Annotated in this window: 50 protein-coding genes (1 of these 50 cut by a window edge); 27 read left to right on the plus strand and 23 right to left on the minus strand. The window is 67.5% G+C overall.

What is annotated here, in order from left to right:
• Positions 1-79: 79 nt before the first annotated feature.
• The 3 genes from pcp to PVZ77_RS24175 are packed head-to-tail and all read right to left on the minus strand — an operon-like array spanning position 80 to position 2,381.
• Complete coding sequence (pcp, locus tag PVZ77_RS24165; RefSeq protein ID WP_273808572.1) at positions 80-718, minus strand: pyroglutamyl-peptidase I; 639 nt, start codon at positions 716-718, stop codon at positions 80-82.
• 8 nt (positions 719-726) lie between these two features.
• Positions 727-1,677, minus strand: a complete 951-nt coding sequence (locus PVZ77_RS24170) for a DUF979 domain-containing protein (RefSeq protein ID WP_017642536.1) — start codon at positions 1,675-1,677, stop codon at positions 727-729.
• Positions 1,674-2,381, minus strand: a complete 708-nt coding sequence (locus PVZ77_RS24175) for a DUF969 domain-containing protein (protein ID WP_273808573.1) — start codon at positions 2,379-2,381, stop codon at positions 1,674-1,676. Before PVZ77_RS24175 ends, PVZ77_RS24170 begins: the two co-directional genes overlap by 4 nt.
• A gap of 272 nt (positions 2,382-2,653) precedes the next feature.
• Here PVZ77_RS24175 and PVZ77_RS24180 point away from each other — a divergent pair, with 272 nt between their 5' ends.
• From PVZ77_RS24180 to bfr, 6 genes are all read left to right on the plus strand, one after another.
• Positions 2,654-3,574, plus strand: a complete 921-nt coding sequence (locus tag PVZ77_RS24180; protein WP_273808574.1) for a LysR family transcriptional regulator — start codon at positions 2,654-2,656, stop codon at positions 3,572-3,574.
• Between the two features lie 105 nt (positions 3,575-3,679).
• Positions 3,680-4,426, plus strand: a complete 747-nt coding sequence (locus tag PVZ77_RS24185; RefSeq protein ID WP_273808575.1) for a 5-oxoprolinase subunit PxpA — start codon at positions 3,680-3,682, stop codon at positions 4,424-4,426.
• Complete coding sequence (gene pxpB, locus PVZ77_RS24190; RefSeq protein ID WP_273808576.1) at positions 4,423-5,100, plus strand: 5-oxoprolinase subunit PxpB; 678 nt, start codon at positions 4,423-4,425, stop codon at positions 5,098-5,100. Before PVZ77_RS24185 ends, pxpB begins: the two co-directional genes overlap by 4 nt.
• On the plus strand, positions 5,097-6,029 hold the full coding sequence (locus PVZ77_RS24195) for a biotin-dependent carboxyltransferase family protein (RefSeq protein WP_273808577.1): 933 nt from the start codon (positions 5,097-5,099) through the stop codon (positions 6,027-6,029). Before pxpB ends, PVZ77_RS24195 begins: the two co-directional genes overlap by 4 nt.
• 149 nt (positions 6,030-6,178) lie before the next feature.
• Positions 6,179-7,069 (plus strand): PA4780 family RIO1-like protein kinase, encoded by an 891-nt coding sequence (locus PVZ77_RS24200; protein ID WP_017642530.1) that lies wholly within the window; start codon positions 6,179-6,181, stop codon positions 7,067-7,069.
• Positions 7,070-7,189: 120 nt separating this feature from the next.
• Positions 7,190-7,687, plus strand: a complete 498-nt coding sequence (gene bfr, locus PVZ77_RS24205) for a bacterioferritin (protein WP_007159675.1) — start codon at positions 7,190-7,192, stop codon at positions 7,685-7,687.
• Positions 7,688-7,717: 30 nt separating this feature from the next.
• On the opposite strand, the gene PVZ77_RS24210 is transcribed toward bfr, so the two are convergent.
• From PVZ77_RS24210 to PVZ77_RS24220, 3 genes are all read right to left on the minus strand, one after another.
• On the minus strand, positions 7,718-10,285 hold the full coding sequence (locus PVZ77_RS24210; protein ID WP_273808579.1) for an ATP-binding protein: 2,568 nt from the start codon (positions 10,283-10,285) through the stop codon (positions 7,718-7,720).
• Between the two features lie 100 nt (positions 10,286-10,385).
• On the minus strand, positions 10,386-11,714 hold the full coding sequence (locus PVZ77_RS24215) for a bifunctional DedA family/phosphatase PAP2 family protein (RefSeq protein WP_273808581.1): 1,329 nt from the start codon (positions 11,712-11,714) through the stop codon (positions 10,386-10,388).
• A gap of 226 nt (positions 11,715-11,940) precedes the next feature.
• The gene (locus PVZ77_RS24220) at positions 11,941-14,958 is read right to left on the minus strand and encodes a cellulose biosynthesis protein BcsC (protein WP_273808582.1); all 3,018 of its coding nucleotides are present in this window, start codon (positions 14,956-14,958) and stop codon (positions 11,941-11,943) included.
• 251 nt (positions 14,959-15,209) lie between these two features.
• On the opposite strand from PVZ77_RS24220, the gene PVZ77_RS24225 reads away from it, so the two are divergent.
• From PVZ77_RS24225 to lipA, 12 genes are all read left to right on the plus strand, one after another.
• Entirely contained in the window at positions 15,210-16,475 is a 1,266-nt protein-coding gene (locus PVZ77_RS24225; protein ID WP_273808583.1) for a glutamate-5-semialdehyde dehydrogenase, read from the plus strand.
• On the plus strand, positions 16,475-17,137 hold the full coding sequence (nadD, locus tag PVZ77_RS24230; RefSeq protein ID WP_017642517.1) for a nicotinate-nucleotide adenylyltransferase: 663 nt from the start codon (positions 16,475-16,477) through the stop codon (positions 17,135-17,137). The genes PVZ77_RS24225 and nadD overlap by 1 nt, the downstream gene beginning before the upstream one ends.
• Before the next feature lie 10 nt (positions 17,138-17,147).
• Positions 17,148-17,498 (plus strand): ribosome silencing factor, encoded by a 351-nt coding sequence (gene rsfS / locus PVZ77_RS24235; protein ID WP_007159669.1) that lies wholly within the window; start codon positions 17,148-17,150, stop codon positions 17,496-17,498.
• Positions 17,499-17,503: 5 nt separating this feature from the next.
• On the plus strand, positions 17,504-17,971 hold the full coding sequence (gene rlmH, locus PVZ77_RS24240; protein ID WP_007159668.1) for a 23S rRNA (pseudouridine(1915)-N(3))-methyltransferase RlmH: 468 nt from the start codon (positions 17,504-17,506) through the stop codon (positions 17,969-17,971).
• Between the two features lie 12 nt (positions 17,972-17,983).
• A complete protein-coding gene (mrdA, locus tag PVZ77_RS24245; protein ID WP_273808584.1) occupies positions 17,984-19,891 on the plus strand; it encodes a penicillin-binding protein 2 in 1,908 nt (635 codons plus the stop codon).
• 44 nt (positions 19,892-19,935) lie between these two features.
• Positions 19,936-21,039: a rod shape-determining protein RodA gene (rodA, locus tag PVZ77_RS24250; RefSeq protein WP_208694926.1), complete on the plus strand. Its 1,104-nt coding sequence runs from the start codon at positions 19,936-19,938 to the stop codon at positions 21,037-21,039.
• A gap of 39 nt (positions 21,040-21,078) precedes the next feature.
• Entirely contained in the window at positions 21,079-22,083 is a 1,005-nt protein-coding gene (mltB, locus tag PVZ77_RS24255; RefSeq protein ID WP_443218064.1) for a lytic murein transglycosylase B, read from the plus strand.
• Positions 22,083-23,072, plus strand: a complete 990-nt coding sequence (locus PVZ77_RS24260) for a septal ring lytic transglycosylase RlpA family protein (protein ID WP_273808867.1) — start codon at positions 22,083-22,085, stop codon at positions 23,070-23,072. Before mltB ends, PVZ77_RS24260 begins: the two co-directional genes overlap by 1 nt.
• Positions 23,073-23,198: 126 nt before the next feature.
• On the plus strand, positions 23,199-24,359 hold the full coding sequence (locus PVZ77_RS24265; protein ID WP_133863156.1) for a D-alanyl-D-alanine carboxypeptidase family protein: 1,161 nt from the start codon (positions 23,199-23,201) through the stop codon (positions 24,357-24,359).
• A 73-nt stretch (positions 24,360-24,432) separates the two neighbouring features.
• Positions 24,433-24,708, plus strand: a complete 276-nt coding sequence (locus tag PVZ77_RS24270; protein WP_273808586.1) for a DUF493 domain-containing protein — start codon at positions 24,433-24,435, stop codon at positions 24,706-24,708.
• Positions 24,708-25,364, plus strand: coding sequence for a lipoyl(octanoyl) transferase LipB (gene lipB, locus PVZ77_RS24275; RefSeq protein ID WP_183631280.1), 657 nt, complete (start codon positions 24,708-24,710; stop codon positions 25,362-25,364). Before PVZ77_RS24270 ends, lipB begins: the two co-directional genes overlap by 1 nt.
• Before the next feature lies 1 nt (position 25,365).
• Entirely contained in the window at positions 25,366-26,367 is a 1,002-nt protein-coding gene (lipA, locus tag PVZ77_RS24280) for a lipoyl synthase (protein WP_187978593.1), read from the plus strand.
• Positions 26,368-26,483: 116 nt separating this feature from the next.
• Here the strand turns inward: lipA and pgm are convergent, their stop codons facing one another.
• On the minus strand, positions 26,484-28,148 hold the full coding sequence (pgm, locus tag PVZ77_RS24285; protein ID WP_273808590.1) for a phosphoglucomutase (alpha-D-glucose-1,6-bisphosphate-dependent): 1,665 nt from the start codon (positions 28,146-28,148) through the stop codon (positions 26,484-26,486).
• Positions 28,149-28,306: 158 nt separating this feature from the next.
• The gene (locus tag PVZ77_RS24290; protein ID WP_273808591.1) at positions 28,307-29,056 is read right to left on the minus strand and encodes a sulfite exporter TauE/SafE family protein; all 750 of its coding nucleotides are present in this window, start codon (positions 29,054-29,056) and stop codon (positions 28,307-28,309) included.
• A gap of 28 nt (positions 29,057-29,084) precedes the next feature.
• Here PVZ77_RS24290 and PVZ77_RS24295 point away from each other — a divergent pair, with 28 nt between their 5' ends.
• Entirely contained in the window at positions 29,085-30,083 is a 999-nt protein-coding gene (locus tag PVZ77_RS24295) for a LysR family transcriptional regulator (protein WP_273808592.1), read from the plus strand.
• 21 nt (positions 30,084-30,104) lie between these two features.
• Here PVZ77_RS24295 and PVZ77_RS24300 read toward each other — a convergent pair whose 3' ends face one another.
• From PVZ77_RS24300 to leuS, 5 genes are all read right to left on the minus strand, one after another.
• The gene (locus PVZ77_RS24300) at positions 30,105-31,427 is read right to left on the minus strand and encodes a lytic murein transglycosylase (protein WP_273808593.1); all 1,323 of its coding nucleotides are present in this window, start codon (positions 31,425-31,427) and stop codon (positions 30,105-30,107) included.
• A gap of 84 nt (positions 31,428-31,511) precedes the next feature.
• Positions 31,512-31,673 carry an alternative ribosome rescue factor ArfA gene (gene arfA, locus PVZ77_RS24305; RefSeq protein WP_007159657.1) on the minus strand — a complete coding sequence of 54 codons (162 nt, stop codon included), beginning with the start codon at positions 31,671-31,673 and terminating at the stop codon, positions 31,512-31,514.
• An 87-nt stretch (positions 31,674-31,760) separates the two neighbouring features.
• Complete coding sequence (gene holA, locus PVZ77_RS24310) at positions 31,761-32,798, minus strand: DNA polymerase III subunit delta (protein ID WP_273808594.1); 1,038 nt, start codon at positions 32,796-32,798, stop codon at positions 31,761-31,763.
• 48 nt (positions 32,799-32,846) lie between these two features.
• Positions 32,847-33,461, minus strand: coding sequence for an LPS-assembly lipoprotein LptE (locus PVZ77_RS24315; RefSeq protein ID WP_273808596.1), 615 nt, complete (start codon positions 33,459-33,461; stop codon positions 32,847-32,849).
• Between the two features lie 25 nt (positions 33,462-33,486).
• Positions 33,487-36,150 carry a leucine--tRNA ligase gene (leuS, locus tag PVZ77_RS24320; protein ID WP_273808598.1) on the minus strand — a complete coding sequence of 888 codons (2,664 nt, stop codon included), beginning with the start codon at positions 36,148-36,150 and terminating at the stop codon, positions 33,487-33,489.
• 177 nt (positions 36,151-36,327) lie between these two features.
• Between leuS and PVZ77_RS24325 the strand changes: the two genes are divergently transcribed.
• Together PVZ77_RS24325 and PVZ77_RS24330 are read left to right on the plus strand one after the other, a co-directional pair.
• Complete coding sequence (locus tag PVZ77_RS24325; protein ID WP_273808600.1) at positions 36,328-36,651, plus strand: hypothetical protein; 324 nt, start codon at positions 36,328-36,330, stop codon at positions 36,649-36,651.
• Positions 36,652-36,692: 41 nt separating this feature from the next.
• Positions 36,693-37,454: a YdcF family protein gene (locus tag PVZ77_RS24330; protein WP_273808601.1), complete on the plus strand. Its 762-nt coding sequence runs from the start codon at positions 36,693-36,695 to the stop codon at positions 37,452-37,454.
• 7 nt (positions 37,455-37,461) lie between these two features.
• Here the strand turns inward: PVZ77_RS24330 and lnt are convergent, their stop codons facing one another.
• The 6 genes from lnt to PVZ77_RS24360 all read right to left on the minus strand — a co-directional run bounded on the left by lnt (position 37,462) and on the right by PVZ77_RS24360 (position 43,552).
• On the minus strand, positions 37,462-39,009 hold the full coding sequence (gene lnt / locus PVZ77_RS24335; protein WP_273808602.1) for an apolipoprotein N-acyltransferase: 1,548 nt from the start codon (positions 39,007-39,009) through the stop codon (positions 37,462-37,464).
• 272 nt (positions 39,010-39,281) lie between these two features.
• The gene (locus PVZ77_RS24340) at positions 39,282-40,118 is read right to left on the minus strand and encodes an HlyC/CorC family transporter (protein ID WP_273808604.1); all 837 of its coding nucleotides are present in this window, start codon (positions 40,116-40,118) and stop codon (positions 39,282-39,284) included.
• Positions 40,119-40,125: 7 nt separating this feature from the next.
• The gene (ybeY, locus tag PVZ77_RS24345; protein WP_273808605.1) at positions 40,126-40,581 is read right to left on the minus strand and encodes an rRNA maturation RNase YbeY; all 456 of its coding nucleotides are present in this window, start codon (positions 40,579-40,581) and stop codon (positions 40,126-40,128) included.
• Positions 40,571-41,587, minus strand: a complete 1,017-nt coding sequence (locus PVZ77_RS24350) for a PhoH family protein (protein ID WP_273808606.1) — start codon at positions 41,585-41,587, stop codon at positions 40,571-40,573. Before PVZ77_RS24350 ends, ybeY begins: the two co-directional genes overlap by 11 nt.
• Before the next feature lie 100 nt (positions 41,588-41,687).
• Positions 41,688-43,061 carry a tRNA (N6-isopentenyl adenosine(37)-C2)-methylthiotransferase MiaB gene (gene miaB / locus PVZ77_RS24355; protein ID WP_273808868.1) on the minus strand — a complete coding sequence of 458 codons (1,374 nt, stop codon included), beginning with the start codon at positions 43,059-43,061 and terminating at the stop codon, positions 41,688-41,690.
• 86 nt (positions 43,062-43,147) lie between these two features.
• Positions 43,148-43,552: a Rid family hydrolase gene (locus tag PVZ77_RS24360; RefSeq protein WP_273808607.1), complete on the minus strand. Its 405-nt coding sequence runs from the start codon at positions 43,550-43,552 to the stop codon at positions 43,148-43,150.
• Between the two features lie 119 nt (positions 43,553-43,671).
• On the opposite strand from PVZ77_RS24360, the gene PVZ77_RS24365 reads away from it, so the two are divergent.
• Positions 43,672-44,595 (plus strand): LysR family transcriptional regulator, encoded by a 924-nt coding sequence (locus PVZ77_RS24365; RefSeq protein WP_273808608.1) that lies wholly within the window; start codon positions 43,672-43,674, stop codon positions 44,593-44,595.
• 64 nt (positions 44,596-44,659) lie between these two features.
• A complete protein-coding gene (locus PVZ77_RS24370) occupies positions 44,660-44,995 on the plus strand; it encodes a DUF1820 family protein (protein ID WP_007159644.1) in 336 nt (111 codons plus the stop codon).
• A 214-nt stretch (positions 44,996-45,209) separates the two neighbouring features.
• Here PVZ77_RS24370 and PVZ77_RS24375 read toward each other — a convergent pair whose 3' ends face one another.
• The 4 genes from PVZ77_RS24375 to PVZ77_RS24390 all read right to left on the minus strand — a co-directional run bounded on the left by PVZ77_RS24375 (position 45,210) and on the right by PVZ77_RS24390 (position 48,698).
• Positions 45,210-45,755 (minus strand): tetratricopeptide repeat protein, encoded by a 546-nt coding sequence (locus PVZ77_RS24375; RefSeq protein ID WP_027597185.1) that lies wholly within the window; start codon positions 45,753-45,755, stop codon positions 45,210-45,212.
• A gap of 211 nt (positions 45,756-45,966) precedes the next feature.
• Positions 45,967-47,253, minus strand: coding sequence for a glutamate-1-semialdehyde 2,1-aminomutase (hemL, locus tag PVZ77_RS24380; protein WP_273808610.1), 1,287 nt, complete (start codon positions 47,251-47,253; stop codon positions 45,967-45,969).
• Between the two features lie 21 nt (positions 47,254-47,274).
• Complete coding sequence (gene thiE, locus PVZ77_RS24385; protein WP_273808612.1) at positions 47,275-47,904, minus strand: thiamine phosphate synthase; 630 nt, start codon at positions 47,902-47,904, stop codon at positions 47,275-47,277.
• Positions 47,901-48,698, minus strand: coding sequence for a bifunctional hydroxymethylpyrimidine kinase/phosphomethylpyrimidine kinase (locus PVZ77_RS24390; protein ID WP_273808613.1), 798 nt, complete (start codon positions 48,696-48,698; stop codon positions 47,901-47,903). The genes thiE and PVZ77_RS24390 overlap by 4 nt, the downstream gene beginning before the upstream one ends.
• Positions 48,699-48,877: 179 nt before the next feature.
• Between PVZ77_RS24390 and PVZ77_RS24395 the strand changes: the two genes are divergently transcribed.
• The 4 genes from PVZ77_RS24395 to PVZ77_RS24410 all read left to right on the plus strand — a co-directional run.
• On the plus strand, positions 48,878-50,611 hold the full coding sequence (locus PVZ77_RS24395; RefSeq protein ID WP_273808614.1) for an ABC transporter ATP-binding protein: 1,734 nt from the start codon (positions 48,878-48,880) through the stop codon (positions 50,609-50,611).
• Positions 50,608-52,353, plus strand: coding sequence for an ABC transporter ATP-binding protein (locus tag PVZ77_RS24400; protein WP_273808615.1), 1,746 nt, complete (start codon positions 50,608-50,610; stop codon positions 52,351-52,353). The genes PVZ77_RS24395 and PVZ77_RS24400 overlap by 4 nt, the downstream gene beginning before the upstream one ends.
• A gap of 72 nt (positions 52,354-52,425) precedes the next feature.
• Positions 52,426-53,898 carry an AMP nucleosidase gene (amn, locus tag PVZ77_RS24405; protein WP_273808616.1) on the plus strand — a complete coding sequence of 491 codons (1,473 nt, stop codon included), beginning with the start codon at positions 52,426-52,428 and terminating at the stop codon, positions 53,896-53,898.
• Positions 53,899-54,371: 473 nt separating this feature from the next.
• Positions 54,372-55,405, plus strand: the 5' portion of a protein-coding gene (locus PVZ77_RS24410) for a type III PLP-dependent enzyme (protein WP_273808617.1). The gene runs 130 nt beyond the window's last position; only the first 1,034 of its 1,164 coding nucleotides appear in the window; the start codon lies at positions 54,372-54,374; its stop codon lies beyond the right edge, outside the window.

The following is a 55,405-nucleotide window of genomic DNA, read 5'->3' on the forward strand; positions in this document are numbered from 1 at the left end:
GAGCTAATCGCAGCGGCGGCGGAGGACGCATTGTAGGACAGCCGGCCCGGGTGGTCCTCCGCCGCAGCTCCTGCGGGCGTCAGTCCAGTTGGCCGCCGCCTTCGCGGAGGTCCGCCTGGGTGGTCGCCGCGCAGGTCAGCGCCAGGCGCAGGCCGGCGACCAGGGTCTCCAGGGCCATGGACGGCGCCCCGGGCTGGTGTGCGGCCTGGGCCGGCAGATAGGGGATATGGATGAAGCCGCCGCGTACCCCGGTGTCCTGCAGACGATGCTGCAGGCCGTAGAAGACGTGGTTGCAGACGAAGGTACCGGCGGTCTGGGACACCGCCGCGGGGATGCCGGCGTCGCGCAGGACCCGGGTCATGGCCTTGATCGGCAGGGTGCTGAAGTAGGCCGCGGGGCCGCCGGCCACCACCGGCTCGTCGATCGGCTGGCGTCCGGCATTGTCGGGGATGCGGGCGTCGTCGACGTTGATGGCGATGCGCTCCAGCGACAGCTCGGCCCGCCCGCCGGCCTGGCCGACCGCCACCACCAGGGTCGGGCGATGGCGGTCGAGCAGCTCATCCAGCGCCTCGAGCGCCTTGCCGAATTCGGTCGGCAGTTGCGCCGCGACCACGGGCAGGTCGCCAAGGCGCTCTCCATCCAGCCGGCGCACGGCCTCCCAGGAAGGGTTGAGGGCCTCGCCGCCAAAGGGCGCGAAACCGGTGAGCAGCAGGGTCATGAGATACCTCACATCAGCAGATAGAGCAGCACCACGTTACAGGCCAGCACCGCCAGGGCGGTGGGGACCTGGGCCTTGATCACGGCGTTCTTGTCGTCCAGTTCCAGCAGGGCCGCGGGCACGATGTTGAAGTTGGCCGCCATGGGCGTCATCAGGGTGCCGCAATAGCCGGAGAACATGCCGATGGCGGCCATCACCGCCGGATCGGCGTGGTAGACGCCCACCAGCACCGGTACGCCGATGCCGCCGGTCATCACCGGGAAAGCGGCGAAGCCGTTGCCCATGATGACGGTGAAGGCGGCCATGCCCACCACATAGACCACCACCGCCACCAGGCGCAGGTCGAGGGCCACGTAGGCAGTGGCCAGGTGCGCCACCGCCTTGCCGACGCCGGCGTCGGTGAAGACCAGGCCGAGCATGGCCAGCGCCTGGGGCAGCACCAGCGACCAGCCCAGGGCATCGGTCAGGCGGCGCGATTCGCGCATCGCCTGGATCGGGGTGTCGCGGGTCAGCCAGCAGGCCAGCGCCAGGGCCACCAGGGCGCCCAGGCCGAGGGAGACGAAGGTGACATTCTTCGGGTCGAGCAACGGCAGGCCGGCGATCTGCACGTCCTTGAGCAGCACGCTGCCGATCACCGTCACCACCGGAATGGCCAGCGCCGGAATGAACAGGCGATTGCCCAGGCGGCCGGCGCTGGCGCGGGTCTCGCGCTCCGGGCGAGTCACGTGATGACCGCTGCCCACCGCACCGCAGCCGGCCAGCACCGCCATCAGCAGCACCCCGGCGCCCACCCAGGCCGGCGGCAGTCGATCGCCGATCAGGAAGACCAGGCTGAACAGGCCCCAGAACAGGCCGCTGGTCCAGCGCTTGGGGTGGTGACGATCGGCCAGGGTCATGACCGCGGTCAGCGCCAGGATGGCGCCGGCCAGCCAGAACAGGTACTGGATCGACAGGATCATGGCTGCACCTCCTTGCGCGCGGTCAGCTCGCGGTAGAGCTGGCGATCGAAGCGGTGCAGGCGCAGGGCATGGATGAGGAAGGCGCAAAGGGCCGTGGGAATGCCCCAGAGCGCGATGTGCAGCGGTTCGACATCGAGTCCGGCGCCGAGCAGGAAGGTGTGCATCAGGGCGATGGCGCCAAAGGCGACGAAGATGTCCTCGCCAAAGAACAGCCCGACATTGTCGGTGGCGGCGCAAAAGGCCAGCAACCGCTGACGCAGGGCCTCGGGCAGGCGGCCATGTATCTTTTCGGCGGTGCCTTCGGCCATGGGCGCCAGCAGCGGTCGCACCATCTGCGGATGGCCGCCGAGGCTGGTCAGCCCCAGGGCGGCGGTGGTCTCGCGGACGAAGAGATAGAAGATCAGCAGGCGGCCGACGGTGGCGTTGCGAAAGCGCGCGATCCAGTTCTGCGCATGCAGGCGCAGGCCGTGGCGTTCGAGTAGGCCGATCACCGCCAGCGGCAGCAGGATGATCAGCGGCAGGGCGCGCGCCTTGATGAAGCCGGTGCCGATGGCGGCGAGCAGCGCCTCGGGGCTGAACTGGGCGGCGATCCCGGTGGCCACGGCGGCCAGGGCGACCACCAGCAGCGGATTGAACCTCAGCACGAAGCCGACCACGATGACCAGCACGCCCAGCAGCGGCCAGAGGTTGACGGTGGTTTGCATAGGTGGATGTCTCCAGCGGGTCCACCGCGCTCCGGGCAGACGGTGCGGCGGACGGTAGGAAGCCGTGGGCGGCTTCGGCTGATCCAGGCAGTGCCCGCGGCACGGCTCGTTATTGTTGTCGGGCGTCATGTGGCATAACGCCGGCTGGCATCTTTCGCCGCCGGTGGAGGTGGCGTCCAGCAAATAAAACTGTTCGCCGCCGATAGGGAAAAGCGGGGCAGACAAGGCGGCTGGTGGGGGTAAAGTGGCGGGATAGCCTTGTCGAGGTCCCCATGAATCTGCGCTTTCTCGATACCTTCGTCTGGGTCGCCCGCCTGGGCAGTTTCCGCCTGACGGCGGAAAAGCTGTCCACCACCCAGGCCGCCATCTCCAGTCGCATCGCCGTGCTGGAGAGCGAGCTGGGCGTGCAACTGTTCCTGCGCGATTCCCGCGGCGTGAGCCTGACCGCCGAGGGTCATCGGGTACTGGGCTACGCCGAGCGGATGCTGGCCACCCAGCGCGAGCTGCACGAGGCCCTGGGCCATGGCCAGACCCTGGAGGGTCGCCTGCGCATCGGCGTGATGGATACGGTGATCCACAGCTGGCTGGACCAGCTGATCGCCGCGGTCACCCAGACCTATCCGGCCATCGAGCTGGAACTGACCGCGGACACGGCGCTGAATCTGGCCGAGCAACTGGCGCGGGGGCAGCTCGACCTCATCTTCCAGACCGATCTCCTGCGCGCCGAGGGCATCCGCAACCTGCACCTGGCCAGCTATCCGGTGCGCTGGCTGGTGGCCAGCGACAGCCATCTGGCGCGCCCCTACGCCAATCTGGCCGAGCTGGCTGGCGAGCGCCTGATCACCTTTTCCCGCCATTCGCGACCGCACCAGGACATCCTCGGCCTCCTGCAGCGCGAGGGCATCGCCGAGCCGCGGGTCTGCTGCATCAACTCGGTGGCGGCGATCATCAAGCTGATGGGCGAGGGCTTCGGCATCGGCGCCCTGCCGCCGGCCCTGGTGATCGAGGAAGTGGCCCGTGGCAGCCTGATGCCTTTGCCGCTGGCCGGGCCGCCGCCCTTCGACGTCCAGGCCAGCTGGCATGGCGGTGCCGGCCTAGCGCTGAGCGAGGCGGTGGTGGCCCTGAGCCAGACGGTGGTGGTCGACTGGTGTACGCGGCTGGGCCCGGAGCGCGCCTTGCCGGTGCTGGTCTAGCCCGGGTGTTTCAACGCCTTCTTATCGCCAGCGCCCGGAATCTTTTGTTGGACAGCGGCGCCCCGGCTTTCCGACACTCGAGCTACTTCCTCAGAGGATCCTGTCATGCCCGCTCGCCTGCTGCTCAATTGCGATTCCGGTGAAAGCTACGGTGCCTGGTCCATGGGCGACGATGCCCATGCCATCCCCCTGGTCGACCAGGCCAATCTGGCCTGCGGCTTCCATGCCGCCGATCCCCTGACCATGCAACGCGCCGTGACCCTGGCGGTGGCCAATGGTGTGCAGATCGGCGCCCATCCGGCCTATCCCGATCTGGTGGGCTTCGGTCGGCGGCCCATGGCCTGCACCCCGGCCGAGGTGGAAGCCATGATCCTCTACCAGATCGGCGCCCTGGACGCCTTCTGCCGCGCCGCCGGCGTGCGCGTCGAGTACGTGAAGCCCCATGGCGCCCTCTACAACGCCCTGGTCAAGGACGATGCCCTGCTGACCGCCGCGCTCACCGCCTGCGCCCGTTATCGCCAGGGGCTGCCGCTGATGGTGCTGGCCAAGGCCGACAACGACCGCGAGCGCCGGCTGGCCGAGGCCGCCGGAGTACCGCTGCTGCTGGAAGCCTTCGCCGATCGCGCCTATCTGGCCGATGGCTCCCTGGCCCCGCGTGGCCAGGCCGGTGCCGTCCATCACGATGCCGAACGCATCCTCGCCCAGGCCGTCGCCATCGCCCGGGGCGAAGACTTCCCCGGCTTCGATGGCCAGCCCATGCGCCTGCGCGCCGACAGCCTCTGCGTGCATGGCGACAATGCCGAATCCCTGGCAGTGTTGCGCCGGCTGCGCGCGGCACTGGACGCCCTATGATCGTCTGCAAACCCTTCGGCGTCGCGGCGCTGCTGCTCGAGCTGGCCGAGCATCCCGACGCCGAGCTGCCCCCGCGCATCGCCCGCCTGGGCGAGCGGATTCGCCAGCGCCTCGGCCCGGCGGTGACCGATCTGGTGGCGGGCTGGACCAGCCTGCTGGTGCACTACGATCCCCTGCGACTGACCCTGGCCGAGCTGCAGGCCGGACTCGACCCCCTGCTGGCCGACTGGCCGGGCGCCGCGCCAGCGGGCGAGGGCGGGCGTCTGCACGAGGTCCCGACGCTCTATGCCGGCCCGGACCTCGCCGAGGTGGCCGAGCGCTGTGGCCTGAGCGAGGCCGAGGTCATTGCCCGGCACTGTGGGCGTGACTATCAGGTGGGCGCCGTCGGCTTCATGCCGGGCTTCGCCTTTCTCGGCGAGCTGGACGAGCGCCTGGCGCTGCCCCGGCGCAGCACGCCGCGCACCAGCGTGCCCGCCGGCAGCCTGGCCATCGCCGAGCGCCAGACCGCGGTCTATCCGCAGGCCTCGCCGGGCGGCTGGAATCTCATCGGCCGCTGCCTGTGGACGGTCTTCGACGCCCAGGCCGAGCCGCCGTGCCTGCTGGCACCCGGTGATCGAGTGCGCTTCGTGCCCGTCGACGCAGCGGCCTTTCGTGCCCGGGGAGGTCAGTCATGAGCGGTCTCAAGGTCATCAAGTCCGGTCCCCTGACCCTGTTGCAGGACCTGGGGCGCCAGGGCTGGCAACACCTGGGCGTGGCCCCCTCGGGGCCCATGGACGGCCATGCCGCGCGCTGGGCCAATCGCCTGGTGGGCAATCCGGTAACGGCGCCGCTGCTGGAGATCGCCCTGGGCGGCGCCGAATTCGAGATGGAGACCGCTACCTGGCTGGCGCTGACCGGCGCGCCGCTGGACGCCCGCCTGGATGGCGAGCCGCTGCCGGCCTGGTCGTGCTTTCCGGTACAGGCCGGCATGCGACTGCGCCTGGGCTTCGCCCAGGCCGGGCAGCGCGCGTACCTGGCCGCTGCCGGTGGCGGTTTCCAGGCGGCGGCGACCCTGGGTAGCGTGGCCAGCAATCGACGCGAAGGCCTGGGCGGGCTGGAGGGCAGGGGCGCGCCCCTGGCAACCGGGCAGCGGCTGGATTGCGCGACGGTGGCCGAGCTGCATGCCCACGGCTGCGGACCGGCTGCGCGCTTCGTGCCGGACTATCGCGAGGTGCCGACGCTGAGGGTGATCCTTGGCGGCGACGCCGAGGCCTTCGGACTGGCGCAGCAGCAGGCGTTCTTCACGCAACCCTGGCGAATCAGTCCGCAATCCGATCGCATGGGCATCCGCCTGGCCGGGGAGGTGCCCCTGGCGCCCCCCCGTCGCCAGTGGTCGCTGGGGGTGGTGACCGGGGCCATCCAGGTGCCGCCCGACGGGCAGCCCATCGTGCTCATGGCGGATCGCCAGACCATGGGCGGCTATCCGCTGCTGGGCTTCATCCATCCGCTGGACCTGGCGCGCCTGGCCCAGTGCCCGGCTCATCACGAGGTGCGTTTCGCCCCGGTGGAACTGGCCGTCGCCCAGGCCGAGTGGCGGCGTTTCCTGGCCTTCTTCGGGGGTTGAGCACGCAGTCGGTCACGGCCGAGGAATCTTGTCCGCTTCGATGAGTCGCACGCTCAAGGACGACGCCGACTTCCCTTTCTCGGCGTCTGGCTTGAAACTTGCGTCACACGTCCGCTGTGACGACCGACAAGAAGGAGCTGGAACCGGCGATGAAAACTCCCAAACGCATCGAGCCGCTGATCGAGGACGGCTTGGTCGATGAGGTGATACGGCCCCTGATGAGTGGCAAGGAAGCGGCGGTCTACGTGGTGCGCTGCGGCAGCCAGGTACGCTGCGCCAAGGTCTACAAGGAGGCCGACAAGCGCAGCTTCCGCCAGGCCGCCGAGTACCAGGAGGGGCGCAAGGTGCGTGGCAGTCGGGAAAACCGCGCCATGGCCAAGGGCTCCAAGTTCGGTCGGCGCGAGCGCGAGGACAACTGGCAGAACGCCGAGGTGACGGCGCTCTATCGCCTGGCCGACGCCGGGGTACGGGTACCCAAGCCCCACGACTTCCTCGACGGCGTGCTGCTGATGGACCTGGTCACCGACGGCAATGGCGAGGCCGCGCCGCGGCTCAACGACGTGACGCTCACTGCCGAGGAAGCCCTGCGCTATCACGAACTGATGATCGGCCAGATCGTGCGCATGCTCTGCGCCGGACTGGTCCATGGCGACCTTTCCGAATTCAACGTGCTGCTGGCCGAAGACGGCCCGGTCATCATCGACCTGCCCCAGGCAGTGGATGCGGCCGGCAACAACCATGCCTTCCGCCTGCTGGCGCGGGATGTGGAGAACATGGCGCTCTACTTTGGCCGCTTCGCGCCTGAGTTGCGCACGACCCGCTATGCGCCGGAGATGTGGGCGCTGTTCGAGAAGGGCGAGTTGTTCGCCAATACCCGTCTGACCGGCGAATTCGCCGAGCGTGAAGACCAGGCCGATGTCCATGCGGTGATGCGCGAGATCGAGGCGGCGCGGCGTGACGAGGAGCGACGGCAGGCCGCGCGGCGCGAGCAGGACGAACCCAGCGTGCGCGAGGAACCGCCGCCGCCTTGGCTAAGCTGATCGTGAAGCAGAACGATTAGCGCTGCGATGAGACGAACGGCCCCAGTGGTCGGGCGATGAACGGCGTCCTCTGGGCGCCAGCGCGCTAAACTGGGCACTGAACAGCACAGGACTCTTTTCATGCAAGGCCATCCGGACGTCATCAACTACCTCAACCAGCTGCTGCGCGGCGAGCTGGCGGCGCGCGACCAGTACTTCATCCATTCGCGGATGTACGAGGACTGGGGCCTGATGCGCCTGTACGAGCGGATCGGCCATGAGATGGAAGAGGAAACCCAGCACGCCGATGCGCTGCTGCGTCGCATCCTGTTCCTCGAAGGCACGCCGGACATGCGTCCCAACGCCATCACCGTCGGCCAGACCGTGCCGGAGATGCTGCGCGCCGACCTGGCGCTGGAGTACGAGGTGCGGGAAGCCCTGGCCCAGGGCGTGGCCCTGTGCAACCAGCACAAGGACTTCGTGACCCGCGAGATCCTGGTGGTGCAGCTGGAAGACACCGAGGAAGACCACGCCTACTGGCTGGAGCAGCAGCTGGGCCTGATCGACAAGATCGGTCTGCAGAACTACCTGCAGTCGCAGATGAAGGGCGGCACCACGCCCCATGGCGCCGGCCTCTGAGGTCGGCCGGGCGGCGCCGTCAGGCGTCGCTCAGGACGTGCGGGCGGCGTCCTCCGGTGCCCGAGGCAGATAGAGCGAGATGCAGGTACCCACGCCAGGCGTGGTGTCGACCTGGATCTGACCGCCCGACTGGTGCACGAAGCCATGCACCATCGACAGGCCCAATCCGGTGCCCTGGCCCGGCGGCTTGGTGGTGAAGAAGGGATCGAAGATCCGCTCCAGGATCTCCGGCGCGATGCCGCTACCGGTATCGCTTACCTTGACCCGCACATAGTCTCCGGCAGGCAGGTCGTCCGGTCGCCCGGGTGCGTCCTCGGGCAGATTGGCCGTGGACAACCGCAGCTGCCCCCCCTGGGGCATGGCATCCCGGGCATTGATCGCCAGGTTGAGCAGGGCGCTTTCCAGTTGCACCGCATCGATCACCGTCGGCCAGAGTGGCTCCGCCGGCTCGGCCCGGACCTCGATCGCCGGGCCGACGCTGCGGCGGATCAGTTCTTCCATGGCCAGCATCAGCTCGTTGACGTCGGTGGGCTTGGGTTCCAGCGTCTGCCGCCGGGAAAAGGCCAGCAGCCGCTGGGTCAGGGAGGCGGCGCGTGCGGCGTAGGCCTGGGCGCCCCCGAGCAGCCGGTCGAGCTGGTCTGTACGGCTCTGCTGCAGGCGCCGCTCGATCAACTCCAGGCTGCCGATGATGCCGGCCAGCAGGTTGTTGAAATCATGGGCGATGCCGCCGGTCAACTGGCCGATGGCTTCCATCTTCTGCGCCTGATGCAGCGCCTGCTGCGCCTGGGTCAGTTCGACGGTGCGCTCGATCACCCGCTGTTCGAGGGTCTCGTTGGCGGTACGCACCGCCTGGAACAACTGGGCCTGCTCGATGGCGATGGCCGCGCGAGCGGCCAGGGCCGCCATCAGCCGTTCGTGGCGAAGGCTGAAACGCCCGGGTTCGGGATGGCCGAAGAAAAGCCCACCCAGCACCGTCCCGTCACGGGCCACCACGGAGACGGCCAGATAGCTGCGCACCGGCAGGTGTCCGGGCGGCAGGCCCTGGTGCGGTGCGGACTGGCCATAGCGCGGATCGGTAGCCACGTCGTCGGCTTTTACCACGCCCGCGTTCTCCAGGGTGGGGGCGAACATGGCCGTGGCGCCGGGCTCGCCGAGGCGCTCGAAAGCGTCGCGCTCGGCACCGGATAGGGTGAAGAGCCGCAGGCCGCCGCCAGCGTCGGTGACCTGATGACTGAAATAGGCGCCGAAGCGGGCGCCCGTCAACTCCACCCCGGCATCGGTCACGGTCTGCACCAGATGTACCAGATCCAGCTCGCTGGCCAGTTCCGTATCGATGCGCTTGAGGGCTTCCAGGGTGCGGGTTTCCTCGCGCAACTCGGCTTCGGCCTGCTTGCGGTCGCTGATGTCGACCAGGAATTCGAAGGCGCTGCCATCGGGCAGGCGCTTGGCGGCCACCAGGGCCCAGCCGGTCGAGTCGTCGCGGCGTCGATAGCAACGCTCCTCGGGCGGCACCTGAGCGTCGGCGCGTGGCAGTCTCGGGGCCGGCCAGGCGATGCGCCCGGCGGCCAGATCCTCGCGGTCATGGCCGCTCATGCGCAGGAAGGCGTCATTGGCATCGATCAGCCGCCCCTCGGCATCGAAGCAGAGGGCGCCCACCGTCTCGATCTCCAGGGCGGTGCGAAAGCGTCGTTCGCTGGCCTCCAGGGCAGCCCGGGCCAGATGGGCCTCGGTGACGTCCTGCCCCTGGCAGAAGATGCCGATCACCTGGCCGGTTTCATCGGTCAGGGGTTCGTAGATGAAATCCAGGTACAGGGTGCGGACCGGTTCGCCCGCGGTCTCCAGGCGCAGCGGCTGGTGCTCGGCGACGAAGCGGCGACCGCTGCGATAGACCTGTTCGAGCCACTCGAAGTAGCCCTGGCTCTGCAATTCGGGAAAGACTTCGCGCACCGTGAGGCCTTCGCGGGGCCGGCCATCGAACAAGCGGCTGTAGGCGACATTGATGAAGTCGAAGACGTGGTCCGGCCCCCGTACGATGGCGACGAAGCCGGGCGCCTGCTCGAACATCCGCCGCTGGCGTGCGGCCTCGGCGGCGCGCCGCCGCTCGTCGAGGATGCGCTGGGTGGTCTCGTGGCCCTGGTTGAAGATCCCGGCGATCTCGCCGCCTTCACCGCGGATGGGCGTGAAGCTGTAGTTCCAGTAGGTCTCGCTGACCACGCCCTGGCGCACCATCGGCAGCAACTGGTCGAAGACCGAAAAGCCCTGGCCGCTGCTCAGGACCTGCCCGAACTGCGGTCCGACCACCGGCCAGATGTCCTGCCAGACTTCCTGGGCGGGACATCCCAAGGCCCAGGGATGCCGTTCCGCGGGAATCGGTGCCCAGGCATCGTTGTAGAGCAGCAGCAGGTCGGGGCCCCAGTAGATGGCGGTAGGAAAGCTGGAGTTCAGGCAGATGCTCAATGCCGAGCGCAGTGATTGCGGCCACTGCGACGGCGGACCCAGGGGCGAATCCGACCAGTCGTGGGTGCGCAGTCGGGCACCCATCTCGCCGCCGCCGGCGAGAAAGTCCAGTTCGTTCCAGTCGGCAATCTGCGCTGCCATCTATTGTGCCTCCCCCGGCCACTTGTGCAATTCCAGGCGTTCAGACCACAAGAGCAGCGGAACTGCAGGACCCTGAGCGGATTTTTTGGTTGGCGGGCCCTTATAGCCGGGGCGCATAGCGCTCGATGGCCTCTGGCAGGGCCCAGCCGACGGCGAAGGCCAGCACGAGCACCACCAGTGGCAGCAGCACCCACCAGGTCCGCGTCGGAATCGGCTCCAGGCGATTGCCGCCGGTCTTCTGCAGCAGTGCCAGGCTCAGGCCGCAGAACCCCCCGGCGAGCAGGGCACCGGCGAGGATGTCGGTGGGCCAGTGCACGCCCAGATAGACGCGGCTGAGGGCGATGAGTACCGCTGGCAGGGCGGCGATCACCAGCCAGGCGAGGCGCCCGCGCGGACCGTAGCGGCGCCCGACGAGGATGCCCAGGGTCAGGAAGAAGGCGAAGGAGGCCGAGCTGTGACCGCTGGGCAGGCTGTAGGTGGTCAGCGGCTCGGCGAGCACGTCGGGGCGGGCGCGGGCCAGCAGATTCTTCAACTGGCCGTTGGCCAGGGCGGTCCCCAGGGTGGTGCCCAGGGCGAACAGCAGCGGGCGCCACTGGCGATAGGCCGCCAGCACCAGGATCAGCACGGCGGCGAGGATCAGCTGGGTGCGGAAATCGCCCATGCGGGTGATGACCACGGCGACCAGGTTGAGCCAGCCTTCGCGATGCTCCTGGACCAGGGCCATCAGGCCTTCGTCGAAGGCGCGCAGGTGGTGCCAGCCGAACAGCAGCGCCAGCAGCCCGGCCAGGCAGAGGGCGCCGCTGATCAGCGTGGTGCCGGCGCGCTCGCGCCAGGCGCCATGGGCCACCACCGTCAGCAGCACCGCCGCGCCACCGAAGACGATGCCGGCCTGTTGCCAGAAGCCCTCCGGCAGCGGCAGGCGGAAGGCCGCGCCGGTCACCCAGCCCGGGCCGAGGTAGGCGATGGACCAGCCGGCCGCGGCCACCAGGCTGACGCTAACGAATTTGACCAGGGGCATGTCGAGCATGCCGGCGATCAGCGGCAGCAGCGGGCGCAGCGGACCGATGAAGCGACCCACCAGCAGACTGGCTATGCCGTATCTGTGGATGAAGCCCTCGGCCGAGCCGATCCATTCCGGGTGGGTGCGCAGTCCGGGCAGGCGGCGGATGCCTTCATGGAAGCGCCGACCGATGAAATATGACACCGCGTCGCCGAGAATGCCGCCAAGAAAGCCCAGCAGCAGGGTGTCGAAGAGATTGAGCGCGCCATTGCCGGCGGCGACGGCCACGGCGAACAGGATCACCGTGCCGGGTACCACCAGCCCGGCCAGGGCCAGGCACTCGAGAAAGGAGATGATGAAGATGGCCACACCCAGCCACTGGTGGTGCTGGTTGATCCACTGGGTCAGGCCGTCTAGCAGTTCCGTCATCGAAAGGCTTCCTGGGGGCTGGGGTTGCGTCCTCAGACCCATGGGGAAAGCCTTGGCTGCCTCAAGGACGCGGATCGAGACGCAACGCCTCGGGGCCGGGGGATTGTAAATCGCGCTCGGGAATTTCCCAGACCAATAACTGTGGCGGGGTTTGTCGGAAGGCGAAAGGGTGACTGGCCGACGTTTGCAGGCCAAGAAAAAGGCCCGCGGGTGCGGGCCTTTTTCCTTATTCCTCGTTGCGCGAGCGGTAGGGCTGTGGCCGCGAGAGTTGCGGTCGGCCTTCCTGCTCTTCGAAGAAGTAGCGCAGATAGAGGTTGCCGTTGACGTCGCGCTCGTCCTGGGAATTGTCCATGCCCAGACGGCCCCCCAGGGCGAACTGCCCGCTGAGGCGGTATTCGCCATTGGCGGAGAGGCTGTAGGCCACGCCGGTCTTGCTCTTGCTGCCGTATTGGCCTTCGCCGGCGGCTTCCGCGGCCGCCTGCAGGGCAGCGTCGTCCGGATAGCGATCCGCGGCGTCCTGGCGAATGGTCTGCACGCCCAGCATGCCCTGCACCTGGTAGGCCCAGAGATCGCCCCGCTGCGCCCACACCAGGGGTACGCCGATGGCGAAGTAGCGCTGCGGACTGAAGTAGCCGCCATGACCGTAGGTCAGGTGGTTCTGATTGTTGTCGTAGCCGATCGCGGTGGCCGAGAGGCCCACGGTGAACAGGCTGTCCGGGCCATTGCGCAGGTAGTAGTAGACGCCGGTGCCGATCTCGAAGCGATCGTTGTCCTTGACGTCGTGACCGGTCAGGCGATGGGCCGCGCCGTAGATGTAGGAGCCGTAACGACCATCGTCGTGTCTCAGCCGCGCCAGGCCGCCGTTGGCGGTGACGCCGCCCCACTCCTGGCCGGTGCGCGGATCGCGGATGCCGCCGTAGGACGCCAGGGAATCGGTCACCGAACGCCGCGACACGCTCAGGGCATAGAGCAGGTTCTCGCTGAGGCTGCTCAGCGGGCGTTCCAGGGTCGCGCCGCCGACCACGGTGCTGTATCTCAGGCCCACCGGCGAGACGCCGATATCGCCCTTGAGCCCGCGCCCGGCGTCTTCCACGGCGATGGACGCCGCCACGCCGTTTTCCTTCTGGCTGCCGTCGCTGCTGCTGTCGTTGATTCGCGTCGGGGTGACGCGCACGGCCAGGCGCTGGTCGCCGGCGGGGAAGGAGATCTCCAGCGGTGCGCTGACGGTGGTCTGGCGCGAGCTGCCGCTGGGATCGTAGCTGCGCACGCTCAGACCCTGGGTGATGCGGATGCTGCGCTCGCGCTGCAGCTGGCCGAGGATCTGCTCGGTGGCCAGGCTGCTCGACAGGCTGCTGGTAGGTACCACGGACAGGTCGTTGAAGGGGTTGTTGGCAGCCTTCTGCGCCTGCAGCGGATCGCTCCAGGCATAGTCGGCGCCGCCGGCGTTGCCACCCGCGGCGGCCGGAACGGCGGCCAGGGCGTCAGCGCTGCGGGTCTGCCCGGGCAGGGTGGCGAAGGGGTTGTCGCTGGCGCCGGCGGCGCGGGCCGCGGATTCGCGATCCTTGCGCTCCACCTGCACCACCTGCTCCAGCAGGCCGGTCGCGGTGCCGGCCATGCCGATGTCGCGGTAGAGCAGGGCGGCGCGGCGCAGCACCAGGGGATCGCTCTGGCCGAGCTTGACCGCCTGGTCCAGGTACTGGCGGGCGGTGACGCTGTCCTGTGACTTGGCGGCGATTTCGGCGGCGCCCAGATAGAACTCGGCGTCCTTCGGCTGGTCGCTGAGCACGTCGCGATAGAGCTGGCGCGCCTTCTGGGCGTCGCCGCTGGCCAGGTACATGCGCGCCAGGGCGGCCTGGGCGGCCTTGTCGTCGGGACGGGCCTTGAGCGCCGGGGCCAGGGTGTCGTAGGCGGCAGCCAGCTTGCCTTGGTCGGTGAGGCGATCGGCCTGACGGATGCGGTAGCGGGCGAGGAGGTCGTCGTACTGCTGCTTCTCGCCGCTGTCGAGTACCACGCCCTGCAGGTCGCGCAGGACGTTGCCCACGGTCTGGTCCTGGTTCAGCTGCAGCTGGATGCTGGCGTAGTGCAGCTGCATGGCGGGCGCCGGACGGGTATCGCCGGTGATCATCGGCTTGAGCAGGGCCAGGCCGTGCTCGGGATCGCCGGCGGTGGCGAAGGCCTCGGCCAGGTCGCCGATCAGATCCGGATTGCGGCCGGCGCGGGCTTCCAGGCGCTGCATCAGGCTGCGCGCTTCCTCGCGGCGACCCTGCTTGGCCAGGGCCACGGTCTCGGCCAGTTGTTCGTTGAAGGTGATGCGCGCGGCCAGGGCGTTCATGTCCGCCGAACGCTGCGTCTGGGGAATGCGCATCAGGGTCTGCATGGCGCGCGGGTATTCACCCAGCTCGTTGGACAGCAGGGCACTCGCATAGAGCACCTCGGGGCGCTGGGCGCCATCCTTGACCAGGCTGTCCACCAGGTCGCGGGCGGCGCGCGGCCGGCCCTGACGGACCTCCAGGCGGGCCTGGGCCAGGCGCAGCCAGGGGTCTTCCGGGGCTTCCTTGCGCGCCTGTTCCAGCAGCCGCGAGGCGCCCTGCAGGTCGCCCCGCGCCTCGGCGGCTTCGGCTTCCTGCATGGCCTGCCCGGCACGCAGGCGATCCAGGCCCTTGATCGGGTTCTTGGCGCTTGGCTGCAGATTCTTGGTGAGTTGCAGGGCTTCTTCGGTGCGGCCCAGCTCGTTGAGCGCGGCGATGCGCCCATAGTAGGCGTCGACGTTGGCCGGCTCGCGCATCAGCACCTGGCGATAGGTGGCCTCGGCAAGTTCCCATTGGCGCTTCTGGCTCTGGATGCCGGCGAGGAACAGCTGCGCCTCGACCGCTTCGGGCTTCAGCCGGATGGCCTCCACGCTGAGATCCCGTGCCTGGTCCAGCTCGCGCTTGTTCTCGGCCGCGTGGGCGCGTTCCAGCAGGTGGTGGTAGCGCGCCTCGTCCAGCGCCGGCTGCCAGGTCTTGCCGCCTTTCTGCACGGCCTGGGTCAGCAACTGCTCGGCATCGGTCCAGCGCTGCTGCGCCAGGCGGGCACTGCCCAGCTTGCCCAGGGCATCCGGATCCTGGGGCGTCTTCTTCAGCTGGGCTTCCAGCGCCTGGACGGCGGCCGCGGTCGGCGCGGCGTCGGCAGCGGCGGCCCAGGTCGCGTCGGCATGGATCAGCAGGGCGAGCAGACCAAGGGACAAGGTGAGGTGCTTGGGCATGGTTCTTTCCGTGAAGGCTGGTAGGCGTCGCTGCAGCACCTGGCGCAGAGCTGGAACGATTTCGGCTATTAGGGAATAGCTGAACGCAAGCTGAACGGCAAATACAGCCGGGGATGATTCCCGACAGGCCGTGGCGAGTCAACCAAATAGAGCAGGCGAATGCCACGGCCAGGCCCCCCGGCGCTGGCCGCGCAGGGCCCGGCGACGCTATACTCTGCGGCTTTCCCACCGTCTTTCGCAGGCCGCCGACCATGACCGAGTCCGTCTCCGCCTACATGACCCGTCTTGGCCAGGCTGCCCGTGCTGCGTCGCGGGTCGCCGCCCGGGCGAGCACCGCCCAGAAGAACCGCGCCTTGCTCGCGGCTGCCGCCGCGCTGGATGCTCGCCGTGCCGAGCTGACTGCTGCCAACGAGCAGGACCTGGCCGCCGCGCGCGCCAATGGTCTGGAACCGGCCATGCTGGATCGCCTGGCACTGACGCCCCAGCGCATCGACGACATGATCGAAGGTCTGCGCCAGGTGGCAACGTTGCCCGATCCCATCGGCGAAATCCGCGACATGAGATACGTGCCCTCGGGCATCCAGCTGGGCAAGATGCGTGTGCCGCTGGGTGTCATCGGCATCATCTACGAGTCGCGCCCCAACGTGACCATCGATGCGGCCAGTCTCTGTCTCAAATCCGGTAATGCCACCATCCTGCGCGGTGGCTCCGAGGCCATTCATTCCAACAAGGCCATCGCCGCCTGCATCCAGGCGGGTCTGGCCGAAGCCGAACTGCCGGCCGAGCTGGTCCAGGTGGTGGAAACCACCGATCGCGCTGCGGTAGGCGCCCTGATCACCATGCCCGAATACGTCGACGTCATCGTGCCGCGGGGTGGCAAGAGCCTGATCGAACGCATCAGCCGCGATGCCCGGGTACCGGTGATCAAGCACCTGGACGGTATCTGCCACGTCTATATCGACCGCGCCGCCGATGTCGATAAGGCCATTCGCATCGCCGACAACGCCAAGACCCAGCGCTATGCTCCCTGCAATACCATGGAGACGCTGCTGGTCCATGCGGCCATCGCCGAGCGAGTGTTGCCGGCCCTGGCCGCCATCTATCGCGACAAGCAGGTGGAGCTGCGCGGCTGCGAGCGGACACGAGCGCTGCTAGGGACCGACGTCCTGCTGGCCAGCGAAGAAGACTGGCGGACCGAATACAACGCCCCGATCCTGTCCATCCGGGTGGTGGACGGCCTCGATGCGGCCATCGAGCACATCAATGCCTATGGCTCGCAGCACACCGATGCCATTGTCACCGAGAATTTCAGCGACGCCCGGCGTTTCCTGACCGAAGTCGATTCGGCGTCGGTGATGGTCAATGCCTCCACGCGGTTCGCCGATGGCTTCGAATACGGCCTGGGCGCCGAGATCGGCATTTCCACCGACAAGCTGCACGCCCGCGGGCCGGTGGGCCTGGAAGGGCTGACCAGCGAGAAATACGTGGTCTTCGGCGACGGTCACGTCCGTAGCTGATGAGCAGCCTGCCCACCCGCATCGGCCTGTTCGGCGGTACCTTCGATCCCGTGCACATCGGCCACCTGCGCGCGGCGCTGGAGGTGGCCGAGGCGCTGGCGCTGGACGAACTGCGGCTGATCCCCAGCGCCCGGCCGCCCCATCGCGAGGCGCCCAGCGTCTCCGCCGAGGATCGCCTGGCGATGGTGCGACTGGCGGTGGCCGACGTCGCGACCCTGGTGGTCGATGACCGGGAACTGCGCCGGACGCGCCACTCCTATACCATAGAGACCCTGGAAAGCCTGCGCGCCGAACTCGGCGATGAGGTGCAGCTGTTGCTCATGCTGGGTTGGGACGCCTTCTGCGGCCTGCCGGGCTGGCACCGCTGGCGCGAATTGCTGGAGCTGTGCCACATCCTGGTCCTGCAACGACCCGACGCCGACAGCGAGCCCTGCCAGGAATTGCGCGATTTCCTGGCGGCGCGCAGTCAGCCCGATCCCCAGGCCCTGAAGGGGCCGGGCGGGCAGATCACCTTTATCTGGCAGAACCCGCTCGCGGTGTCCGCCACCCAGATCCGCGGCCTCTTGGCCACCGGGAAGTCCATCCGCTTCCTGGTGCCCGATGCCGTGCTTGACTACATCCGGACGCACGGCCTCTATCCGGCGTCCTCCGAACCGAGGTAAGAGTTACACCATGCAAAGCGAACAACTCGTCCAGGTGGCCATCGCCGCCCTGGAAGACATGAAGGCCCAGGACATCATCTCCCTGGACGTCCGTGAAAAGACCAGCGTGACCGATATCATGGTCATCGCCAGCGGCACCTCCAGCCGCCACGTCAAGTCGCTGGCCGACAACGTGCTGGAAAAGGTCAAGCAGCAGGGCGTGCGCCCGCTGGGCAGCGAAGGCCTGGAAGGCGGCGAATGGGCGTTGCTCGACCTGGGTGACGTGGTCGTCCACGTGATGCTGCCGACCACCCGCGAGTTCTATGACCTCGAGCGCCTCTGGCGCGGTGCCGAGCAGAGCCGCGCCGCCCACGGCGAATAACGCCGGTGCGCCTGCGTCTCATCGCCGTCGGCTCGCGCATGCCGCGCTGGGTCGAGGAGGGCTGGCACGAGTACGTCAAGCGTCTGCCGCCGGAACTGCCGCTGGAGCTCGTCGAGATCCCGCTGCAGACCCGTGGCAAGAACGCCGACGTCGCCCGGCTGATCCGCCAGGAGGGTGAGGCCATGCTGGCCAAGGTGCAACCGGGCGAGCGCGTGGTGACCCTGGAGGTCACCGGCAAGCCCTGGAGCACCGAGCAACTGGCTGAAACACTCCAGCAGTGGCGCCTGGAAGCCCGCACCGTCAACCTCATGGTCGGCGGTCCCGAGGGTCTCGCTCCCGAGGTGCAGGCGCGCAGTGAACAGCGCTGGTCGCTCTCGCCGCTGACCCTGCCGCATCCGCTGGTGCGCATCCTCGTCGGCGAGCAGCTCTATCGCGCCTGGACCGTACTGGCCGGCCATCCGTATCACAAGTAGTCCGTACCTGCGATGTCGCAACCCATACGCCTCAAGGACCACGAGAAAGACGCCCAGCTCGTCCGCGCCCGCGTGACGGTCGGGGCGGTGCTGTTTCTCGTGCTCGCCTGCGTACTGGTGGCGCGCATGTACTACCTGCAGGTCATCCAGCACGACTACCACTCGACCCTGTCGGAAAACAACCGGGTCCATGTCCAGCCGATCCCGCCCACCCGCGGCCTGATCTACGACCGCAACGGCATCATCGTCGCCGACAACCGCCCCAGCTTCAGCCTGACCATCACCCGCGAGCGGGCCGACAACTGGCGGCAGACCCTCGATACCCTGGTGCAGGTGCTGGGCCTGACCGAGGAAGACCGCGAGCTGTTCGAAAAGCGCATGAAGCAGGGCCGGCGGCCTTTCGAGCCGGTGCCGGTGCTGTTCGAGCTGACCGAGGAGCAGATCGCCAAGATCGCCGTCAACCAGTTCCGCCTGCCCGGGGTCGAGGTGACGGCACAGCTGGTGCGCCACTATCCCATGGGCGAGCACTTCGCCCACTCGGTGGGCTATGTCGGGCGGATCAACGAACAGGAGCTCAAGCGCCTGGATCCGGTCAACTACAGCGGCACCCACCACATCGGCAAGACCGGCGTGGAGCGCTTCTACGAGCCCGAGCTGCACGGCGAGGTAGGCTACGAAGAGGTGGAGACCAACGCCCGCGGCCGGGTGCTGCGGGTGCTCAATCGCACCGACCCCAAGCCGGGCAAGGACATCGTCCTGACCATCGATTCACGTCTGCAGGCCGCCGCCGAAGCCGCCCTGGGCGGGCGCCGTGGCGCCATCGTCGCCATCCAGCCCAAGACCGGCGAGGTGCTGGCCATGGTCAGCCAGCCGAGCTACGACCCCAATCCCTTCGTCACCGGGATCAGCTTCAAGGAATATTCCGAGCTGCGCGACTCCATCGATCGCCCGCTCTACAACCGGGTGCTGCGCGGCCTCTATCCGCCCGGTTCGACCATCAAGCCTGCGGTGGCCATCGCCGGTCTCGACAGCGGCGCCACCACGCCCCAGGCGCGGGTCTTCGATCCGGGCTACTACGAGTTGCCCAACTACGATCACAAGTACCGCAACTGGAACCACGGCGGCGACGGCTACGTGGATCTGGACATGGCGCTGATGAGATCCAACGACACCTATTTCTACGATCTCGCCCACAAGATCGGCATCGATCGCCTCTCCGAGTACATGGGCAAGTTCGGTCTCGGCCAGAAGGTCTCCCTGGACATGTTCGAGGAGGCACCGGGCCTGATGCCCTCGCGCCAGTGGAAGCGTGCCACCCGCCGCCAGGCCTGGTTCCCCGGCGAGACGCTGATCCTCGGCATCGGCCAGGGCTACATGCAGACCACGCCGCTGCAGCTGGCCCAGGTCACCACCCTGATCGCCAACCATGGCAAGTGGATCCGTCCGCACCTCGCCAGGACCCTCGATGGCCAGCCCCCGGTGGACAGCAATCCCATGCCCGACATCGAGCTCAGGGACCCGACCTACTGGGACAGGGCCGTCCACGGCATGGAAATGGTGGTGCAGAATCCGCGCGGCACCGCGCACAAGATCAATGTCGGCGCCCAGTACCGCATCGCCGGCAAGAGCGGTACCGCCCAGGTGGTCGCCATTCGCCAGAACGAGAAGTACAACTCGGCGGCGCTCAAGGAGCGGCACCGCGACCACGCCCTGTTCGTCGCCTTCGCCCCGGCCGACAATCCGCAGATCGCCGTGGCGGTGATGGTCGAGAACGGCGAGTCGGGCAGCGGCGTGGCCGCCCCGGTGGTGCGCCAGGTGCTGGACGCCTGGCTGCTCGATGACCAGGGCCGTCTCAAGGCCGAGTACGCCAAGCCCAATACCGCCGCGGCCACCGCCGCCGCGACCAAGGTGCAGCCATGAGTCTTGCTCCCAACTTCGATCGCACCATCCCCGAAGGGGACGTGATGAAGCGGCGCGCCACCCTGCTGCAGCGCCTGCACATCGATGGCCCGCTGCTGATCCTGCTGGTGATGCTGGGGGCGACCGGACTGTTCGTCCTCTATTCCGCGGGCGGGCGCAATCTCGACCTGCTGTTCAAGCAGGCCAGCTCCTTTGGCCTCGGGCTGGTGGCCATGGCCGTCGTCGCCCAGCTCGAACCGCGTTTCATGGCGCGCTGGGTGCCCCTCGGCTACGTGATCGGCGTGGCCCTGCTGGTGGTGGTGGACGTCATGGGCCACAACGCCATGGGTGCCACCCGCTGGATCAACATTCCCGGGGTCATCCGCTTCCAGCCGTCGGAATTCATGAAGCTGCTGATGCCCATGATGATGGCCTGGTACCTGTCCAAGCGCAGCCTGCCGCCCAACTTCAAGCACAGCCTGATCAGCCTGTCGCTGGTGGTGGTGCCCTTCGTGCTGATCCTCGACCAGCCCGACCTCGGCACCGCCATGCTGGTGCTGGCCTCGGGCGGCTTCGTGCTGTTCGTCGGCGGCCTTCAGTGGCGCTGGCTGATCGGCGCGGTGAGCGCCGCGGTGCCCATGGCCGTGGCCATGTGGTTCTTTGTCCTGCACGATTACCAGAAGCGCCGGATCCTGACCTTCCTCGATCCGGAGATGGATCCGCTGGGCGCCGGCTGGAACATCATCCAGTCCAAGGCCGCCATCGGCTCGGGCGGGGTATTCGGCAAGGGCTGGCTGCTGGGTACCCAGTCTCATCTGGATTTTTTGCCGGAAAGTCACACGGACTTTATCATTGCCGTCCTCGGCGAAGAGTTCGGCATGGTCGGCGTCTGCCTGCTGCTGGTGCTCTATCTGCTGCTGATCGGTCGCGGACTGACCATCACGGTGCAGGCCCAGACGTTGTTCGGCAAGTTGCTCGCCGGCGGCGTGACCATGACCTTCTTCGTCTATGTCTTCGTCAACATCGGCATGGTCAGCGGCCTCTTGCCCGTGGTGGGCGTACCGCTGCCATTCATCAGCTATGGCGGCACCTCGGTGGTCACCTTGTTCACCGGGTTCGGAGTTTTGATGTCGATCCACACGCACCGCAAGTGGATCGCCCAGGTTTAACACGCAACAAAGAAGGGTTAGATGCCGACAATGGGATGGATGCGTCGCTGCCTGCTGAGCCTCGGGCTCGCGGGTGCGATGGGCGTGACGACCGGCGTCGTCGCGGGTGACTACGACGCGGCACCGCTGACGCGCGACTTCATCGCCGAGATGAGTCAGAGCTATGGCTTCGCTCCGGAACAGCTGCAGGCGCTGTTCGGCGAGGTCGAGCGCAAGCAGGCCATCCTCGATGCCATCTCGCGACCGGCCGAGCGGGTCAAGCCCTGGAGCGAATACCGGCCCATCTTCATCACCGATCGGCGCATCGCCCAGGGCGTCGACTTCTGGAAGGCCCACGAGGAAGCCCTGGCCCGCGCCGAGCGCGAATACGACGTGCCGGCCCAGTTCATCGTCGCCATCATCGGCGTGGAAACCTTCTACGGTCGCAACACCGGCAACTACCGGGTGCTGGATGCGCTCTCGACCCTGGCCTTCGACTATCCGCCACGCGCGCCCTTCTTCCGCAGCCAGCTGCGCGAATTCCTGCTGCTGGCCCGCGAACAGCAGGTCGATCCGCTCAGCCTCACCGGTTCCTACGCCGGCGCCATGGGCCTGCCGCAATTCATGCCGGGCAGCTTCCGCGCCTATGCGGTGGACTTCGACGGCGACGGCCACATCAACATCTGGTCCGATCCCACCGACGCCATCGGCAGCGTGGCCAACTACTTCAAGCGCCACGGCTGGTCCGGCTGCGGACCGACCGCCATCCGCGCCCAGGTCAGTGGCGAGCGGGTGGAGGAGGGCGTGGTGGCCGGCATCGAGCCGGTCAAGAGCGTCGCCGAGCTGCGCGCCCTGGGCTGGAACGCCCAAGACCCTGCCCTGCGTGACGATTTGCGTGTAACCTCGTTCCGCCTCGACGGAGACAAGGGACCGGAGTACTGGATGGGCCTGCCCAATTTCTACGCCATTACCCGATACAACCGCAGCGTCATGTACGCCATGGCGGTGACCGATCTGGCGAACGCCATCGCCGAGCGCCATGCCGCCGAGGGTGCCAAGCCGTGATGCGCCTGACTGCCCTGGCGCGCCTGGCCGGCTGCCTGGGCCTCGGCCTGCTGCTGGTGAGCTGCTCCAGCCAGGCGCCCAAGCCGACCAGCAAGGGCGTCGCCGGGCCGGGTGGCTACCTGCGTCCGCACCGTGACGGCGCGCCCTGGTGGGACGTGGACGTCAGCCGGATCCCCGACGCCGTGCCCATGCCCTACAACGGGCCGCTGAAGAACAATCCCTATACCGTGCTGGGCAAGACCTATTTCCCGCTGACCGATTCGCGCAACTACCGCGTGACCGGCACCGCCTCCTGGTACGGCACCAAGTTTCACGGTCAGGCCACCGCCAACGGCGAGACCTACGACCTCTACGGCATGACTGCGGCGCACAAGACCCTGCCGTTGCCCAGCTATGTGCGGGTCACCAACCTGGACAACGGCCGCAGCGTGATCCTGCGCGTCAACGACCGCGGTCCCTTCTATTCCGACCGGGTCATCGACCTGTCCTTCGCCGCCGCCAAGAAACTCGGCTATGCCGAGATCGGTACTGCCCGGGTCAGCGTCGAAGGCATCGATCCGCAGCAGTACTGGGCCCAGCGCGGCCAGGCGGTGCCCATGGTGCTGGCCCAGCCGCGCCAGGCGCCGGTGGCCCAGAAGACCACCGAGACCCAGACCTTCGGCGCCATCGAGACCTATACGCCGCCGGTCAACCAGCATGCCGAGCCGGTGACGCCCGCGGCCGTCGACGCAAAAAAAAACGTTTCTGCCCCAGCCGCTGGGCTCTATCTGCAGGTGGCGGCCTTCGCCAATCCGGACGCTGCGGAATTGCTCAAGGACAAGCTCAGCGACCTGACCAGTGCCCCGGTGTTCGTCAGTTCGACGGTGCGCAACCAGCAGACCTTGCATCGGGTCCGCCTCGGACCGGTCCAGCCGGCTGAGGTCTCCCAGCTCCAGAACAGCGTACGCGTGGCCCGCCTGGGTCAGGCGTCTCTCGTGCAACCGGATTGAAGCAGGGATGCTTCATGACGCCCAGTCGCCGGTCCCAGCCGTCGTGATCCGCCTCGCGCGGATCGACGTGGACCGAGCGGTCTGGGTCCGCTGCTCCTGCCATACCCCAACCTTTCAGAGATTCGGATGACAATCGCAAAACTCGCTCGACGCCTGCTCCTCCTAGTAACGATCGCCTGTGTCCCGGCCGTCTGGGCGGCCGAGACAATGGTTCCGGCAGCGCCCCAACTGGCCGCCAAGGCCTGGATTCTCATGGATGCCAACAGCGGCGCCGTGCTCACCGAATCCAACTCCGACCAGCGCCTGCCGCCGGCCAGCCTGACCAAGCTGATGACCGCCTACATCGCCACCCTGGAAATCAACCGGGGTCGCATCAAGGAATCGGACATGGTCACGGTCAGCGAGCACGCCTGGCGTACCGGCGGTTCGCGGATGTTCATCAAGGTCGGCACCCAGGTGTCGGTCGGTGACCTGCTGCACGGCATCATCATCCAGTCCGGCAACGACGCCAGCGTCGCCCTGGCCGAGCACATCGCCGGCAGCGAAGACGCCTTCGCCGACATGATGAACACCACCGCGCAGAAGCTGGGCATGCAGAACACCCACTTCATGGACGCCACCGGCCTGCCGGATCCGAACCACTATTCCTCGGCCCATGACATGGCCATCCTGGCGCGCGCCATCATCAACGCCGATGCCCAGCACTACGCCATCTACTCCCAGAAGGAATTCTTCTGGAACAACATCAAGCAGCCCAACCGCAACCTGCTGCTGTGGCGCGACAAGACCGTCGACGGCCTGAAGACCGGCCACACCGACGAAGCCGGCTACTGCCTGGTGGCCTCGGCCGTGCGCGATGGCATGCGCCTGGTCGCCGTGGTGTTCGGCACCAACAGCGAGCAGGCCCGTGCCGCCGAGACCCAGAAGCTGCTGACCTACGGTTTCCGCTTCTTCGAAACCCAGTCCTTCTACAAGAAGGGCACCGAGCTGGCCAAGGCGCCGGTATGGAAAGGCGACACCCGCGAGGTCCAGGCCGGTCTGGCCAACGACCTGACCATGACCCTGCCGCGCGGCCAGGCCAAGAAGCTGCACGCCGAGATGGTGCTCAATCCGCAGCTGATCGCACCCATCGCCCAGGGCCAGGTGATCGGCAAGGTCGAGGTGAAGCTGGATGACAAGGTGGTGCACACCGCCGACCTGGTTGCCCTGCAGCCGGTCGAGGAGGGTGGCCTCTTCCGTCGCCTGTGGGATAGCATTCGCCTGTTCTTCTACGGCTTGTTCAACTGATCCGTCACCCTGCAAAGGCCCGCATCTGCGGGCCTTTCACCCCCTGCCGACAGCGATCGGCCTGGAAGTCCGCATGACCGAAGACGTTCAACCCCCAAAGATCGAATTTCCCTGCCCGCGCTATCCCATCAAGGTGATTGGCGATGCCGGTGCCGACTTCGCCGAGCTGGTGCTCGACATCGTCCAGCGCCATGCCCCGGATCTGGATCGCGATACCCTGGTGACCCGCGACAGTCGTAACGGCCGTTTCCTCTCCGTGCAGGTGCTCATCACCGCCACCGGCGTGGATCAGCTGCAGGCCATCCACCAGGATCTGCGCGCCACCGGCCGCGTGCACATGGTGATCTGATGAGCACTCCCGCCCCGGCCAGCCTGGGCGTGCGCCGCTGGGGCCTGCGGCCCTACGAGGCGACCCTGGAGGCCATGCGCCGCTTCACCGACGAGCGCGGCCCCGCGACCCCCGACGAACTCTGGTTGCTGCAGCACCCTGCGGTCTTCACCCAGGGGCAGGCCGGCAAGCCCGAGCACCTGCTCGCCGTGGGCGACATTCCGGTGGTGCAGGTCGATCGCGGCGGCCAGGTCACGTACCATGGTCCCGGTCAGCTCATCGCCTATGTGCTGCTGGATGTTCGCCGCAAGGGCCTGGGCGTGAGAGAATTGGTCAGCGCCATGGAGGACAGCCTGATCGCGCTGCTCGCCGACTGGGGCGTGCAGGCCGCGGCCCGGGCCGATGCGCCGGGTGTCTACGTGGATGGCGCCAAGATCGCCTCCCTGGGCCTGCGCATCCGCAATGGCCGGTCCTTCCATGGCCTGGCGCTCAACGTTGACATGGATCTGGCACCCTTCCGCCGGATCAACCCCTGCGGTTATGCCGGCCTGGCCATGACCCAGCTCCGCGATCTGGTGACCGGGCCACTAGCTTTCGACGAGGTCCGCGAGTCTCTGGTCCGTCACCTGAGTCTGCGCCTGGGCTACCCCGAACCGATCACCCTGGAATCGGATTGACATGACCACTACAGTACAAGACAGCGTCCAGACCCTTACCCCGCCCGCCCGCCCCAGCAAGGTGGAAGCCGGCGTCAAGCTGCGCGGCGCCGAAAAGGTCGCACGCATCCCGGTAAAGATCATTCCCACCGAGGAGCTGCCGCGCAAGCCGGACTGGATCCGCGTGCGCATCCCGGTCACCCCCGAGGTCGAGCGCATCAAGCAGCTGCTGCGCAAGCACAAGCTGCACAGTGTCTGCGAAGAGGCCTCCTGCCCCAACCTGGGCGAGTGCTTCTCCGGTGGCACCGCCACCTTCATGATCATGGGTGACATCTGCACCCGTCGCTGCCCCTTCTGCGACGTCGGCCATGGCCGACCGAAGCCGCTGGACGTGGACGAGCCGAAGAATCTGGCGGTGGCCATCGCCGACCTGGGTCTGAAGTACGTAGTCATCACCTCGGTGGACCGCGACGACCTGCGCGACGGCGGTGCCCAGCACTTCGTCGACTGCCTGCGCGAGATCCGCAAGCTGACCCCCGGCATCCAGCTGGAGACCCTGGTGCCCGACTATCGCGGTCGCATGGACGTCGCCCTGGCCATCACCGAGCAGGAGCCGCCGGATGTCTTCAACCACAACCTGGAGACCGTGCCGCGCCTGTACAAGGCCGCGCGCCCGGGTTCGGACTTCGAGTGGTCGCTGGACCTGCTGCAGAACTTCAAGAAGCGCGTGCCCCACGTGCCGACCAAGTCCGGCCTGATGCTGGGCCTGGGCGAGACCGACGAGGAAGTCATCGAGGTCATGCAGCGCATGCGCGAGCACGAGATCGACATGCTGACCCTCGGCCAGTACCTGCAGCCTTCGCGCAACCACCTGCCGGTGCAGCGTTTCGTCCACCCGGATACCTTCGCCTGGTTTGCCGAGGAAGGCGCCAGGATGGGCTTCAAGAACGTCGCCTCCGGTCCCCTGGTGCGTTCTTCGTACCATGCCGACCAGCAGGCGCACGGCGCCAAGAAGATCAGCTGATCCTCGCGTCGCAATAGAAAAGGGCAGCCACGGGCTGCCCTTTTTTTGCGGATGGAAAAACTTCATCCCTGGTGATCTGCTGTCAGCCCTCTCCCCGAGGGAGAGGGCACGTGCCATCAGCCGCGCAGCACGCCATCCACCAGCGCCTTGGCTTCTTCCTGGATACGACCCAGGTGGGCTTCGCCCTCGAAGCTCTCGGCGTAGATCTTGTAGACGTCCTCGGTACCCGAAGGCCGGGCGGCGAACCAGCCGTTCTCGGTGACCACCTTGAGGCCACCGATGGCGGCGCCGTTGCCGGGCGCCTCGGTAAGGATGGCGGTGATCGGCTGGCCGGCTAGCTCCTTGGCGGTGACCTGGGCGGCGGACAGCTTGCCGAGGCGGGCCTTCTGCTCGCGGTCGGCGGCGGCGTCGATGCGCTGGTAGACCGGGGCGCCGAAACGCTCGGTCAGCGCCTGGTAGCGCTCGCCCGGGTCCTTGCCGGTCACGGCGGTGATCTCCGCGGCCAGCAGGCCGAGGATGAGGCCGTCCTTGTCGGTGGACCAGGCGCCGCCGGCCTTGCGCAGGAAGGACGCGCCGGCGGATTCCTCGCCACCGAAGCCCAGGCTGCCGTCGAGCAGGCCATCGACGAACCACTTGAAGCCTACCGGCACTTCCACCACCTGGCGGCCAATGCCCTGGGCCACGCGGTCGATCATCGAGGAAGACACCAGGGTCTTGCCGATACCGGCCTGCTGGCTCCACTGCGGACGGTGGGTGAAGAGGTATTCGATGGCCACCGCCAGGTAGTGGTTGGGATTGAGCAGGCCCACCGAGCGGGCGACGATGCCGTGGCGGTCATGGTCGGTGTCGCAGGCGAAGGAGACGTCGAATCTGTCCTTGTTCTCGATCAGGCCGGCCATGGCGTGGGGCGAACTGCAGTCCATGCGGATCTTGCCGTCCCAGTCCAGGCGCATGAAGCGAAAGGTCTGGTCGACGCGGGTGGACAGCACTTCCAGCGGCAGGCCATAGCGCTCGGCGATGCGCGGCCAGTAGTGCACCCCGGCGCCGCCGAGGGGATCGACGCCAAAGGTCAGGCCGGAGCCGCGGATGGCGTCCAGGTCGATGACCTGGCCCAGGCCGCCGACATAGCTGTCGAGGAAGTCGAATTTATGGGTGGTGCCGGCCTTGAGCGCCTGGCGGTAATCCATCCGCTTGACGCCGTCGAGACCGGCCGCCAGCAGGGCATTGGCGCGGTCCTGGATGCTTTTGGTGACGTTGGTGTCGGCCGGGCCGCCATTGGTGGGGTTGTACTTGAAGCCGCCGTCGGCCGGCGGATTGTGCGACGGGGTGATGACGATGCCGTCGGCCAGGCCCGAGCTGCGGCCGGCGTTGTATTCGAGGATGGCGTTGGACAGCGCCGGGGTGGGCGTATAGCCCGGCTCGCCATTGGTCTCGGCGCAACCGGCGTCGATGCGCACTTCCACGCCGTTGGCGGCGAGCACTTCCAGGGCGGAGATGAAGGCCGGCTCGGACAGCGCATGGGTGTCCATGCCCATGAACAGCGGGCCGTCGACGCCCTGGGCCTTGCGGTATTCGCAGATGGCCTGGGTGATGGCGAGGATGTGCCACTCGTTGAAGCTGCCCTTGAGCGAGGAACCGCGGTGCCCGGAGGTGCCGAAGGCGACCTGCTGACCCGGATCGCTGGGGTCGGGGCGATCGCTGTAGTAGCGTGCCACCAGGCGCGGCAGGTGGGTCAGAGTATTCTCGTCGGGGAGGCGTCCTGCGTTGGGAGCGAGCGTCATGAAAGCGTCCTGTATACGTCGGAAAAGGGCAGCGGTCAGGCACAAGGCCGGGTCGAAGGGGCACCATGGCACGGCGACCCTTCAATCACGCCCATAGACCGTGCTGCCCGTCGAAGGTGCAGCCTACACCGGCTGGACCTGACAGCACTGTGACGGATTCAGCCAAGATAGCCCAGGCGCAGCAGATAATGCAGGACGGTGTAGGCGCCCAATAGCAGCAATCCAGCAAAGAACAGCCGGCGGAACAGGCGCTCATCGAGATGCTGGCGCACACGCTGGCCCAGCCCCATGCCCAGGAGGGCCGGTAGCAGCAACAGACTGGAAGCACCCAGGCGCTCGACCGCCAGTCCGTTTTGCCACCAGAGGCCCACCAGCAGCGCCAGGGTGGCGACGGTGAAGCTCAACCCCAGGGCCTCGATCAGCTGTTCCTTTTCCAGCGCAAGGCTCTGCAGATAGGGCACCGCCGGCAGCACGAAGACGCCGGTCATGCCGGTGATGAGCCCCGTGACGAAACCCACCAGCGGAGCGACCTTCCCTTCACAACGACCTGGCGCGGGCAGGCGCCGGCCCGTCCAGCCGATCAGGCCATAGGCGATCAGCACCGCACCGAGCGCGGCGGCGAGTCCGGCGCTATGGCTCCCGGTCAGTAGCGGGATGCTGAGCAGGGTGCCCGGCACCAGTGCCAGTTGCAGCGGCAACAGGCGTTTGAACGTCTGCCAGGGCGAGGGACCGGCGCAGAATTGCCAGACATTGGTGAGCAGGGAGGGGATCAGCAGCAGGGCGGCGGCTTCGGCTGGCGTCATCAGCAGTGCCAGCAGGCTCATGGCGACGGTGGGCAGGCCCAGGCCCAGTACGCCCTTGGTCAGACCCGCGAGCACGAAGATCAGGGTACAGAGCAGCAGGGTCATGGTCGCCTCCTCGGGTGGAGGCGTTACCATGGATTTCAGGACCGCAGGTGAGAAGCCGGGATTGGCGAAGGCTGCCTACGGTCGGCACAGAGGCTCTCCGGCGATGCGCTACGACCTGCTCGACCTGCGTCTGTTTCTCCACGTCGTGGCAGCGCGCAGCATCACCCTGGGCGCCGAACGGAGCCACTTGGCACTGCCTTCCGCCAGCGCCCGCATCAAGGCCCTGGAAGACAGCCTGGGCACGCCGCTGCTGATCCGCCACGCGCGTGGCGTACGCCCCACGCCGGCTGGGCTGAGCCTGGAGCGCCATGCCCGGGCGATCCTGTTGCGGCTGGAAGAAATGGACCAGGACCTCGCTGGCGCGGTGGCGGACAGCCGTGCACGGGTGCGGCTGTTGGGCAACGGTGCCGCGGTGATGGAACATCTGGATGAACCCCTGGCCGCTTTCCTCCAGGCGCAGCCCAGGGTGGACGTGGAAGTCGAGGAGCTGCCCAGCTCACGCATCGTGCTGGCGCTCCGCGAAGGTCGCGCCGACCTGGGAATTTTTTTGGCGGCGCCGGGTTTGGAGGATTTGCAGATCCGGCCCTTTCGCGATGATCCCCTGGTGCTGGTCGCCGCGCCGGGTAGCGTGCCTTTGCAGGATGGCGAGTCGGTCGATTTCGCGCGACTGCTCGAGCAGCCCTTCGTCGGCCTGTCTCGCGGCAATGCCTTGCAGCTCCATGTGGAAACCCAGGCGGCGCAGTGGGGCCGGGAGCTGGCGATCCGCATTCGGGTACCGAGTCCGATCCAGGCCTGTGCCCTGGTCGCTCGCGGCCTGGGCGTGGCGATCCTGCCGGCCGCGAGTCTGCTCCGGGTAGGACCGGGCGTGGCGCTGGCCAGCCATCCGCTGCGCGATGCCTGGGCGCATCGCGAACTGGTGGTGGGCTGCCGGGACTCCAACGAGCTGTCGCCGGCGGCAGCGGCCTTGCTGGAGGTGCTGGCGGGGAAAAGCGATACGGCTGAAGCTCGACGACCCGTCCCTGGCTAAGGGACGGGTCGTCGCCAGGGCTCAGCCGCGCAGTTTGTCCAGCAGCTGATGGTTGGGATAGCCGTCGGCCGGCCAGCCCTGGGACTGCTGGTAGGCGCGGATGGCCTTGCGGGTGTTGGCGCCGATGATGCCGTCGGCGCTGCCCGGGTCCAGCCCCAGGGCGGCCAGGCGCTGCTGCAGCTCGACGCGCTCGCTGCGGCTCAACGGCAGATCGTCGGTGGGCCAGCTGCCGGCGACCTGGCCGGCGTCGCGATAGCGCTCCGAGAGCAGCGCCACGCCCAGGGCATAGGAGCTGGAGTTGTTGTACTTGAGGATGGTGCGGAAATTGTTGAACACCAGGAAGGCCGGGCCGCGATGGCCAGCGGGGAGCAGCAGCGAAGCGCCGTCGCTCGGCTGGGCGGCCGGTTGCGGCAGGCCGAGATCCTGGATGCCCAGGGCGTTCCACTCGGCCAGGCTCTTGCGCACGCCCATGTCGGCCAGGCTGTAGTCGAAATTGGCCGGTACCCGCACCTCGTAGCCCCAGGGCTTGCCGTCCTGCCAGCCGGAGGCCTTGAGGTAGTTGGCGGTGGAGGCCAGGGCATCGGCGGTGGAACCCCAGATGTCGCGGCGACCGTCGCCGTCGAAGTCCACCGCGTACTGGTCGTAGGTGGTGGGGATGAACTGGGTCTGGCCCATGGCGCCGGCCCAGGAGCCGATCATGCGGTCGGCGGTGACGTCACCGTGCTGCAGGATGCCGAGGGCGGCGATGAGCTGGTCTTGGGCGAAGTCCGGGCGGCGACCTTCGTAGGCGAGGGTGGCCAGGGAGCGGATGACGCCCTTGTTGCCCATGTTGTTGCCGTAGTTGCTCTCCATGCCCCAGAAGGCAACCAGGCGCGCCGGCTCGATGCCGTAGCGGGCTTCCAGGGAAGCCAGTAGCCCGGCCTGCTGGATCAGCAGACTCTTGCCGTTGCGCACCCGCAGGGGCGAGACGGCGGATTCCAGGTATTCCCAGACCGGCTTGGTGAATTCCGGCTGGCTGCGATCGGCGGCGATCACCGCCGGGTCGGGTTGCACGCCAGCGAAGGCCTGGTCGAAGGTGGCGGCGGATATGCCCCGGCCCAGGGCCAGGGCGCGGAAACGACTACGCCACTGCTCGAAGCTTTCCTCCGGTTGCGGCATGGCCTCGGCCGCCGAGGCGGGGGCGCTCGCCGCGGGTGCGGATTTGGACGAGGAGGGCGAAGAGGGCGCCGCGGTGGGCGTCGTCGGCGTCTGGGCGCAGGCGGCCAGGGCGGCGGTCAGCAGGGTGACCAGGGTTCCGGCGAGGAGGCCGCCGGTCTTGAATCCGCGGGTTTTCCCGAATTGCATCTGTCTCCACCGGACGTCTAGGCAGGAAAGCTCACCTTAGCACGGCCCGGGTCCCGACGTCTGTTAGGCGTCTGCACGCGGCTTTCAGGCGGCCAGAAAGACCGAAGCCTTCTCGTCTTGCAACGAGAAGGCTTCGCGGCGGTAGCTGCCTTTGCCCTTGGCGGGCTTTTCCTGACGGGCGCGATAACGGGGATCGCTGACGAGGACCTTGGCCTTGTTGGGGCCGCGGCTGTATTTCTTGGCCATGGTGCGGGCTCCGAGTGATGGGGGTTCCCCCTTGATGGGGGCGCGCCAGTCTATTGCAAGGGCCGTGAATTACAAGGCCCGCCAGCGCTAGGACCTGGGCAGGGTCAGTCGCTTGCCGGCGAGCGTCAGGGCCAGGCTGGCCAGGGTCAGCCAGACCTCGCCAGGCGCCTGGCCCTTGATCTGTTCGTCGGCGACCTGGGCCTCGCGCAGCAGGGCTTCCAGCCGGCGCGCACCCTGGCGCTGCAGGGCGCGGCCGACCAGCGGACGACGCTTGTCCCATACCGGTGGCTTGACCTGGGTGAAGGCGCGCTCCAGCGGCGTACCGCTTTCCTGCAGATGGGCCAGGTTGGCCAGCAGGCGCAGTTCCCGGGCCAGGGCCCAGAGCACCACGGCCGCTTCCACGCCTTCGCCGCGCAGGCCTTCGAGGATGCGCAGGGCGTGCTCCGCGTCGCCGGCCAGGGCGGCATCCAGCAGGCCGAAGACGTCGTAGCGGGCGCTGTCGGCCACCGAGGCGCGTACGGTCTCGGCATCCACCTGGGAGCCTTCGATGAGCAGGCGGAGCTTTTCGATCTCCTGGGCGGCGGCCAGCAGGTTGCCTTCCACCCGCTCGGCGATCAGCTCGACGGCTTCGGGGGTGGCGGCCAGCCCCAGGCGCGACAGGCGCTGGTTGATCCACTGCGGCAGCTGCGCCAGTTCCACCGGCCAGATCTGCACGAATTGCGCCTGCGGGTGCTCCAGCAGGGCCTTGGCCCACTTGGTCTTCTGCGCGGCGGCGTCGAGACGCGGCAGGCTGATCAGCAGCAGGGTGTCCTCGGCCGGGCGGGCGAGGTAGTCGAGCAGGGCGGCGGAGCCCTTGTCGCCGGGCTTGCCGGTGGGGAGGCGCAATTCGAGGATACGTTTCTGGGCGAACAGCGAGAGGCTGGCGCCCGCCTCGTAGAGACGGCCCCAGTCGAAGCCGGCATCGACGTCGAAGACCTCGCGCTCGTCGAAGCCCTGGGCGCGGGCCGCGCCGCGAATGGCATCGCTGGCTTCCTGGCAGAGCAGGGGCTCATCGCCACTGACCGCATAGACGGCGGCCAGCGAGCCCTGGAGCTGCTTGCCGAGCTGGTTGGCGTTGAGTTTCATGCTGGACCGGAATGGCAAACCGGAGCCTTGCGGCTCCGGGTGCGGCGCTTAGCGCGCGGGGGAGGGGATGTCGATCGGCGACTGCTGCGGCGGGGCGGACTCGCGGGCGCGGCGGTCGGCGTCGGCCTTGGCGGCGGCGCGGGCATCGGCGTCGCGCTGCAGCTTGTCCAGTCGCTCCGGCGTCAGGGCCTGCAGACGGGCGGCCAGCTGCTGCACCAGTTCGCGGCGCATCTCGCGACGCAGCTGGTCCTTCTGCTGTTCGGAACCGACGATGTTGTTCTGGTCGGTCACATAGTAGCGCTGGGTTTCCAGGTAGTCGCTGACCAGCACCGCCTGGTTCTTGCCGATGATGGTGTAGGGCTGACGGGTGGTCAGCTCGACCTCGGCACTGCGGGCGCCGCTGGTGTAGCTGGCGGTGCGCTCGCTCTGGGCTTCGCCGCCCAGATCCAGGGTGTAGGGCGAGCCCGAGGTGATCCGCACATGGGCGTCCTCGAGCATGTCGCGTACGTCCTTGACGGTCTGGCCATAGGCGTCGCGCGCCGTCAGGTTCAGCTCGTTCACGGTCAGGCGGGTTTCGCCGGTGCCACGCAGCTGGAAGCCGCAGGCGGTCAGCAGGGTCGCCAGGCCGACTACCGCAAGGCCGGGGAGAATCCGTTTCTTCATCTGTTGTCTGCTCCGTTCGCGTGTCTTAGTTGGCGACGATGTTGACCAGTTTACCCGGGACCACGACGACCTTGCGGATGGTCAGGCCCTCGGTGAAGCGTGCCACGTTCTCATTGGCGCGGGCGGCGGCCTCGATGGCCTCGCGGCTGGCATCGGCCGGTACTTCGATCTGGCCGCGCAGCTTGCCGTTCACCTGGATGACGATCTGCAGACTGTCCTGCACCAGGGCGCTTTCGTCCACCTGCGGCCAGCGGGCGTCGATGACCGCATCGCTGTGGCCCAGCTGCTGCCAGAGACCGTGGGCGATGTGCGGGGTGATGGGGGCCAGCAGCAGGGTGACGGCCTCCAGGCCCTCCTGCAGCAGACGGCGATCGGTATCGCTGTCCTGGGCGGCCTTTTCCAGCACGTTCATCAGGGTCATGACCGCGGCGATGGCGGTGTTGAACTTGTGATGCTGACCGATATCCTGGCTGGCCTGGCGGATGGCCAGGTGGATGGCGCGACGCACCTCCTTCTGAGCCGGCGACAGCTCGCCGAGGGCGGCGGCGCTCGGCAGGCCCTGGCTGACGTGGGCCTGGGCCAGACGCCAGACGCGGCGCAGGAAGCGGCTGGCGCCCTCGACGCCGGAATCGGACCATTCCAGGCTCATGTCCGGCGGCGAGGCGAACATCATGAACAGCCGGCAGGTGTCGGCACCGTACTGGTCGATCATCGCCTGGGGATCGACGCCGTTGTTCTTCGACTTGGACATCTTCTCGACGCCGCCGATTTCCACCGGCTGGCCGTCGCTCTTCAGGCGCGCGCCGATCACCTTGGCCTTGGCATCGCGCTCCACCTCGACATCGGCCGGGTTGAACCAGTCCTTGCTGCCGTTGGGCAGGGTGCGGTAGTAGGTCTCGGCCACCACCATGCCCTGGGTCAGCAGATTCTCGAAGGGCTCGTCGGAATCGATCAGGCCCTGGTCGCGCATCAGCTTGTGGAAGAAGCGCGAATAGAGCAGGTGCAGGATGGCGTGCTCGATGCCGCCGATGTACTGGTCGACGGGCAGCCAGTAGTTGGCTTCTTCCTTGTCCAGCATGCCGCCGGTGAAGTTCGGCGAGGCATAGCGGGCGAAATACCAGGAGCTTTCGACGAAGGTATCCATGGTGTCGGTTTCACGACGCGCCGGCTGGCCGTTGCGCGGATCGACGGTCTCGTAGAATTCCGGCATGCGCGCCAGGGGCGAGCCGGCGCCGTCCGGCACCACGTCCTCGGGCAGCACCACCGGCAGCAGGTCGGCCGGTACCGGGATGTCGATGCCGTCGTCGCCATGGATGATCGGGATCGGGCAGCCCCAGTAGCGCTGGCGGCTGATGCCCCAGTCGCGCAGGCGGAACTGGGTGCGCGGCTGACCCAGGCCCTTGGCCTGCAGATCGGCGCCGATGGCGTCGAAGGCGGCGTCGTAGGCGAGGTCGTCATAGGCGCCGGAATTGATCAGGAAGCCTTCCTTGCTGCCGTACCAGTCCTTCCACTGCACCGGGTCGAACTGGTAGCGCTCGTATTCCGCGGGGCTGAAGTCGTCCGGATTGGCCAGCACGCGGGTGGCCTCTGCGGTATCCACCACCTGGACGATGGGCAACTGGTACTTGTTGGCGAATTCGAAGTCACGCTCGTCGTGACCGGGCACGGCCATGACCGCGCCGTCGCCATAGTGCATCAGCACATAGTTGGCGACCCACACCGGCAGGCGTGCGTCGGTCAGCGGGTGGCGGACGAACAGGCCGGTGTCCAGGCCCTTCTTCTCCTGGGTGGCGATGTCGGCTTCGGCGACGCCGCCGCGCTTGCACTCGTCGATGAAGGCCTGCAGCTCGGCGTTGCCCTGGGCGGCCTGGGTGGCCAGCGGGTGTTCGGCGGCCACGGCGACATAGGTGGCGCCGAGCAGGGTGTCGGGGCGGGTGGTGAAGACCTTCAGGGTGCCTTCGGCGCCGATGCTGTCCTGGTCATAGGGGAATTGCACCTCCATGCCGCGGGACTTGCCGATCCAGTTGCGCTGCATGGTCTTGACCTGCTCGGGCCAGCCGGGCAGGCCGTCGAGGGAGGTCAGCAACTCTTCCGCATAGTCGGTGATGCGGAAGTAGTACATGGGGATCTCGCGCTTCTCGATCAGCGCACCGCTGCGCCAGCCGCGGCCGTCGATGACCTGCTCGTTGGCCAGTACGGTCTGGTCCACCGGGTCCCAGTTCACGGTGCCGTTCTTGCGATAGATGATGCCCTTCTCGAACAGCTGGGTGAACAGCCACTGCTCCCAGCGATAGTAGTCGGGCTTGCAGGTGGTGACCTCGCGGGACCAGTCGATCGCCAGGCCCAGGCTCTGCAGCTGGGACTTCATGTAGGCGATGTTCTCGTAGGTCCACTTGGCCGGGGCCACGCCGTTCTTCATGGCGGCGTTTTCGGCGGGCATGCCGAAGGCGTCCCAGCCCATGGGCTGCAGGACGTTCTTGCCCAGCATCCGCTGGTAGCGGGCGATGACGTCGCCGATGGTGTAGTTGCGCACGTGCCCCATGTGCAGCTTGCCGCTGGGGTAGGGGAACATCGACAGGCAGTAGAACTTCTCCTGGCCCGGGCGCATGGTGGCCTTGAAGGACAGATTCTGGTCCCAGAAGGACTGGGCGGCGGCTTCTATTTCGCGGGGCTGATAGTGTTCGTGCATGGGCGTGTCGAGGGCTGCAGAGGCGTTTGATCGAGCCGCCAAGCATACATGACCCCCCGAGCGCGGGGAAATGTCCCGGTCCGCCGCTTGTTTCGCACTCTGGGGGAGGCAGGGTTGGAAGGGCCGTACTAGGCTGTTCAAACGTCCGTTCACTTATCCGGGAGGATGATCGCCATCATGGGAAAGTTTCGACGCGAGTCCGAAAAGCTGCCCGTCGACGTGCGCCTGCAACGGCGCCTGGCGCTGGCGCTGGATGAGGCGGTTACCCAGGAACGCCTCTATGACAGTGCCAACGGGGAAGTCGAGGTGCAGGGCCTGAGTCCGGCCGAATATGCCCTGGTCAAGCGCTGGCTGGCGCGCCATCAGGCAGCCGATGCCGCCCTGGCCTGTTGTCTGGGCTGTGGCCGGGTCCAGCCGGCAGGTGCCTTCTGTACCCAGTGCCAGGGTCGACAACTGTTGGTCGAGGGTTCTTCTGCCCAGGTTGGCGCTCCCCTACACTAGGCGCCGCCGCGACCCGGAGGTCGCCCCCGACCGGAGGGACCATGGGTCTGCGCTATTTCTTCAAGCAACTGCTGCTGCCACCGGGCGGCCTGCTGCTGCTGCTCCTGCTGGGCTGGTGGTTGCGCCGTCGCTATCCGCGCCTGGGCCTGGCCTGTTTCCTGGGCGGTCTGCTGGGCCTCTGGGCCAGTACCCTGCCGGTCGTGGTGGAGACGGGTGGACGCCTGCTGGAGCGCGATGCCGCGCTGCCCGAGGCGCGCTGGGCGAACCTTGCGCAGCAGGCCGACGCCATCGTGGTGCTGGGTGCCGGTCGCGAAGTGGACGACCCGGGCTGGGCGGGCGATGCCGCCAGCCACCTGGCGGTGGAGCGGCTGCGCTATGCGGCCCGGCTGGCCAAGGCCAGCGGCCTGCCGGTGCTGATCACCGGGGGCTCGCCCCATGACCGCCCGCTGAGCGAGGCGGCACTGATGACCGAGGTGATGGAGCGCGACCTGGGGGTGCCGGTGCGCTGGCAGGAAGGCGCCAGTCGCACCACCTGGGAAAATGCCACCCTGAGTGCGCCGCTGCTGCGCGAGGCGGGAGTGAAGCGGGTGGTGCTGGTGACCCAGGCCTATCACATGGCCCGCGCGCGTTGGTGCTTCGAACGGCAGGGCTTCGCGGTGGTGGCCGCGCCCATGGGCTTCATCGGTATCCCCAATGCCCGGCCCTTCGGTGGCTGGCTGCCGGAAGCCAAGGCGGTCGAGCAGACCGCCCAGTTGCTCAACGAGGCCGCCGGGCTATTGCTCTATCCGCTCGCTTATCGCTAATGCTCGCCTAGCTCTGGGTGACCACCAGCGGCGCCTCTTCCGGACGATCCTGCCGACGCAGCAGCAGGCCCCACAGCAGCACCAGGGCGGAAAAGATCGCCAGCGGCCAGAGGCGGTAGTGCAGATAGGGCGTCAGGCCATCCATGGGCACTACGGTGCCCTGCAGCACGCCGACCTGGAAGGCCGGGATCTGCCGGCTGATGCGACCGAAGGGATCGACCAGGGCGGTGATGCCATCGTTGGTGACCCGCACCAGCCAGCGACCGCTTTCCAGGGCGCGCATCTGCGCCATCTGCAGGTGCTGTTGCGGACCGATGGACTTGCCGAACCAGGTGTCGTTGCTGATGGTGAGCAGCAGCTGACTCTGGGCCGCCATGCTGGCGACGAATTCCGGATAGACCACCTCGTAGCAGATGTAGGGCGCCACGCGATAGCCCTTCACCAGCAGCGGCTCCTGCTGCTCGGGACCGCGGACGAAGTCGGACATGGGCAGATCGAAGAAGCCGATCAGGCCACGCAGGTATTCCTGCAGCGGTACGTATTCGCCGAAGGGCACCAGCTTCTGCTTGTAGTAGGTGCCCGAGCCGTTGCCGACCGCGGTGATGCTGTTGAAGTAACGCGAATCGCCGTCGGCGTCGCGTTCGCGGGCGGGCAGGCCGGTCACCAGGGCGCCGCCATGGGCCGCCACCTGGGCACCTTCGGCAGCCAGGAAGTCACTGACGTATTCGCGCAGCACGGGAATGGCGTTTTCCGGCCAGACCACCAGGTCGGCCTCGGTCTGCTCGGCGGTGCGGTCGCGATAGAGCGCCAGGGTGGCGCGGGCGTGGTCGGGATTCCACTTGAGCTCCTGGGCGATATTGCCCTGGACCCCGGCGACCTTGAGCGGTGCGCCGGCGGGTTGGGTCCAGACCTGGCCCTTGAAGACATCGCCGGCGACCCAGGGCAGGGCCACCAGCACCAGGCTCGCGACCAGGGCGAGCGGTCGCATGATCAGGCGCGGGGCGTTGACCAGCAGCGCCGCGGTAAAGGCCAGCGCGGCCGAGATCAGCCAGACGCCGCCCAGCGGCGCCAGGCCCTGCAGGGGGCCGCTGAGCTGGCTGTAACCCAGCAGCAGCCAGGGAAAGCCGGTCAGCGCCCAGCTGCGGAACAGCTCCAGGGCGAACCAGAGGCCGGCAAAGGTCAGGGCGTCGCCCAGGGGTGCCTGGTTGCGTCTCAGGCACAGTGCCCAGAGCCCGGCGGGCAGGGCGAAGAACAGCGCGATGCCGGCGCAGAAGCCCACGGTGAGAAAGAGCGCCAGGGGCACCGGCGCGGCTCCGTAGGTGTGGATGCTGACGTAGATCCAGCTGGTGCCGGCGAGAAAGGCGCCGAAGCCGTAGCACCAGCCGCGCAGCAGGGCGCGCCAGGCACCGAGCCCCTTGAGGCCCAGGTAGAAGAGACCGGCGGACAGCAGTGCCAGCGGCCAGATGTTGAAGGGGGCCAGCGCCAGGGGCGTGAGGGCACCGGCGAAGAGCGCCAGAAGGTTGCCCTTCCAGCCGGGTTGAGAGATCCAGCGCATCGAAAATCCTTGGTCCGATCGAGGCTGCGCAAGCTTACTCGTCGCCGCGAGGGAGTGCCAAAGGCGTGTGCGGGGGAGCGAGCTGGATCGCAGTTGGAGAGGGGGATGGAGCTTGTCGCGGCGCGAACGTCCCGTAGGTTGGGTCGAGACGGCGCCATCGTCGAAGCCCAACAGTATCGACCTCGAAGCAAGGCCTGTCGGGCTTCGCTGCGCTCAACCCAACCTACGGTGGTCCGTAGGAGGGCGCGCAATGGTTATTGCCTGGGCCGCGGCTAGCGGTTGACCGGGGTCACGCGCAGCAGATGGATGCGGCGGCCATCGGCGTTGAGCACGCGGAAGCGGAAGTCGTCGATCACCGTTTCCTCGTTGCGCTTGGGCAGGTGACCCAGGCGGTTCATCACCAGGCCACCGGCGGTGTCGGCCTCGGCATCGGCGAAACGGGTCTCCAGGGTCTCGTTGAGCGTCTCTATGGGGGTGAGCGCCTTGACCACGAAGTCGCCATTGGGCAACGACTTGATGAAGCTCTCTTCCTCCACGTCGTGCTCGTCCTCGATCTCGCCGACGATCTGCTCCAGCACGTCCTCGATGGTCACCAGGCCGGCGACGCCGCCGTATTCGTCCACCACGATGGCCATGTGGCTGTGGGTCGAGCGAAATTCCCGAAGCAGTACGTTGAGGCGCTTGGACTCGGGTACGAAGGTGGCCGGGCGCAAGGCCGTCTTGAAGTCGAACACCCGCGCAGGGTCCAGCAGCAGCGGCAGCAGGTCCTTGGCCAGCAGCAGGCCGAGCACGTCGTCGGGGCCGTCGCCGATCACCGGATAGCGGGAATGCGCCGCCTCGATCACCGCCGGCAGGAATTCCGCCGGGGTCTGCTGGGCGCGGATGCTGATGATCTGCGAGCGCGGCACCATGATGTCGCGCACCTGCAGGTCGGCCACCGAGATGGCGCCCTCGACGATGGACAGCACTTCGCTGTCGAGCACCTTGTTCTCATGCGCCTCGCGCAGCAGTTCCAGCAGTTCCTGGCGACTCTTGGGTTCATGGGCAAAGGCCTGGACGATGCGTTCCAGCCAGGAACGATGCCCAGTGCCTGATCGATCTTCGTTCATGTGTCTGTCATTCACCGTAGGGATCGGGGTAGCCCAGTTCAGCGAGCAATTGGCGTTCCAGTTCTTCCATCTCCTCGGCTTCGTCATCTTCCAGATGATCGTAGCCGAGCAGGTGCAGGCAGCCGTGGATGACCAGGTGCGCCCAGTGCGCCGCGGCGGGCTTGCCTTGCTCGGCGGCCTCGCGGGCCACCACGGGGGCGCAGATCACCAGATCGCCGAGCAGGGGGATATCGAGGAATTCGTCCGGCACGTCGGCCGGGAAGGACAGCACATTGGTGGCGTAGTCCCTGTGCCGCCAGGTGCGGTTCAGCTCGCGGCCTTCGTCTTCGTCCACCAGGCGGATGGTGAGTTCCGAATCGCCCTGGCGGGTGCGCAGGGCCAGTTCACACCAGCGGCGTAAGTCCGGCTCCTCGGGGAAGTCGGCCGCCTCGCTGGCGACCTGGACGTCCAGTTCAATCGCCATGGCGATCCTCTCCCTGCGCCCGCGGCTTGTCCTGTAGCGCCTCGAAGCGGTCGTAGGCCTCGACGATGCGCTGCACCAGCGGGTGGCGCACCACGTCCTTGGATTCGAAGTGGGTGAAGCCGATGCCCGGTACGTCACGGAGGACCTCGATGACGTGCCTGAGGCCCGACTTGGTACCGCGCGGCAGGTCGACCTGGGTGACGTCGCCGGTGATCACCGCGGTGGAGCCGAAACCGATCCGGGTCAGGAACATCTTCATCTGCTCGAGGGTGGTGTTCTGACTTTCGTCGAGAATGATGAAGCTATTGTTGAGGGTGCGGCCGCGCATGTAGGCCAGCGGCGCGACCTCGATGACCTGGCGCTCGATGAGCTTGGCCACCTGCTCGAAGCCGAGCATCTCGTAGAGGGCGTCGTACAGCGGGCGCAGGTAGGGGTCGATCTTCTGCGCCAGGTCACCGGGCAGGAAACCGAGCTTCTCGCCGGCTTCCACCGCCGGGCGCACCAGCAGGATGCGGCGGATCTGCTCGCGCTCCAGGGCATCCACCGCGCAGGCCACGGCCAGGTAGGTCTTGCCGGTACCGGCCGGGCCTATGCCGAAATTGATGTCGTGGTCGAGGATCGACTTGACGTAGCGCTGCTGGTTGGCGCCGCGCGGGCGGATCATGCCCTTCTTGGTGCGCAGGGCCACGCTGGTGTCGCCACCGCTGCGGTGCTCTTCCTGGAGGGCTTCCAGGCCGGATTCCTGCAGGTAGAGGTGCACCAGTTCCGGGGCCACCGCGGTGCCGCTGGCGGTCTCGCGGTAGAGGCGCTGCAGGAGGTTCTGGGCCGCGCGGGTGCGCTCGGGATCGCCGACCAGTTCGAACTGGTTGCCGCGATTGCGGATCTCGATGCCGAGGCGGCGTTCGAGCTGGCGCAGATTTTCATCGAGCTGGCCGCACAGGTTGGCGAAACGGTCGGCATCGAAGGGTTCGAGGGTGAAGTGCTGGAGCGTCTGGGGGGTATTCAAGGTGTGCTGGGAAACCCTTTGGATTGGCTTTACGAAAACTTGACGTAGCTTGAGAGTAACCTGCGTCGCGCCCTTGGCAAAGGGCGCGTGCGACCATCCATCAGGCCAGCGCGACGGCGACGGGCGGGCGCGCACCGCTGGCGACGGGGGCCAGCAGGGTGCCGCGCAGGGAGTGTGGCAGGGCCTCGTCGATGTGCACCTGGACGAACTGGCCGATCAGGCTGGCATCGCTGCAGCGGAAGTTGACGATGCGGTTGTTCTCGGTGCGGCCCTGCAGCATGCCGGGATCGCGCTTGGAGAAATCGCTGACCAGGATGGTCTGGACGCTGCCGGCCATGCGCCGGCTGATCTCGAAGCCCTGCTGGTGGATGCGCGCCTGCAGGATCTGCAGGCGCTGCTTCTTGAGCTCGTCGGGGGTGTCGTCGACCAGGTCCGCCGCCGGGGTGCCGGGGCGGGCGCTGTAGATGAAGGAGAAGGAGAAGTCGAAACCGACGTCCTCGATCAGCTTCATGGTCTGTTCGAAGTCCTTCTCGGTCTCGCCGGGGAAGCCGACGATGAAGTCCGAGCTGATGCAGATGTCGGGTACCGCCGCCTTGAGCCTGCGAATGCGCGACTTGTATTCCAGCGCCGTGTGGTTGCGCTTCATGGCCGCCAGGATGCGATCCGAACCGGCCTGCACCGGCAGGTGGACGAATTTCACCAGCTCCGGGATCTCGGCGTGGGCCTGGATCAGGGCGTCGGAGAATTCCAGCGGGTGCGAGGTGGTGTAGCGGATGCGATCGATGCCATCCACCGCCGCCACCACATAGAGCAGCTCGGCGAAGTCGGCGATGCGCCCATCGCCGGTGGCGCCACGATAGCCGTTGACGTTCTGGCCCAGCAGGGTCACCTCGCGCACGCCGTGCTCGGCGAGGTGGATGATCTCGGCGAGGACGTCGTCCAGCGGCCGACTGACCTCTTCACCCCGGGTGTAGGGCACCACGCAGAAGGTGCAGTACTTGCTGCAGCCTTCCATGATGGAGACGAAGGCGCTGGGGCCGTCGATGCGCGGCTCGGGCAGACGGTCGAACTTCTCGATCTCGGGGAAGGAGATGTCCACCTGGGGCGCCTTGGTGGCACGCGCGGCGTCGATCATCTCCGGCAGGCGATGCAGGGTCTGGGGGCCGAAGACCACGTCGACATAGGGCGCGCGGTCACGGATGGCGGCACCTTCCTGGCTGGCCACGCAGCCGCCGACGCCGATCACCAAGTCGGGATTCTCCAGCTTGAGTTCGCGCCAGCGACCGAGCTGGGAAAACACCTTTTCCTGCGCCTTCTCGCGGATCGAGCAGGTGTTGAGCAGGATGACATCGGCCTCGGCCGGATTCTGGGTGACTTCCAGCGGCTCCCGTTCGCCGAGCAGGTCGACCATGCGCGACGAATCGTATTCGTTCATCTGGCAGCCATGGGTTTCGATATAGAGCTTCTTGGACATGCGCGGCAGGGAGTCGGTGGCGAGTGGACCGCGCATTATAGTGATGGCCTTCCGCACGGGGAAGAGCCGCCCGGAAGGCGGTCGGCCTAGGCTTGGCCTGAGCCTTCCGGCAGCCGTGCGATGACCTTGATCTCGAAGCGAAAGCCCGCCAGCCAGGTGGCGCCGACCGCGGTCACCGTGGGGTAGGGCGCCGTGCCCCAGTGTTCCAGCAGCACCGGCCAGATGCGTTCGAAGCTGGCCTCGGCATCGACCATGAACAGGGTGACGTCCACCACGTCGGCAAAGGCGGCGCCGGCCGCGGCAAGGACGGCGTCGAGGTTGGCGAAAGCCAGGCGGACCTGATCTTCCAGTTCCGGCTCGGGCGAACCGTCGGCGCGGCTGCCGACCTGTCCCGAGACGAACAGAAAGCCATTGGAGCGGATGGCCGGCGAATAGCGGTGCTGTTCGTAGAGGGCGTGGCGCTGGGCGGGAAAGACGACGTCGCGGGTCATGGCGGGGCTCCGGTGGGGATCGATCGGGCCACCTTAGGCGCCGCTCGTCAGGGGATAAACCCGGCCAGGCGGTCAGCATTGTTTGTACAATCCAAACAGTCCCTGTTTCAGGAGTCGGCATGGATCTGTTCGCCGCGATGCAGACCTTCGTACGGGTGGTGGAAGCCGGCAGCTTTACCCGCGCGGCCGAGACCCTCGGCCACAGCCGCACCCGCGTCACCCAGCAGGTGCAGCAGCTCGAAGCGCACCTGCAGGTGCGCCTGCTCAATCGCACCACCCGGCAGGTGCGGGTCACCGCCGACGGCGCGGCCTATTACGACCGCTGCCTGGGCGTGCTGGCGGCGGTGGACGATGCCGAGACGGGGCTTTCGGTGGCTACCCGCACGCCCCGCGGGCGCCTGCGGGTGGACGTGCCCAGTCCGCTGGCGCGGCTGATCCTGATCCCGGCCCTGCCGGACTTCTTTCGGCGCTATCCGGACATCCAGCTCGAGCTGGGCGTCAGCGATCGCCAGGTGGATCTGATCGGCGACAACGTCGATTGCGTGATCCGCGGCGGGCGCATCCGCGAGCAGTATCTGGTGGCCCGGCCACTGGGGGCGCTACGGCTGGGTTGCTACGCCGCGCCAGTTTACCTTGCCGCCCAGGGCACGCCGGCTCATCCCGCCGAGCTGGCCGAGGCGCCACACCGGGTGGTGCGGTTTCTCTGGGGGGCGGGCAAGGGCTTTCCCTATGCCCTGCAACGTGGTGCCGAGCGGCTGGAGCTGCAGAGCCGGCACAGCCTGGAGGTGGACGACGGCAACGCCTGCCTGGCGGCGGGGCAGGCCGGGCTCGGGGTGGTCTGCCTGCCGCACTATCTGGCGGCGGCGCCCATCGCCCGTGGCGAACTGGTCAGGCTGTTCGCGGACTGGCAGGTGGCGCCCATGCCGCTGTATCTGGCCTTCGCGCCCAACCGGCACGTCAGCGCCAAGTTGCGGGTCTTCATCGACTGGGTGAGCGCGCTGGTCGCCGAGCGCGCCTGGCTGGAAACCCCTGGCGACGGCTGACGGGAGTCGAGGCCGGCATGCTATGCTCGCCGCCCGCTTTTCACTGTCGAAATCCGCCTCCGCCATGAGCTCATCCCCCAGCAAGCCGGCCATCTACAAGGTCATCTTCGTCAACCAGGGCCAGGTCTTCGAGATCTACGCCAAGCAGATCTTCCAGAGCGATCTCTGGGGCTTCCTGGAGATCGAGGAGCTGGTGTTCGGCGAGCGCACCCAGGTGGTGGTGGATCCGAGCGAGGAAAAGCTCAAGGCGCAATTCGAAGGCGTGGTGCGCAGCTTCGTGCCCATGCACTCGATCATCCGCATCGACGAGGTGGAGCGCCTGGGCCAGCCCAAGATCAGCGAAGCCAAGGGCGGCACCAATGTCATGCCGTTCCCGATGCCAATGCCCGACAAGCCCTGAGAACCTGCCCAAAGTCTGCTGCGCGTCGGCCAAACGGCGTTGAAAATGGCCTGGGTCGCCAGCCCCGCCTGGGCGGCCCCGTCGTAATGCTCATTTACTACTTGTAAACCCGAGCGCGGGTCCGATCCGCTTCCTCAGCCCTTTTCGTGGGGCCGCCTAGGCCTTGTTTGTCTCTAGCTCGCGAGACTTTGAACAGGCTCTGCCGGGCTCGCCGTCAGTTCTGCGGCGGCTGGAAGGGATTGAGGTTGCCCGCGGTCTGCATGTCCTGCAGATAGTCGCGGAAGATCTGCCCCAGTACCTGGGTGGCCATCTCCAGCTCGTCCCGGCGCATCTGGGCGCTGACCAGGTCGGCGGTATCCATGGCTTCGTCGTTGCCATTGATGGCGGCCATCTTCAGCACGATGTAGGCCTGGATGTTGTTGGGCGGTACGCCCTCGCCGCGAAAGAACATGTTGCCGAGGCGATTCTGCGCATCGGCATTGCCCTTGAGCGAGGCCTGCTCGAACCACTGGCGCGCCTGGTTGAGATCCTTGGGCGTCTGCTTGCCTTCGTAGTAGAAGTCGCCGAGTTCGTACTGCGCCTGGGAATCGCCGTCGTGGGCGATCTGCTGACAGCGGGCGATCGCCTGCGCCAGGGCTTCGTTGGCCAGATTCAGGTTGCAACGGCTGGTGCTGGGGACGAGCAGCGAATTGCCTCCGGCCAGGGCGACCAGGGGCATCAGAATCAGGGCTGCGCACAGGGTACGACCAGCGCGGTGCATGAAGCGCCTCCACAAGCGAGGCAGGTTCGGAGAACCCGGCCGGCGAAACGCGCCGACATCTCATTATGGGTCAAGCCGACGCACGCTTTCAAAACCTTTACGCGCAACGGCGGAACTTTTTTACCTGTGACGCCGGCCACTCAACTAGGTGTGAGGCCGGCAGGGCAGAGAGGTTCCGCAAGCGGGACGAATGACACCTGTCAGACAGGCCCTAGTCCTTGAAGGTGGCGAAGGCGCGCTCGGCGGCGTCCAGGGTGATGCGCAATTCCTCGTCGCCATGGGCGATGGAAGTGAAGCCGGCCTCGAAGGCACTGGGTGCCAGGTAGACGCCACCGTCCAGCATCAGGTGGAAGAAGCGCTTGAATCTCTCGCTGTCGCTGGCCATGACATCGCTGAAGGTGACGATGTCTTCGGCGCCGCTGAAGTAGAGACCGAACATGCCGCCTGCCTGGGTGGTGACGAAGGGCACGCCGGCGGCATCGGCGCGGTCCTGCAGGCCCTGCAGCATCCGCGTGGTGTAGTCGGTCAGCTCGGCGTGGAAGCCGGGACGGCGGATCAGTTGCAGGGTGGTGAGGCCGGCGGCCATGGCCAGCGGATTCCCCGAGAGGGTGCCGGCCTGGTAGACCGGGCCGAGCGGGGCGATCTTTTCCATGATCTCGCGCTTGCCACCAAAGCAGCCCACCGGCATGCCGCCGCCGACGATCTTGCCGAAGGTGGTTAGGTCCGGACGGATGCCATAGTGCGCCTGGGCACCGCCCAGGGCGACGCGGAAACCGGTCATGACCTCGTCGAAGATCAGCACCACGCCATAGCGGTCGCAGAGGCTGCGCAGCCCTTCCAGGAAGCCTGGCGCGGGCGGTACGCAGTTCATGTTGCCGGCCACCGGCTCGACGATGATGCAGGCGATCTGGTCGCCGACGTTCGCCAGCGTTTCTTCCACTTCGCCCAGGTCGTTGTAGGCCAGGGTCAGGGTGTGCTGGGCGAAGGCCGCCGGCACGCCGGGGGAGCTGGGCACGCCCAGGGTCAGGGCGCCGGAGCCGGCCTTGACCAGCAGGCTGTCGGAGTGGCCGTGGTAGCAGCCCTCGAACTTGATGATGGTGTCGCGCCCGGTGTAGCCACGCGCCAGGCGGATGGCGCTCATGGTGGCCTCGGTGCCGGAGCTGACCATGCGCACCATTTCCATGGACGGCACGATCTCGCAGATGAGGTCGGCCATGGTGGTTTCCAGGGCGGTCGGAGCGCCGTAGGAAAGGCCATGTTCCAGCTGGCGGCGCACGGCGTCGAGCACGTCCGGATGGCTGTGGCCGAGGATCATCGGACCCCAGGAACCGACGTAGTCGACATAGCGCTTGTCATCCTCGTCGACGATGTAGGCGCCCTGCGCGTGCTTGAAGAACAGCGGCGTGCCGCCGACGCTCTTGAAGGCACGGACCGGCGAGTTGACGCCACCGGGGATGTGGCGCTGGGCTTGGTCGAAGAGTTGCGCGGAGCGGGACATAGGGGGTCTCCTTGAGCGGGATCAGGCCGCGAACAGCCGGGCGAAGGCGCGCGCACGGCGCTCCACCTCGCCCGCGCTGGCGGCGGAAAACAGACTGTGGACGACGGCGAGCAGGTCGACGCCGTGGGCGAGCAGGTGCGGGGCGTTGTCCAGGGTGACACCGCCGATGGCGCAGACGGGCCGGTTGAAGCGGCTGCGGGCCTGGTCGAGCAATTCCAGGGGCGCCGGCGGGGCATCCGGCTTGGTGCTGGAGGCGAAGAACCGGCCGAAGGCCAGGTAGCTGACGCCAGCCTGGACTGCAGCCTCGGCCAGTTCCAGGCTGGCGTGGCAGGTGCCGCCGACGATGGCTTCCGTACCCAGTTCGGCACGGGCCGCTGCCAGGGAGCCGTCTTCCTGGCCCAGATGCAGCCCGACGCCCAGCCGACGGGCCAGGGCGAGGTCGTCATTGATGATCAGCTGGGCGCCGTGCTGGCGGCAGAGGTCGGCCAGGGCGGCGGCTTCGTCCTGCCGGCGGCTGGCATCCCCTGACTTGTCGCGGTACTGCACCAGCCGGGCACCGCCCTGCAGTGCGGCCTCGACATAGGGCAGCAGGCGACCCTCGGCGAGCAGGGCACTGTCGGTGATCGCATAGAGGCCGCGCAGCGGGCTCATGAGCAGAAGTCCAGTGGCAGGCGCCGTGGCACGTACTGACCGCGCCCGGGACGCTCGGCGTCCCTCAGGGTACGCCAGGTGTAGTCCAGGGCGCTGCGCACCGCGCTGGGCAGGGCTTCGCCCAGGGCCAGGCGCCCGGCCAGGGTACTCGCCAGGGTGCAGCCGGAGCCGTGGTAGCTGCCGGGCAGGCGCTGGCAGATGTGGGTCTCGCAGCCACCGGCGCGGTCATAGAGGCGGTTGTGCACCTCGTGCTCCTCGCCATGGCCGCCGGTGATAAGGAGGTGGGCGCAGAAGGGCAGCAGGCGCTCGGCGCACTGCTCCGGGGTGCCCTCGGGCAACTCGGCGAGGATGCGCGCCTCGGGCAGGTTGGGAGTGGCGATGGTGGCGCAGGGCAGCAGCCGCTCGCGGATGGCGTAGCCGACCTCGTCCTTGCCCAGGGCGCCGCCACCACCGGCGCGCAGCACCGGATCGCAGACCAGGGGGACGCCGGGCAGGGACTCCATGATCTCCAGCACCGTCTCGACCATCTCCACCGAACCGAGCATGCCCAGCTTGACCGCCGCCACCGGCAGGTCGGCGATGATCGTCCGGGCCTGGGCCAGTACCCACTCGCGATCCAGCACCCGGAAGTCATGCACGTCGACGGTGTCCTGCACGGTCAGGGCAGTGACCGCCGGGGCGGCGTGGCAACCCTGGGCGAGCAGGGCTTCGATGTCGGCCTGCAGGCCGGCGCCGCCACTCGGATCGTGGCCGGACAGGCAGAGGACGACAGGACGTTGGGGTTCGAGGGTCATGGGCGTCAGCCTAGCAAAGGGGAAAGGGGCGCAGCGGCCGGGTGCCGCAGGGAGTGGCACCCTACAACGACCTCGCGCCCTGCGCCACCCGTTGACATGGGACCCGGATCGGGACGAAGGAACTCCGCTGCCGGTTGGGTAGCCGATATACTGCACCTTTGCTCGGGTAAGGCGGTTCTATGGCGTTGTGGCGGTTGTTGCGTGATTTCTTCCTGCGCCAACGGCGTGCCTACGGGACGGCCATCCTCTGCCTGCTGGGCGTCGGTCTGCTCAACCTGACCCTGCCCTGGTGGATCGGCAAGGCCATCGACGCCCTGCGCGCCGGCGAGCTGGATCAGAGCGGCCTGCTGTGGCGCGTCGCCCTGATCGTGGCGGTCGGCTGTGGCCTCTATGTGCTGCGCTATCAATGGCGGGTGCGCCTGTTCGGTACCTCCTACCAGGTCGGCGTGGAGCTGCGCGACGCCTTCTTCGCCAAGCTGGCGCGCCTGGATCCCGGTTTCTTCCAGTCCAGTCGTACCGGTGACCTGCTGGCCCGCGCCACCCAGGACATCGACGCCGTGGAGACCGCGGCCGGCGAAGGGGTGCTGGCCAGTTTCGACGGCCTGCTGACCCTGTTGCTGGTGCTGCTGGCCATGTTCATCGGCATCGACGCGCCCCTGGCCGCCCTGGCGCTGTTGCCCTTTCCCTTCATGGCCTGGGGTTTCTATCGGGTGGCGCGGCGGGTGCAGCAGCGCTTCGGCCTGGCACTGGCCGGCTTTTCCGCCCTCAATGACCGCACCCAGGAAGCCTTGAGCGGCCTGCGCATGCTGCGCCAGCATGCCCTGATCGAAGCCGAGCTGGACGACTTCGACGCCCGCGCCCGCAGCGTCGCCAGGGCCGACTACCAGGTGCAGCGCACCGAGGCGCGCTACGAGCCGATCATCTTCGTCGCCCTGAGTCTGGCCACCCTGCTGACCCTGGTCATGGGCAGCTGGCGCTATCTCGATGGCCACATCACCCTGGGCCAGCTGACCAGCTTCAGCCTCTATCTGGTGCAGCTGATCTGGCCGATGTTCGCCATCGGCTGGTGCTTCAACCTGCTGCAGCGCGGCGAGGCCGGGGCCCGCCGGCTGGAAGAGGTGTTCGCCGTCACCGAGCGCATCCGTGACGAGGGCACCCAGACGCCACCGGACCAGGCCGATCTGTCGGTCTATATTCCGGCCTTCACCTATCCCCAGGCGCGTCAGCCGGCCTTGCAGGACGTGGTCATCGACCTGCCCGCCGGCGATACCCTGGGCATCGTCGGGGCCACCGGCAGCGGCAAGAGCACCCTGCTGCGCCTGCTGTTGCGCCAGTTTCCGCTGGAGCAGGGCAGCATTCGCCTGGGCGGGGTGCCGCTGGAGGAGTATCGCCTGGGCGATCTGCGTGCCCAGTTCGCCTATGTGCCCCAGGATCCCTTCCTGTTCGCCCGCACCCTGGGCGAGAACGTCGCCCTCAGTCGTCCCGATGCGACCGCCGGGGAGATCCGCGAAGCCCTGGACGCCGCCGCCTTCGCCACCGATCTGGCGGCGCTGCCGCAAGGGCTGGATACGCCGGTGGGCGAGCGCGGCCTGACCCTCTCCGGTGGTCAGCGCCAACGGGTGGCCCTGGCGCGGGCGCTGCTCTCGCCCGCGCCCATCCTGCTGCTGGACGACACCCTCTCGGCGGTGGATACCGCCACCGAAGCCCGCCTGCTGAAGACGCTGGCCGGGCTGCAGGGGCGTACCACCCTGATCGTCAGCCACCGTCTCTCCGCCGTGCAGCACGCCGACGAGATCATCGTGCTCGACCAGGGCAGCCTGGTGGAGCGGGGTCGCCATGGCGAGCTGCTCGCCGCCGGGGGGCTCTATGCCCGACTGTGGAATCTGCAGCAGGCGGAGGAGGCCAGCCAATGACCAGGACCCGCGTGCTTTCCCTGCTGCTCAAGCCGGTACTGGCCAATCCGCGCAAGCTGGCCGGCACCCTGGCGATCCTGGTCGTGGCCACGCTGTTCGACGTGCTGGGGCCCTGGCTGACCAAGCACTACCTCGACAACTACCTGGTGCCCCACGACCTGCGCCTCTGGCCGCTGGTGGGCCTGGTCGCCGCCTATGTGGTCTCCCAGGGGCTGGCCGCCTACGGCCGCTACCTGCAATCGCTACGCTTCGCCGAGATCGCCATGGACGTGGTGCTGCTGCAGCGGCGCCGGCTGTTCCGCCACGTGCTGAGCCTGCCGCAGAGCTTCCACGACCGCACCGCCACCGGCGAACTGGTGGCACGGGTCACCAACGACACCGACGCCCTGCGTGAACTCTATGTGGCCTTTCTCGGCAACATGGTCGGCAACATCGTACTGCTGATCGGCATCCTGGTGGCCATGGCCCTGCTCGACGTACGCCTGATGGCCATCGCCGTGCTGCTGATCCCGGCCGCGGTGCTGATCGTCTGGGCCTACCAGCGATACAGCGGGGCGGCGGCCATGGAGGTGCGCATGCTGCGCGCCGAGCAGAGCGCCCGGCTGGGCGAGGCCATCGGCGGCATGGGGCTACTGCAGGCCTTCAACCAGACCGAGCGCTTCCGCCAGGATTTCCAGCGGCTCAACCAGGCCCAGTACGGCGCCCGCATGCGCACCATCCGCGTCTCCGGGCTGCTGCTGCGCTCGGCGCTGGACCTGGTCAGCGTGGCGGTGCTGGCGGTGCTGCTGCTGGTCTACGGGATGGGCCATCTGCAGGGCGGCGCCGAGATCGGTGTGCTCTATGCCTTCGTCACCTACCTGGGGCGGGTGACCGAGCCGCTGATGGACATCACCCAGAGATTCAACCTGTTCCAGCAGGCCACGGTGGCCGGCACCCGGCTGCTGCACCTGCTCGAAGAGAAGCCGGCATTGAGCGGCGAAGATGACCGCCCCATCGCGACCGCGCACTTCCATCTGGAGGCCGTGCGCTTCCGTCATGCCGGTGCGGGCCACGACACCCTGCACGGCATCGACCTGGACATCGTTCCAGGCACCTTTCTCGGTATCGTCGGCCCTACCGGCAGCGGCAAGTCGACGCTGCTCGACCTGCTCGCCGGACTGCAACCGGTCACCGGTGGCCACCTCTGCCTGGACGGTCGCGAACTGGGCAGCCTGACCCCCGAGGTGCTGGGCGCCGCCCTGGCCAGCGTGCCCCAGGAGCCCTTCATCCGTTCTACCAGTCTGAGGGACAACCTGCTGCTCGGCAGCCAGGTGTCGGATGAGCGTCTGCGCGAGGCCCTGGCCGCCGCCCATATGGACGACCTGGTGGCGCGGTTGCCGGAAGGCCTGGATACCCTGCTGGGCGAGCGTGGCTTCACCCTCTCCACCGGCGAGCGGCAGCTGCTGGCGCTGGCCCGGGCGCTGCTGCGCGACCCCAAGGTGCTCTTGCTCGACGAGGCCACGGCCAGCATCGACAGCGCCACCGAGGCGCGGTTGCAGGGCGCGCTGGACGAGTTGCGTGGCCAGGTCACCCTGATCGTGGTGGCGCACCGGTTGTCCACCATCCGCCATGCCGATCGCATCCTGGTGCTGCGTGATGGCCGCAAGGTGGAGGAGGGCAGTCACGAGGCCTTGCTGCAACGGCCCGACGGCCACTATCGCCGGCTGTGGGAGCAGCATGCCCAGGGTGACAAACCCCTATGAGCCGTCACAGCCGTTGTCACCCAGGGGTGTTAGGGTGTCAGCTATAGCCAGCGCCCCAACAAGGAAACCTGCATGACCTCCGTATCCGAGGATTTCACCGTCGTCGCCACCGCCAGCGAGGCGGTCGACCGGCTCGCGGCGTTGCACCAGGAGGCCACCCAGGCCCTGGATGCGGCGCTCAAGCGCTATCTCAAGGATCGCGTCGAACCCAGCGCCGCCGAGCGCGAGCTGTTCCGCTACCCCGAGATCCGCATCCGCTATCGCGCCCCCGGCGTGCCGCCGGCCACCACCCGCGCCTACGCCAAGATCCAGCTGCCCGGCACCTATGTGGCCACCGTGACCCATCCGGCGGCCTTTCGCGGCTATCTGCTGGAGCAGCTCGAGCCGCTGATGCGCGACTACGACCTCCAGGTCGAGATCGGTCGCAGTCGCCAGGACATCCCCTACCCCTATGTGGTGGAGCAGGGCGACGAACTGGCCGGCAGCGGCGTGACCGCCGCCGAGCTGGCGCGGGTCTTCCCCAGTACCGATCTCTCCGCCGCCCACGACGACATCGCCGACGGCCATTACGACTGGGAGCGCATCGATCCGCTGCCGCTGGCCTTGTTCGATGCCGCCCGCACCGACTTCTCGCTGAGACGCATCGTCCACTACACCGGCAGCGACTGGCGCCACGTGCAGCCCTGGATCCTGCTGACCAACTACCATCGCTACGTCGACCAGTTCATCCAGCACGGCCTGGAGCAACTGCGCAGCGATCCGCGCTTCGAGCGCCTGGTGCTGCCGGGCAACGTCATCATCGAACGCGACATGGACCCCACCGAGGCCCAGGCGGTCATCGCCGCCATCGCCTGGCACCGCTTCCAGATGCCGGCCTACCACCTGATCGCCGGTGACGGCCATGGCGTCACCCTGGTCAACATCGGCGTCGGCCCGTCCAACGCCAAGAACATCACCGACCACCTGGCGGTGCTGCGTCCGCACTGCTGGCTGATGATCGGCCACTGTGGCGGCCTGCGGCAGTCGCAGACCATCGGCGACTACGTGCTGGCCCACGCCTACATGAGACGCGACGGCATCCTCGACCGCGTGGTGCCGCCGCACATTCCCATCCCGGCGCTGGCCGAGGTGCAGGTGGCGTTGCAGGAAGCCGCCGCCAGCGTCACCGGCGAACGAGGGGAGGCGCTCAAGCGTCGCCTGCGTACCGGTACCGTGCTGACCTACGACGACCGCAATTGGGAGTTGCGCTGGGCCCAGGAACGCCCGCTGATCAACCTGGCGCGCGCCGTGGCGGTGGACATGGAGAGCGGCACCATCGCCGCCCAGGGCTATCGCCTGCGGGTGCCCTACGGCACCCTGCTGTGCGTGTCCGACAAGCCCCTGCACAGCGAGATCAAGCTGCCGGGTTCGGCCAACGCCTTCTATGCCCGCGCCGTCAGCCAGCACCTGGCCATCGGCATCGCCGCCCTGGACCAGCTGCGCACCCAGCTCGACTCCCTGCACTCGCGCAAGCTGCGCAGCTTCGACGAACCGCCGTTCCGGTAAGGCGCTGGGGTTGGGCGTGTTGGGCTTCGCTGTGCTCAACCCAACCTACGGGTGGGACTCCGGTAGGTTGGGTTGAGACGGCTCCATCGTCGAAGCCCAACATGGCCAACCCAAGCGTTGTCCGCCCGCTCGGAAACCCCCTGTCATCGCCCCCCAGGAACATCTCGGCGCCCGCTCCGGTCGGTTGCAGGAGAGGGGGGAGTCCGCACGCGTCACCGTTCGGTAAAGATCATGGATTTAACATTGATCTTCAGGGCGTCTGGCCCTAAAGTTCGCGCCCGAACGTCCATGCTGGAAACGATCCATCCGGCTCAAGTACCGACGACGAGACAGCGAGGTCAACGGCAGTACGCGTTGACCTTTTTGCTTTCGGCGATGTGCCTTGGGAAGTAGGCGAACCAAAGTGGGGAAACGGATTAGGCGTTCAGAACACCCCCTCCTTCAATTTGTTCTGCCCATCGGGAGTCCGACGCATGTCCATCAAGGTCGAAGATTACTATTCTCGCGAAACCTTCCAGAAGATGAAGGCCTTCGCCGACCAGCAGGAAACCCCCTTCGTCGTCATCGACACCGCCACCATCGGCCGGGCCTATGACGATCTCGTTGGCAACTTCCCGTTCGCCAAGATCTACTACGCGGTCAAGGCCAACCCGGCCATCGAGATCACCGAGTTGCTGCGCGACAAGGGCTCGAACTTCGACATCGCCTCCATCTACGAGCTGGACAAGGTAATGTCCACCGGGGTCGAGCCGGAGCGCATCAGCTACGGCAACACCATCAAGAAATCCAAGGACATCCGCTACTTCTACGAGAAGGGCGTGCGCATGTTCGCCACCGACTCCGAGGCCGACCTGCGCAACATCGCCAAGGCCGCCCCGGGCTCGCGCATCTATGTGCGGATCCTCACCGAAGGCTCCAATTCGGCCGACTGGCCGCTGTCGCGCAAGTTCGGCTGCCAGCCCGACATGGCCCTGGACCTGCTGATCCTGGCCCGCCAGCTGGGCCTGGAGCCCTATGGCATCTCCTTCCACGTCGGCAGCCAGCAGCGCGACATCGACGTCTGGGACGCCGCCATCGCCAAGGTCAAGGTGATCTTCGAGCGCCTCAAGGAAGAAGACGGCATCACCCTGAAGATGATCAACATGGGCGGTGGGTTCCCGGCCAACTACATCCATCGCACCAACAGCCTGGAGACCTATGCCGAGGAAATCATCCGCTTCCTCAAGGAAGACTTCGGCGACGAGCTGCCGGAAATCATCCTGGAGCCGGGCCGTTCGCTGATCTCCAACGCCGGCATCCTGGTCAGCGAAGTAGTGCTGGTGGCGCGCAAGTCGCGTACCGCCGTGGAGCGCTGGGTCTACACCGACGTGGGCAAGTTCTCCGGCCTGATCGAAACCATGGACGAATCCATCAAGTTCCCGATCTGGACCGAGAAGAAGGGCGAGATGGAAGAAGTCGTCATCGCCGGTCCGACCTGTGACAGCGCCGACATCATGTACGAGCACTA

This window comes from Pseudomonas sp. SHLD1, assembly GCF_028640935.1.
In the GTDB taxonomy this organism is placed as follows: domain Bacteria; phylum Pseudomonadota; class Gammaproteobacteria; order Pseudomonadales; family Pseudomonadaceae; genus Chryseomonas; species Chryseomonas aestiva.

Excerpts from the sequence above, each read along its gene's own strand:
- pcp (WP_273808572.1), bottom strand. The coding sequence starts at position 718 with ATGACCCTGCTGCTCACCGGTTTCGCGCCCTTTGGCGGCGAGGCCCTC.
- PVZ77_RS24170 (WP_017642536.1), bottom strand. The coding sequence starts at position 1,677 with ATGATCCTGTCGATCCAGTACCTGTTCTGGCTGGCCGGCGCCATCCTG.
- PVZ77_RS24175 (WP_273808573.1), bottom strand. The coding sequence starts at position 2,381 with ATGCAAACCACCGTCAACCTCTGGCCGCTGCTGGGCGTGCTGGTCATC.
- PVZ77_RS24180 (WP_273808574.1), top strand. The coding sequence starts at position 2,654 with ATGAATCTGCGCTTTCTCGATACCTTCGTCTGGGTCGCCCGCCTGGGC.
- PVZ77_RS24185 (WP_273808575.1), top strand. The coding sequence starts at position 3,680 with ATGCCCGCTCGCCTGCTGCTCAATTGCGATTCCGGTGAAAGCTACGGT.
- pxpB (WP_273808576.1), top strand. The coding sequence starts at position 4,423 with ATGATCGTCTGCAAACCCTTCGGCGTCGCGGCGCTGCTGCTCGAGCTG.
- PVZ77_RS24195 (WP_273808577.1), top strand. The coding sequence starts at position 5,097 with ATGAGCGGTCTCAAGGTCATCAAGTCCGGTCCCCTGACCCTGTTGCAG.
- PVZ77_RS24200 (WP_017642530.1), top strand. The coding sequence starts at position 6,179 with ATGAAAACTCCCAAACGCATCGAGCCGCTGATCGAGGACGGCTTGGTC.
- bfr (WP_007159675.1), top strand. The coding sequence starts at position 7,190 with ATGCAAGGCCATCCGGACGTCATCAACTACCTCAACCAGCTGCTGCGC.
- PVZ77_RS24210 (WP_273808579.1), bottom strand. The coding sequence starts at position 10,285 with ATGGCAGCGCAGATTGCCGACTGGAACGAACTGGACTTTCTCGCCGGC.
- PVZ77_RS24215 (WP_273808581.1), bottom strand. The coding sequence starts at position 11,714 with ATGACGGAACTGCTAGACGGCCTGACCCAGTGGATCAACCAGCACCAC.
- PVZ77_RS24220 (WP_273808582.1), bottom strand. The coding sequence starts at position 14,958 with ATGCCCAAGCACCTCACCTTGTCCCTTGGTCTGCTCGCCCTGCTGATC.
- PVZ77_RS24225 (WP_273808583.1), top strand. The coding sequence starts at position 15,210 with ATGACCGAGTCCGTCTCCGCCTACATGACCCGTCTTGGCCAGGCTGCC.
- nadD (WP_017642517.1), top strand. The coding sequence starts at position 16,475 with ATGAGCAGCCTGCCCACCCGCATCGGCCTGTTCGGCGGTACCTTCGAT.
- rsfS (WP_007159669.1), top strand. The coding sequence starts at position 17,148 with ATGCAAAGCGAACAACTCGTCCAGGTGGCCATCGCCGCCCTGGAAGAC.
- mrdA (WP_273808584.1), top strand. The coding sequence starts at position 17,984 with ATGTCGCAACCCATACGCCTCAAGGACCACGAGAAAGACGCCCAGCTC.
- rodA (WP_208694926.1), top strand. The coding sequence starts at position 19,936 with ATGAAGCGGCGCGCCACCCTGCTGCAGCGCCTGCACATCGATGGCCCG.
- mltB (WP_443218064.1), top strand. The coding sequence starts at position 21,079 with ATGCGTCGCTGCCTGCTGAGCCTCGGGCTCGCGGGTGCGATGGGCGTG.
- PVZ77_RS24260 (WP_273808867.1), top strand. The coding sequence starts at position 22,083 with ATGCGCCTGACTGCCCTGGCGCGCCTGGCCGGCTGCCTGGGCCTCGGC.
- PVZ77_RS24265 (WP_133863156.1), top strand. The coding sequence starts at position 23,199 with ATGACAATCGCAAAACTCGCTCGACGCCTGCTCCTCCTAGTAACGATC.
- PVZ77_RS24270 (WP_273808586.1), top strand. The coding sequence starts at position 24,433 with ATGACCGAAGACGTTCAACCCCCAAAGATCGAATTTCCCTGCCCGCGC.
- lipB (WP_183631280.1), top strand. The coding sequence starts at position 24,708 with ATGAGCACTCCCGCCCCGGCCAGCCTGGGCGTGCGCCGCTGGGGCCTG.
- lipA (WP_187978593.1), top strand. The coding sequence starts at position 25,366 with ATGACCACTACAGTACAAGACAGCGTCCAGACCCTTACCCCGCCCGCC.
- pgm (WP_273808590.1), bottom strand. The coding sequence starts at position 28,148 with ATGACGCTCGCTCCCAACGCAGGACGCCTCCCCGACGAGAATACTCTG.
- PVZ77_RS24290 (WP_273808591.1), bottom strand. The coding sequence starts at position 29,056 with ATGACCCTGCTGCTCTGTACCCTGATCTTCGTGCTCGCGGGTCTGACC.
- PVZ77_RS24295 (WP_273808592.1), top strand. The coding sequence starts at position 29,085 with ATGGATTTCAGGACCGCAGGTGAGAAGCCGGGATTGGCGAAGGCTGCC.
- PVZ77_RS24300 (WP_273808593.1), bottom strand. The coding sequence starts at position 31,427 with ATGCAATTCGGGAAAACCCGCGGATTCAAGACCGGCGGCCTCCTCGCC.
- arfA (WP_007159657.1), bottom strand. The coding sequence starts at position 31,673 with ATGGCCAAGAAATACAGCCGCGGCCCCAACAAGGCCAAGGTCCTCGTC.
- holA (WP_273808594.1), bottom strand. The coding sequence starts at position 32,798 with ATGAAACTCAACGCCAACCAGCTCGGCAAGCAGCTCCAGGGCTCGCTG.
- PVZ77_RS24315 (WP_273808596.1), bottom strand. The coding sequence starts at position 33,461 with ATGAAGAAACGGATTCTCCCCGGCCTTGCGGTAGTCGGCCTGGCGACC.
- leuS (WP_273808598.1), bottom strand. The coding sequence starts at position 36,150 with ATGCACGAACACTATCAGCCCCGCGAAATAGAAGCCGCCGCCCAGTCC.
- PVZ77_RS24325 (WP_273808600.1), top strand. The coding sequence starts at position 36,328 with ATGGGAAAGTTTCGACGCGAGTCCGAAAAGCTGCCCGTCGACGTGCGC.
- PVZ77_RS24330 (WP_273808601.1), top strand. The coding sequence starts at position 36,693 with ATGGGTCTGCGCTATTTCTTCAAGCAACTGCTGCTGCCACCGGGCGGC.
- lnt (WP_273808602.1), bottom strand. The coding sequence starts at position 39,009 with ATGCGCTGGATCTCTCAACCCGGCTGGAAGGGCAACCTTCTGGCGCTC.
- PVZ77_RS24340 (WP_273808604.1), bottom strand. The coding sequence starts at position 40,118 with ATGAACGAAGATCGATCAGGCACTGGGCATCGTTCCTGGCTGGAACGC.
- ybeY (WP_273808605.1), bottom strand. The coding sequence starts at position 40,581 with ATGGCGATTGAACTGGACGTCCAGGTCGCCAGCGAGGCGGCCGACTTC.
- miaB (WP_273808868.1), bottom strand. The coding sequence starts at position 43,061 with ATGTCCAAGAAGCTCTATATCGAAACCCATGGCTGCCAGATGAACGAA.
- PVZ77_RS24360 (WP_273808607.1), bottom strand. The coding sequence starts at position 43,552 with ATGACCCGCGACGTCGTCTTTCCCGCCCAGCGCCACGCCCTCTACGAA.
- PVZ77_RS24365 (WP_273808608.1), top strand. The coding sequence starts at position 43,672 with ATGGATCTGTTCGCCGCGATGCAGACCTTCGTACGGGTGGTGGAAGCC.
- PVZ77_RS24370 (WP_007159644.1), top strand. The coding sequence starts at position 44,660 with ATGAGCTCATCCCCCAGCAAGCCGGCCATCTACAAGGTCATCTTCGTC.
- PVZ77_RS24375 (WP_027597185.1), bottom strand. The coding sequence starts at position 45,755 with ATGCACCGCGCTGGTCGTACCCTGTGCGCAGCCCTGATTCTGATGCCC.
- hemL (WP_273808610.1), bottom strand. The coding sequence starts at position 47,253 with ATGTCCCGCTCCGCGCAACTCTTCGACCAAGCCCAGCGCCACATCCCC.
- thiE (WP_273808612.1), bottom strand. The coding sequence starts at position 47,904 with ATGAGCCCGCTGCGCGGCCTCTATGCGATCACCGACAGTGCCCTGCTC.
- PVZ77_RS24390 (WP_273808613.1), bottom strand. The coding sequence starts at position 48,698 with ATGACCCTCGAACCCCAACGTCCTGTCGTCCTCTGCCTGTCCGGCCAC.
- PVZ77_RS24395 (WP_273808614.1), top strand. The coding sequence starts at position 48,878 with ATGGCGTTGTGGCGGTTGTTGCGTGATTTCTTCCTGCGCCAACGGCGT.
- PVZ77_RS24400 (WP_273808615.1), top strand. The coding sequence starts at position 50,608 with ATGACCAGGACCCGCGTGCTTTCCCTGCTGCTCAAGCCGGTACTGGCC.
- amn (WP_273808616.1), top strand. The coding sequence starts at position 52,426 with ATGACCTCCGTATCCGAGGATTTCACCGTCGTCGCCACCGCCAGCGAG.